At 59.1% G+C, this 57,671-nt stretch carries 46 protein-coding genes (2 of these 46 only partly in view); 20 read left to right on the top strand and 26 right to left on the bottom strand.

The genetic code is table 11. The features are described 5' to 3' along the window. The 6 genes from G494_RS25175 to G494_RS0105580 form a co-directional block, all read left to right on the top strand. Positions 1–2,205, top strand: partial view of an EAL domain-containing protein gene (locus G494_RS25175; protein WP_051305425.1) — the 3' portion only. It extends 825 nt beyond the left edge of the window; the window shows 2,205 of its 3,030 coding nt (coding positions 826–3,030); the start codon falls outside the window, past its left edge; the stop codon is at positions 2,203–2,205. Positions 2,206–2,258: 53 nt separating this feature from the next. Further along, positions 2,259–3,101 (top strand): HDOD domain-containing protein, encoded by an 843-nt coding sequence (locus tag G494_RS22100; RefSeq protein ID WP_051305424.1) that lies wholly within the window; start codon positions 2,259–2,261, stop codon positions 3,099–3,101. 394 nt (positions 3,102–3,495) lie between these two features. Then, on the top strand, positions 3,496–4,800 hold the full coding sequence (locus G494_RS0105595) for a TolC family protein (RefSeq protein WP_028583739.1): 1,305 nt from the start codon (positions 3,496–3,498) through the stop codon (positions 4,798–4,800). A gap of 280 nt (positions 4,801–5,080) precedes the next feature. Next, entirely contained in the window at positions 5,081–6,844 is a 1,764-nt protein-coding gene (locus G494_RS22095; RefSeq protein ID WP_051305423.1) for an efflux RND transporter periplasmic adaptor subunit, read from the top strand. Positions 6,845–6,903: 59 nt separating this feature from the next. Next, complete coding sequence (locus G494_RS0105585; protein WP_051305422.1) at positions 6,904–9,042, top strand: efflux RND transporter periplasmic adaptor subunit; 2,139 nt, start codon at positions 6,904–6,906, stop codon at positions 9,040–9,042. Continuing rightward, positions 9,035–11,038: a preprotein translocase subunit SecA gene (locus G494_RS0105580; protein WP_028583737.1), complete on the top strand. Its 2,004-nt coding sequence runs from the start codon at positions 9,035–9,037 to the stop codon at positions 11,036–11,038. Before G494_RS0105585 ends, G494_RS0105580 begins: the two co-directional genes overlap by 8 nt. Positions 11,039–11,295: 257 nt before the next feature. Here G494_RS0105580 and G494_RS0105575 read toward each other — a convergent pair whose 3' ends face one another. The 4 genes from G494_RS0105575 to G494_RS22090 form a co-directional block, all read right to left on the bottom strand. After that, positions 11,296–11,742, bottom strand: a complete 447-nt coding sequence (locus G494_RS0105575) for a flavodoxin (protein WP_028583736.1) — start codon at positions 11,740–11,742, stop codon at positions 11,296–11,298. Between the two features lie 38 nt (positions 11,743–11,780). Then, positions 11,781–12,125: a hypothetical protein gene (locus G494_RS0105570; RefSeq protein WP_028583735.1), complete on the bottom strand. Its 345-nt coding sequence runs from the start codon at positions 12,123–12,125 to the stop codon at positions 11,781–11,783. Between the two features lie 33 nt (positions 12,126–12,158). Next, entirely contained in the window at positions 12,159–13,445 is a 1,287-nt protein-coding gene (locus G494_RS0105565; RefSeq protein ID WP_028583734.1) for a DUF2325 domain-containing protein, read from the bottom strand. 97 nt (positions 13,446–13,542) lie between these two features. Continuing rightward, the gene (locus tag G494_RS22090) at positions 13,543–14,817 is read right to left on the bottom strand and encodes an LbtU family siderophore porin (protein ID WP_153305770.1); all 1,275 of its coding nucleotides are present in this window, start codon (positions 14,815–14,817) and stop codon (positions 13,543–13,545) included. A 530-nt stretch (positions 14,818–15,347) separates the two neighbouring features. Between G494_RS22090 and G494_RS0105555 the strand changes: the two genes are divergently transcribed. After that, entirely contained in the window at positions 15,348–15,722 is a 375-nt protein-coding gene (locus G494_RS0105555) for an ArsR/SmtB family transcription factor (protein WP_028583733.1), read from the top strand. A gap of 19 nt (positions 15,723–15,741) precedes the next feature. After that, positions 15,742–16,944: an SO_0444 family Cu/Zn efflux transporter gene (locus G494_RS22085; RefSeq protein ID WP_084456449.1), complete on the top strand. Its 1,203-nt coding sequence runs from the start codon at positions 15,742–15,744 to the stop codon at positions 16,942–16,944. A gap of 157 nt (positions 16,945–17,101) precedes the next feature. Here the strand turns inward: G494_RS22085 and G494_RS0105545 are convergent, their stop codons facing one another. Next, positions 17,102–20,743, bottom strand: coding sequence for a DUF3683 domain-containing protein (locus tag G494_RS0105545; protein ID WP_028583732.1), 3,642 nt, complete (start codon positions 20,741–20,743; stop codon positions 17,102–17,104). A 294-nt stretch (positions 20,744–21,037) separates the two neighbouring features. Here G494_RS0105545 and G494_RS0105540 point away from each other — a divergent pair, with 294 nt between their 5' ends. Beyond that, positions 21,038–21,544 (top strand): O-acetyl-ADP-ribose deacetylase, encoded by a 507-nt coding sequence (locus G494_RS0105540; RefSeq protein ID WP_028583731.1) that lies wholly within the window; start codon positions 21,038–21,040, stop codon positions 21,542–21,544. Between the two features lie 20 nt (positions 21,545–21,564). Here the strand turns inward: G494_RS0105540 and G494_RS0105535 are convergent, their stop codons facing one another. From G494_RS0105535 to G494_RS0105510, 6 genes are read right to left on the bottom strand one after another with little or no spacing between them, the layout of a single operon-like run. Then, entirely contained in the window at positions 21,565–23,307 is a 1,743-nt protein-coding gene (locus tag G494_RS0105535) for a BatD family protein (protein ID WP_028583730.1), read from the bottom strand. Further along, on the bottom strand, positions 23,304–25,121 hold the full coding sequence (locus G494_RS27350; RefSeq protein WP_028583729.1) for a VWA domain-containing protein: 1,818 nt from the start codon (positions 25,119–25,121) through the stop codon (positions 23,304–23,306). The genes G494_RS0105535 and G494_RS27350 overlap by 4 nt, the downstream gene beginning before the upstream one ends. After that, positions 25,118–26,104, bottom strand: coding sequence for a vWA domain-containing protein (locus G494_RS0105525; RefSeq protein ID WP_028583728.1), 987 nt, complete (start codon positions 26,102–26,104; stop codon positions 25,118–25,120). The genes G494_RS27350 and G494_RS0105525 overlap by 4 nt, the downstream gene beginning before the upstream one ends. After that, a complete protein-coding gene (locus tag G494_RS22080) occupies positions 26,101–26,631 on the bottom strand; it encodes a DUF4381 domain-containing protein (protein WP_051305420.1) in 531 nt (176 codons plus the stop codon). The genes G494_RS0105525 and G494_RS22080 overlap by 4 nt, the downstream gene beginning before the upstream one ends. After that, a complete protein-coding gene (locus G494_RS22075) occupies positions 26,632–27,588 on the bottom strand; it encodes a DUF58 domain-containing protein (protein ID WP_051305419.1) in 957 nt (318 codons plus the stop codon). A 43-nt stretch (positions 27,589–27,631) separates the two neighbouring features. Then, on the bottom strand, positions 27,632–28,603 hold the full coding sequence (locus tag G494_RS0105510; RefSeq protein WP_028583727.1) for an AAA family ATPase: 972 nt from the start codon (positions 28,601–28,603) through the stop codon (positions 27,632–27,634). A 234-nt stretch (positions 28,604–28,837) separates the two neighbouring features. Between G494_RS0105510 and G494_RS0105505 the strand changes: the two genes are divergently transcribed. Next, positions 28,838–29,191, top strand: coding sequence for a hemerythrin domain-containing protein (locus G494_RS0105505; protein ID WP_028583726.1), 354 nt, complete (start codon positions 28,838–28,840; stop codon positions 29,189–29,191). Positions 29,192–29,315: 124 nt separating this feature from the next. Next, entirely contained in the window at positions 29,316–30,197 is an 882-nt protein-coding gene (locus tag G494_RS0105500) for an MBL fold metallo-hydrolase (RefSeq protein ID WP_051305418.1), read from the top strand. A 32-nt stretch (positions 30,198–30,229) separates the two neighbouring features. Here the strand turns inward: G494_RS0105500 and G494_RS0105495 are convergent, their stop codons facing one another. The 4 genes from G494_RS0105495 to proV all read right to left on the bottom strand — a co-directional run bounded on the left by G494_RS0105495 (position 30,230) and on the right by proV (position 34,122). Beyond that, entirely contained in the window at positions 30,230–30,658 is a 429-nt protein-coding gene (locus tag G494_RS0105495; protein WP_232362491.1) for a MarR family winged helix-turn-helix transcriptional regulator, read from the bottom strand. Positions 30,659–30,864: 206 nt separating this feature from the next. Further along, the gene (gene proX, locus G494_RS0105490; protein ID WP_028583723.1) at positions 30,865–31,902 is read right to left on the bottom strand and encodes a glycine betaine/L-proline ABC transporter substrate-binding protein ProX; all 1,038 of its coding nucleotides are present in this window, start codon (positions 31,900–31,902) and stop codon (positions 30,865–30,867) included. Positions 31,903–31,904: 2 nt separating this feature from the next. Continuing rightward, a complete protein-coding gene (locus G494_RS0105485; RefSeq protein ID WP_028583722.1) occupies positions 31,905–32,759 on the bottom strand; it encodes an ABC transporter permease in 855 nt (284 codons plus the stop codon). 133 nt (positions 32,760–32,892) lie between these two features. Next, positions 32,893–34,122, bottom strand: coding sequence for a glycine betaine/L-proline ABC transporter ATP-binding protein ProV (gene proV / locus G494_RS0105480; protein ID WP_028583721.1), 1,230 nt, complete (start codon positions 34,120–34,122; stop codon positions 32,893–32,895). A gap of 411 nt (positions 34,123–34,533) precedes the next feature. Between proV and ltaE the strand changes: the two genes are divergently transcribed. After that, on the top strand, positions 34,534–35,565 hold the full coding sequence (gene ltaE, locus G494_RS0105475; RefSeq protein ID WP_028583720.1) for a low-specificity L-threonine aldolase: 1,032 nt from the start codon (positions 34,534–34,536) through the stop codon (positions 35,563–35,565). A 102-nt stretch (positions 35,566–35,667) separates the two neighbouring features. Here the strand turns inward: ltaE and G494_RS22070 are convergent, their stop codons facing one another. The 8 genes from G494_RS22070 to G494_RS0105435 all read right to left on the bottom strand — a co-directional run bounded on the left by G494_RS22070 (position 35,668) and on the right by G494_RS0105435 (position 45,039). Continuing rightward, a complete protein-coding gene (locus tag G494_RS22070) occupies positions 35,668–36,315 on the bottom strand; it encodes an HAD family hydrolase (protein ID WP_051305417.1) in 648 nt (215 codons plus the stop codon). A gap of 14 nt (positions 36,316–36,329) precedes the next feature. Beyond that, positions 36,330–36,725: a hypothetical protein gene (locus G494_RS0105465; protein WP_028583719.1), complete on the bottom strand. Its 396-nt coding sequence runs from the start codon at positions 36,723–36,725 to the stop codon at positions 36,330–36,332. Between the two features lie 16 nt (positions 36,726–36,741). Continuing rightward, entirely contained in the window at positions 36,742–37,671 is a 930-nt protein-coding gene (locus tag G494_RS22065) for a DMT family transporter (protein WP_051305416.1), read from the bottom strand. 18 nt (positions 37,672–37,689) lie between these two features. Continuing rightward, positions 37,690–39,798 carry a phosphate acetyltransferase gene (gene pta, locus G494_RS0105455; RefSeq protein ID WP_028583718.1) on the bottom strand — a complete coding sequence of 703 codons (2,109 nt, stop codon included), beginning with the start codon at positions 39,796–39,798 and terminating at the stop codon, positions 37,690–37,692. 159 nt (positions 39,799–39,957) lie between these two features. Next, positions 39,958–41,142: an iron-containing alcohol dehydrogenase gene (locus tag G494_RS0105450; RefSeq protein WP_028583717.1), complete on the bottom strand. Its 1,185-nt coding sequence runs from the start codon at positions 41,140–41,142 to the stop codon at positions 39,958–39,960. Continuing rightward, positions 41,139–43,127: a transglutaminase TgpA family protein gene (locus G494_RS22060; protein WP_051305415.1), complete on the bottom strand. Its 1,989-nt coding sequence runs from the start codon at positions 43,125–43,127 to the stop codon at positions 41,139–41,141. Before G494_RS22060 ends, G494_RS0105450 begins: the two co-directional genes overlap by 4 nt. Further along, positions 43,124–44,077: a DUF58 domain-containing protein gene (locus tag G494_RS0105440; protein ID WP_153305769.1), complete on the bottom strand. Its 954-nt coding sequence runs from the start codon at positions 44,075–44,077 to the stop codon at positions 43,124–43,126. Before G494_RS0105440 ends, G494_RS22060 begins: the two co-directional genes overlap by 4 nt. Then, on the bottom strand, positions 44,074–45,039 hold the full coding sequence (locus G494_RS0105435) for an AAA family ATPase (protein ID WP_051305414.1): 966 nt from the start codon (positions 45,037–45,039) through the stop codon (positions 44,074–44,076). The genes G494_RS0105440 and G494_RS0105435 overlap by 4 nt, the downstream gene beginning before the upstream one ends. 507 nt (positions 45,040–45,546) lie before the next feature. Here G494_RS0105435 and G494_RS0105430 point away from each other — a divergent pair. Then, positions 45,547–46,014: a superoxide dismutase, Ni gene (locus G494_RS0105430; RefSeq protein ID WP_232362490.1), complete on the top strand. Its 468-nt coding sequence runs from the start codon at positions 45,547–45,549 to the stop codon at positions 46,012–46,014. A gap of 341 nt (positions 46,015–46,355) precedes the next feature. Then, positions 46,356–46,517 carry a hypothetical protein gene (locus G494_RS26630; RefSeq protein ID WP_153305768.1) on the top strand — a complete coding sequence of 54 codons (162 nt, stop codon included), beginning with the start codon at positions 46,356–46,358 and terminating at the stop codon, positions 46,515–46,517. A 2-nt stretch (positions 46,518–46,519) separates the two neighbouring features. Here G494_RS26630 and G494_RS22055 read toward each other — a convergent pair whose 3' ends face one another. Further along, complete coding sequence (locus G494_RS22055; protein WP_084456446.1) at positions 46,520–47,449, bottom strand: ion transporter; 930 nt, start codon at positions 47,447–47,449, stop codon at positions 46,520–46,522. A gap of 228 nt (positions 47,450–47,677) precedes the next feature. On the opposite strand from G494_RS22055, the gene G494_RS25170 reads away from it, so the two are divergent. The 6 genes from G494_RS25170 (at position 47,678) to G494_RS22045 (ending at position 53,341) form a co-directional block, all read left to right on the top strand. Then, positions 47,678–48,175 carry an LEA type 2 family protein gene (locus G494_RS25170; protein WP_051305413.1) on the top strand — a complete coding sequence of 166 codons (498 nt, stop codon included), beginning with the start codon at positions 47,678–47,680 and terminating at the stop codon, positions 48,173–48,175. Between the two features lie 242 nt (positions 48,176–48,417). Beyond that, a complete protein-coding gene (amrA, locus tag G494_RS0105410; protein ID WP_028583713.1) occupies positions 48,418–48,990 on the top strand; it encodes an AmmeMemoRadiSam system protein A in 573 nt (190 codons plus the stop codon). Next, a complete protein-coding gene (locus G494_RS0105405; protein ID WP_232362489.1) occupies positions 48,990–49,631 on the top strand; it encodes a hypothetical protein in 642 nt (213 codons plus the stop codon). The genes amrA and G494_RS0105405 overlap by 1 nt, the downstream gene beginning before the upstream one ends. Positions 49,632–49,645: 14 nt before the next feature. After that, entirely contained in the window at positions 49,646–50,629 is a 984-nt protein-coding gene (gene bioB, locus G494_RS0105400; RefSeq protein ID WP_028583711.1) for a biotin synthase BioB, read from the top strand. Then, positions 50,622–51,911: an adenosylmethionine--8-amino-7-oxononanoate transaminase gene (gene bioA, locus G494_RS0105395; protein WP_028583710.1), complete on the top strand. Its 1,290-nt coding sequence runs from the start codon at positions 50,622–50,624 to the stop codon at positions 51,909–51,911. The genes bioB and bioA overlap by 8 nt, the downstream gene beginning before the upstream one ends. Before the next feature lie 245 nt (positions 51,912–52,156). After that, positions 52,157–53,341, top strand: a complete 1,185-nt coding sequence (locus G494_RS22045) for an AI-2E family transporter (protein WP_051305412.1) — start codon at positions 52,157–52,159, stop codon at positions 53,339–53,341. A gap of 4 nt (positions 53,342–53,345) precedes the next feature. Here G494_RS22045 and G494_RS0105385 read toward each other — a convergent pair whose 3' ends face one another. Next, positions 53,346–57,017, bottom strand: a complete 3,672-nt coding sequence (locus G494_RS0105385; protein ID WP_028583709.1) for an AAA family ATPase — start codon at positions 57,015–57,017, stop codon at positions 53,346–53,348. A gap of 6 nt (positions 57,018–57,023) precedes the next feature. Further along, positions 57,024–57,671, bottom strand: partial view of an exonuclease SbcCD subunit D C-terminal domain-containing protein gene (locus G494_RS0105380; RefSeq protein WP_028583708.1) — the 3' portion only. Its footprint extends 582 nt past the window's final position; the window shows 648 of its 1,230 coding nt (coding positions 583–1,230); its start codon lies beyond the right edge, outside the window; the stop codon is at positions 57,024–57,026.

Below are 57,671 nucleotides of genomic sequence, written 5' to 3'. Positions count from 1 at the left end.
AATGCTGCACCTGTTTTGGACGGTGAAGGAAGGCGTCGTGGAGTTCTTGTCACATTTGATGACATAACTGAGATCGAAGAAAGGAATCAGGAGCTTAGTCAGGCGGTCAATAAACTCCAGTTAACCACTGAAGAGGTCCAGATTAAAAACCGGGAACTGGAATTTCTCGCTAACCATGACCCCATGACGCTTCTCCTCAACAGAAGAGCATTTAATCGGGAGTTCAGTAAGCTCTTTAGCGAAGCGCAGCAGAATGGTTCGGATTTATCGTGCATCATGTGCGATATTGATCATTTTAAATCAGTAAATGACAGGTATGGTCATGCCTCTGGAGATAAAGTTATAAAGGCGGTTGCTGCTCAGTTGCAAAAGAATGCCCGGGAAGGCGACTTGATAGGGCGCTATGGTGGCGAAGAGTTTTGCCTTGTCCTTCCTGGTAGTGATCTTAAACAGGCTGCTTATGTTGGTAACCGGATACGGCAGGCTATTAAGGCAGATGTTTCAACCGGGATTCAGGTGACCATGAGTTTTGGTGCCTCTTCCTTGCAGTTTAAAACCAATGCTCCCGATGAACTGACTAATCAGGCTGACAAGGCCCTCTATATTGCTAAAGAAAGTGGCAGGAATCGTCTTGTCTGTTGGGGTGACGAAGAGCTCGCTGATTTTTCAGGCCAGGAAGGAGGGTGCCTTCCTCTGGCAGATAACAGGCAAGATGCTCAGCCAACACAAGAACACGCAACTCGAAATGTTGTCGAAGAGGAAGGTGGCGGTGATGATGAAGTGCAGCGGTTAACCTTTCGTCTCCAGCAGTTAGAGGAGTTGGCTGAAAAGCGTTCTCAGGAGCTGAAACATATTACAGCCTATGATGTGGTGACAGGCCTGCCAACCAGGACGCTCTTTTATGATCGGGTGTCGCAGGCATTGGTGCGTGGGCGACGTTATGATAATATAGTAGCGATATTGTCCATTTCCATTGACACTGTTCAGCGAATTAGCGAAACCTTGGGCTATAAATCCGGTGAGAATTTATTGCAACAAATAAGCAAGCGGCTGGCTGTAGCCTTGCGGGAAATGGATACCGTGGCCAAGTTACCAACGTCTTCTTTGGTGCCAACAATTTCTCGTCTTAGTAGCGAAGAGTTTGGCATACTGTTGACCGACATAGAGGAAACCGATGCTATCGTCTGGATAGTTAAGCGGATCCTGGTGGAGTTTGATAATGCATTTCATGTAGAAGGGAATAAATTCTACGCTAATGCAAGTGTTGGTATTTCTATTTATCCTTATGATGGCTCTTCCCCTGAAGAACTTGATAAAAATGCTGCGTCGGCCAGGAGGTATGCGAGAAATAAGCTGGATCATAATCAATATTGTTTTTATTCTGATACTATTCATTCTGTATCAACCAAGCACCTGCAGCTAGAAAGTAGACTTCATAGGGCAATAAGTAACGATGAGTTTGTTTTGTATTATCAGCCTAAAATCGATAGTAGGACTTGGTCTGTAGTTGGCATGGAAGCACTGCTCCGCTGGGATGATCCTGAGAATGGTCTGGTCCCACCTTACGAATTTATTTCGATTGCCGAGTATTCAGGTCTCATTGGCGTGATAGGTGAATGGGTGCTGGAGACAGCTTGTAGACAATTACGTGCATGGCTCGACATGGGTATTGAACATAACAGTGTAGCTGTAAATTTTTCAAATAGGCAGTTTCGTGAGCAAGGACTTGTTGCAAAAATTATAAAAATTTTGAATAAGAATAAGCTGAATCCGGAGCACCTTGTGGTAGAAGTTACTGAAACTGCCATGATGGAAAATGTTGCCTACTCTACAGATGTTCTGCGATCAATAGATAGTCATGGAATATGTATTGCTCTTGATGATTTCGGTACTGGATATTCTTCGCTTGGTTATCTGAAAAATTTTCCAGCAAGCTATGTCAAGATAGATCGTTCTTTTGTTGCTGATATTGAGACAAATGAGAAAGAGAAGAGTTTGGTGAATTCGATAATTAAAATGGCTCACGGGATGGGGATTAAGGTGACAGCAGAAGGAGTTGAAAATGAAGCACAGGTAGCACTGCTTCGTAATTTCGGTTGTGATGAGATGCAGGGTTATATCTTCAGTAAGCCAGTTGCTGCCAATGAGGCGACCAGGCTCCTTCAGGGCGGTATTGAGTCTATAGTGAGATCGTGGAGACAGTAGGTGGTGTTCCTGGTCCAGGGATATTTAAAAAGAGCATGTTTCTGGAGGTATAGATGGATGCACTGTTGAAGGACGTCATGAAGACGGCAAATCTTTTTACTCTGCCTGACGTCTATCTTCGCTTGAAAAGCATCCTGGACGATCCTGATTATGCCATGGCTGAGGTCTCGGTGGTGATCAGCCATGATCCGGCGATGACTTTTCGTTTGTTGCGCATAGTAAACAGCTCCCTCTATGGCTTCGCCCAAAAGGTGGAAACCGTTAGCCGTGCAATCACCTTGCTTGGTTCGCATCAGGTGCATGATATCGTGCTGGCGGCCTCCGTCGCCGAGGCATTCAAAGGGATCGCCGCCGACGTGATGGATGTGAGGAAATTTTGGCGATGTAGTGTTCAGTGCGCAGTTACCTGTAGCCATTTGGCCCTGCTGTGCGGAGCTTGCGATAAGGAAAAATTATTTGTTGCCGGCCTGCTGCACGACATCGGTCACCTCGTCATGTATCAAGCTGTTCCAAGTCTCTCGCAACAGGCACTCTTTTATGTAAAAAATACGGGTAAGTCGATAGTCGAAGCTGAGCAAAAAATGCTCGGCTTTGATTATACTCAGATTGGCGCCTACCTCATGGAACAATGGGAACTTTCGGGCACGTTGAAGGAGACAACAGCTCACCATGTCCTGCCTGAAAAAGCCGAACACCATCCATTGGAGACCGTTCTGGTGCATATCGGTTCGCTGTTGACAAGGGCCAATGATGGGGAAGGGGTATTTAATGAGGGTGTGTTGGCTGTGCACCCATATGCATGGGAAATTTCAAGGCTGAGTCCGGAAGACTGCACCTCCATTCAGGAGGAGGTCAAGAAAGATGTTCGAGTGGCAATGGAGCTGATTTTTCTGTAGATGGATGGTGTACTTGTTGAGCGACTTTCTCGCCACCGGGGTTCAATCTGAGCCCTGGTCGTAGGGTAGCGTAGTTACAACCTCTACGACTGCTTGCTTTTGCTTCTCTCTGTAGGGGAAGCAAGCTGCTGGCTATGATTTTTCTTGTCAGGGTGATTAGGGAGCAGTATTGAAAAGATAGTATATGTCATATCTAACCATAAGGTTATTGTCTGGAAGGTCACTTACGTCAACCGTGGTACAGCTCAACATGCGCAAATGTCATTATCGATTCTCTGTTTATTGGGCAATGCTGTTTTTTGCTCTGCTATGTCCAGCTATCGCAAGTACAGGGGGCGGTGAGCCAACTGCCGGTAATAGGACGGCTTCCCCTGCTGTAGACCGGGGGGGGCTAATGTTTCTCAGTCTGGATGACCTCATTGTCATTGCACTTGACCATAACCAGATGATCGAGGTGGTGAGGCAGCAACTGGCACAGAGTGAAGGGCAGCTCACCATGGTCCGATCTGGGTATTTACCGCAACTGGCAGTTGAAGGCCGTTATTTTTATACTGAGAGGCAGGATTCAGCTTCTTCTGCTGCGGAAAATAACAGTGAAGGACAATCTCTACTGGTTAACGATGAAGCTGAAGAGGACGATATCGTCCACGGGGCATTTAATATCTCTCAGCTGATCTATGATTTTGGCAAGACCACAGGTGCCATCGATGCCGGAAAGATGAACCTGAAAGCTGTGGACTCTCAGTTGCAGAGACAGCTCCAGGATATTCTCTTTCAGGTAAAGATGGCATATTATAACGTATTGGAAAAGAAACGATTAGTCGATGTTGCCATGGAGTCTGTGGAAAGTTTCCAGCAGCACCTTGATCGCGCAGATATTTACTATAAAACCGGCGTACGGACCAAGATTGATGTGATCAATGCTGAGGTAGAGCTTTCAAATGCTAGAATGAATCTTGTGCGCTCAAGATATAATCTTAAAACAGCCAGAGTTTCTCTTGAACAAATTTTGGGTACCAAGCCTAACCAGGGACGATATACCCTCTACGATGACGGAGTAAATCTAGATAACGTCATCGAGTCCATGCCTCCAGTGCTTAAGAGCCTTGAAGAATTGATACAGGTTGCCTTGGAGCAGCGACCTGACTTGCTCCAGTTTAAACAGTTGACTGAGGCAGCCAAGGCACAGCTGAGAAGTGTTAAGGGGGATTACTGGCCCTCCATCACGGCAGAGGTCAGGTACAATGACTACGACACGAATCTTTCCCTGTACAAAGATAGTTGGGAGGCAGGGGTTGCCTGTACCTGGAAATTATTTTCAGGATTCCATACACAAGGCGCCGTGGCTGAAGCCAGAGGTGGCGTACTTGAAAATAAAGCAAGGTTTCGGGATATGCAGTTGACTATCACCAGTGAAGTTACAGACAGTTACCTGAAGGCGGATGAGAGTAGGCAGAGCGTACAGATAGCACTGCAAACACTTGGGCTTGCCAGGGAAAATCTTACCTTGGCGCAAAAAAGGTATGAATCCGGATCCTATGATGTGATTGAATTTAACGATGCCCAACTGAGCCTGACGAGAACACTCAGTGAACTGGTTGTAACATATTATAACTATCTTACCGCCTTTGCAGGTATCGAGAATGCAATAGGTGCACAGCTCGGGGGGATGAGGAAGAGGAGCAGCCAGCTTGAATGATATTTTCTAAAACGACTGCTGATGATCTGACCAACTCTGTGCGCAGAGTATCTGCCGTTCAACCACAGGCGGTCTGCTTTTCTGTCTTGTGCTACCTCAAAACCATAGATCCAAAACAGCTGTTGAACCAGAAGAGCTAAAGTCACGACTTCGGCTCTCCACTGTTCCGGCCAAAAAGAGTTTTTTTTCATGCTGACGAGCTGTTCCTGACATCTAAGAAGTCGCTACTTCTTGGGTGTAATGCCTTTAACAGAGATGTTGTTCATATGATTGGTCGCTCATGAATCATTATACACGCAACTGGCTCAATGCACTCTGCAGACAAATAAATGGCATAAGCCGTGCGGTCGTATTTCTGGAGACATCAGAGAACGGCAAGTACACCCCCTCTGCACTTTTTCCGGAAGGACTTACTGATTATCAAGAATTGGTAGATGTGGCAAAAACGGCCTTGTCGGAGGGGAAGGACATCGTCTTGCCGAAAAAAGATGCAGGCGTCAATACCGGTGAACCACAAGATCTCATTGCCTGCCCACTTTTCTTGAAAAAAAAGCTGTATGGTGTTGTTGTACTCCAGGTTACCCGTCGTATCCCCGTAAAACATCAGGCGATCATCCTCTTTATTCAAGATTCGACAGTCTGGCTTGAGGCCTTTCTTAAGGAACAGGGATCGGGTGATAATCAGCAACTGGTTACCTTGCTGGAACTTGTCGCCTCCTGCCTGGAACACGAACACGTTCAAGAGGCAGCCACCGATGTGGTCTCCGAGCTGAGTGATCGTCTTTCCTGTGAACGGGCCAGTATCGGCTTCCTCCGTGGGCGTTCAGTCAAAGTCGTAGCAGTGTCGCATAGCGCTGGATTCGATCAAAAATCCAACCTGATCCGTGATATCGGCGAAGCAATGCACGAGGCCATGGACCAGGGATGTGCCATTAGCTATCCCCAAAGCGATGATGCGGTTCTCGTTACCCGCTGTCATGCGACCCTGCTTGATCTCTATGGCATTGGAGCGTCTCTAACGGTTCCCTTCGTCAGCCATGGGAAGGTTTCAGGGGCAGTGTTGATCGAAAGGGGGACAGATGATCTTTTTGATCAGGCAACAAGAGAACATCTTGAACATATTGTATCCATCGTCGGCCCTGTACTTGAAGTAAGGCTGCGTGATGAACAGTGGCTGCCCATACGTATAGCCCATGCCTGCAAGCATCTTATGGCGCGTATTTTGGGGCCCGGGCACCTGGCCCTTAAATTTTCCCTCCTCTCCCTCTGTCTTGTTGCCGCGACTCTCTTCTTTGTCTTCGGCGAATTTCGGGTTGCAACGAATGCGCGATTGGAAGCCCTGATACAGCGGGTAGTTGTTGCTCCCCAGGATGGCTATATTGCGCAGACGACTGTCCGGGCCGGCGATATTATCCACAGCGGTGATGTCCTTGCCACCCTTGACGACAAGGATCTCAACCTTGAGAATCGGAGATGGTCAAGTCAGTTAGAGCAACTCCAAACCGAGTATCGCGATGCCCTTGCCAAACATGATCGTTCTCGGGTCAGTATAGTCAGTGCCAGGATAAGGCAGGCAGAGGCTCAGCTGAACCTTGTGAATGAGAAACGTGCTCGGACAAGGCTGACAGCACCTTTTGATGGTCTCGTTGTCAGTGGTGACCTCAGTCAATCCCTTGGTTCACCGGTCCAGCGAGGTCAGGTGTTGTTTACGGTTGCTCCCTTAGATGCCTACAGGGTCATGCTTAAGGTCGATGAACGTGATGTTGGCAAGGTCCTCAAGGGACAACATGGCAACCTGGTCCTTTCCGGCATGCCAAGACAAGCGTTTCGTTTCACTGTAGACAAGATCACTCCTGTATCAATCGCTGAAGAGGGGCGTAATTTCTTTCAGGTGGAAGCGAAAATAGAGGAATCTTCTGATTTGCTGCGTCCCGGTATGGAGGGGGTCGCTAAGATTGATATTGATCAGCGGCGGTTGATTTGGATAGTGAGCCATCGATTCGTTAATTGGTTGCGAATGAGGTTTTGGGCTTTTTGGCCCTAGTGGGCTGTTAAACCAGGGCCAATTTCTCTTGCTGTTTTAATTGTTGAGCGGTGATAGCTATGTCCCTTTACAGTACATATTGGTACCGGGTGGCGGACATCAAGCCGAGTTTGCGTAGGCATGTGGTTCTCCATCGACATGTCTACCGTAACGAGAACTGGTATGTCCTCCAGGATCCCTCATCAGGGCGGCAGCATCGATTTAATACAAATGCCTATCTTGTCATCTCCTTGATGGATGGGCAAAGAACCGTGGCTGCCATTTGGGATGCTGCCTCTGCCCTGCTCGGTGATCAGGTGCCATCCCAGGATGAAATTATCCGTCTGCTCAGTCAGCTCCATTCCATCGATGTGCTGCAAAGTAGTGTTCCCCCGGATACCCAGGAGTTGTTTCAGCGTCAGAGCATGCAGCGGGGTAAATGGAAACAGCGGTTTAAAAATCCATTTGCCCTGCGATTTCCTCTCCTTGATCCCGATCGCTTTCTCGTCAAATGGATGCCGCTGGTCAGGCCGCTTTTTAGCTGGTCAGGATTGCTGATATGGTTTCTCTTTGTCGGCACAGCTGTGGTGCTTGCTGCTCTTCATTGGCCGGAATTGAGCCAAAATATGGCTGATCGAGTTTTCACTCCTGAGAATCTTCTTCTTCTTTGGTGTGTTTATCCTGCGGTCAAGCTCCTGCACGAACTTGGTCACGCCTTTGCCACCCGTATATGGGGTGGTGAGGTCCATGAGATGGGCCTTATGTTGCTCGCCTTCACGCCGATCCCTTACGTCGAGGCTTCGTCATCAGCTGCCTTTCCTGATAAGCGCAGGCGGATGGCTGTCGCTGCTGCCGGAATGGCGGTTGAGTTATTTGTTGCTGCAGCGGCTCTTTTTATCTGGCTCAATGTTGAGTCAGGGCAGGTGAGTACTATTGCCTATAACATCATGCTGGTGGGTGGCATCTCGACGCTGCTGTTCAATGGTAATCCATTGCTTCGCTATGATGGCTATTATATCCTGGCAGATTGGATTGAGATTCCAAATCTCGGTCAACGATCAACTCGTTACCTCGGTTACCTCCTGCAGCGTTACCTGTTCGGCGTTACAGATGCTGCTTCACCGGTTACCTCGAAGGGAGAACCTCTCTGGTTCGTTGCTTACGGAATTATCTCTTTTTGTTACCGTTTGTTGGTATTGGCACTTCTGGCGCTCTTTATCAGCAGCAAGTTCTTTTTTGTCGGCGTTCTGATTGCCCTGTGGGCGATCTGCACCCAGATTATTGTTCCTGCGATTCGTAACAGCTACTCCTTCTTTCAGAGCGTTGCCGGCCGTAGAAAGCGAACACGTTTCGTCACCGCTTCTCTGCTGTCCGCCGTCCTGACCTTGATTATGCTCTTTGTTGTTCCTGCCCCACTGAGAACCCGTGCTGAAGGGGTCGTATCTTTACCGGAACATTCCCGGGTCCGCGCAGGCACAGACTGCTTTATCGCTGACCTGCTGGCAGAGGATGGTCAAGCAGTGGCTGTCGGGGACCCTCTCATCCGTTGTGTAGACCCGTACATAGAAGCTGAGGCACGTGTGCTTAAGGCGAATGTTGAGGAAGTAAGGGCTCAATATAATGCCGAGCCCCTGCAATCACGGGTTCAGCGAGAGATCCTCAAAGATAAAAAAAACGCGGCTCAAGCCGACCTGACCCGTACCCTGGAAAGGATGAACGAGCTGACTATTCGTAGTCCCGGTCAGGGGCTTCTGGTGTTGCCCGATGCCAAAAATCTAGCGGGTCGCTTTGTCAAACAGGGAGATCTTCTTGGATATATCGTAGGGGCAGGCAGGTCGTCTGTGCTTGTGGTGGTCCGGCAGGATGATATTGCCCTGGTCAGAGAACGGACAAGAGGGGTTGAGCTCAGGCTGGCCGGTAGCCTCGACACCCTTTTGACCACTACCGTTAACAGAGAAATTCCAGCAGCAAGCGAGTACCTCCCCAGTCCTGTGCTCGGTACCGGCGGAGGTGGTAAGATAGCAGTGGCACCAGGAGATCCCCAGGGGACACAGACGTTAAGGAAAACATTTCAGCTTGAGTTTAATTATCCCTTCAAGATGGGACAGGTGCGGATAGGGGAACGGGTGTATGCCCTGTTTGATCACGGCTACGAACCACTGGGCCTGCAATGGTACCGCTGTCTTCGCCAGCTTTTTCTGCGACAATTCCATGTTTAACCACCGCCTGTCGGCAATACCGCAACCAGGCATTGTCAACGGTTTCTACCCGGAACGTTCGCCCCAAAAAAGAGAATTTCTCCATGGTGCCGTCAGCTCTTGTACAGGTCTTGTACGTTCCCTAACCGTATATCGCAGCGGGGCGTTGCGTCGTACACTTGCTGCGATTCATCATCATTGCCGGCAAATTGAAAAACTTGATGACACAGCATTGGCAGAATATGCAAAAAAACTTCGACTACAGCTTCATCAGCATGGCCTGACAACCGATCTTACCAGAAAGGCCTTTGCCTTGATCCGGGAAACAGCTGGCCGAACCATCAATATGCGTCATTTCGACACGCAACTGATTGGTGGCTGGATCATGGTGCATGGCAGGCTTGCGGAGATGGAAACCGGAGAAGGAAAAACATTCACCGCCACCCTTGCTGCCGCCGCCGCAGCCCTTGCCGGTATCCCGGTCCATATCGTTACGGTCAACGACTATCTTGTGACCCGTGATGCCGAATCAATGGGGCCAATTTACCAGGCACTGGGACTACGGGTTGGCGCTGTTACCGAGAAAATGGATCCCGGCCAACGGCGTTCCGCCTATGCCGGAGATATTACCTATTGCACCAATAAACAACTCGCCTTTGATTACCTTCGGGATCGTCTCGTTCTTGGTGATGATCACGGTCGTTTGCGCCTCCAACTCGAACGGTTGCATAATAAAAAATCGCGTAAAGAACGTCTGTTTCTGCAGGGGCTCTGCTTTGCGATTGTGGATGAAGCTGACAGTGTACTTATTGACGAGGCACGTACGCCCCTTATCATCTCGCGAAACACCGAAAACCCAGAGGAAGAACAGGCCTATTTTCGGGCAATGGCATTGGCCGAATCATTGCGCAACGATATTGATTTCACCCTGGACCATCAGGGACGTCGAGTTCATTTAAGTGATGAGGGCAGCAGGCGCATTGCTGCATTGAGCAAGGCAATAGGAGGAATCTGGAATGGTACCAGGCAAAGGGAAGAACTTGTCTGTCAGGCCCTTGCAGCCCAAAATTTGTATCAGTTGGACCGTCACTACCTTGTGCAGGATGGGAAGGTACTGATCATTGATGAGAATACAGGGCGGGTCATGGCAGATCGATCCTGGGAGCGGGGGCTGCACCAGTTGGTTGAAATCAAAGAAAACTGCGAGCTTAGCGGTCAGCGGGAACACCTGGCCCGTTTGACCTATCAGAGGTTTTTCAGGCGGTATATCTGCCTTGCAGGCATGACAGGTACTGCCCGGGAAGTGCAGCGGGAATTATGGTCGGTTTACGGTTTAGTTGTCGTCAAGGTGCCAACGAATAAGCCGCCTCGACGCAGGGAGTTGGCTCGGCGTATTTTTCCTGATCAAGCAACAAAATGGAATGGTGTCATCACGCAGATCAGAACAATGCACAAGCAGGGACGACCAATACTGGTGGGGACCCGCTCTGTTGCTGCATCTGAACACCTGAGCAGCATGCTCAGGGGCGCGGGCCTAAGGCATCAGGTCCTGAATGCGCGCCAGGATGCTCAAGAAGCAGAGATTGTCGCCCAGGCTGGAGGTAAAGGCGCCATTACCATTGCAACCAATATGGCAGGCCGTGGCACCGATATTCCTCTGGAGGAAGGTGTTGCCGAAATAGGTGGGCTGCACATAATCGCCACTGAAGGTAACGAAGCACGACGGATTGACCGTCAACTGTATGGCCGTTGCGGCAGGCAGGGAGATCCGGGCAGTTATGAAACAATCCTCTCTGTTGATGATGAACTCCTCCAGCACTACCTTGGTCCTATGCTCTTGAGCTTTCTTGGTGGTCTGGTGCAGCAAGAGAAACCATTATCGCAGCATATTGGCCTGATCAGCATGGCCCTTGCCCAGTCTGCAAGAGAGCGCTACCACCTTCAGATACGACGCGATCTTATGGAGATGGATGAGCGTGTCACTAGCTTACTCGGCTTTAGCGGACGATTAGAGTAAGAAAAAAGCAGAGAGCTCAGCAGGGCAGAGATCGTTCGCTCAGCTCGGCCTGTTAAGAGGAGTATAGCGCCCCCTTGTCAAGACCATATGTGCCTTTGTTTAAGGTGTAGCAAGTTGAGAGGTGGCGGTGCGTCAAAAATTCGGACAAGCCCTTAAGTGAGTGTCCACTTTTTCTAAACCACCTCGCTGTTCCAGCGACACAGGAACACGGCCAGGCCGGCAGGGAAGGAAGAGGCCGCTCCTGCCGGCCGGCAGGCTTAGATGGTCGTGCTGAGTTCGGCGGCCCACTGCCGGATATCGGCAGCCGACGCATCCGGTTCCCCATCGATACGCAGGGGCTCGTTGAGCAGCTCTGCTCCCAGCTCGGTCATCTTTTGGTCAAGCAGGTCAACAGCACCGCAATAGTGGGGGAAGCTTGAGTCGCCGCAGCCGAATACGCCGACTCGGAGTCCCTTGAGCTCGGCCTGGTCAAGGTTATGGTAAAAGGGTTCAAAGTCTTCCTGGAACTCTATCTCCTCATCACCCCAGGTCGAGGCGCCGAGCAGAACACAATCCCACCCCGCTGTCAGCTCCTCCACCCTGGCGTTGCTGACGTCTCTGAGCGTCACCTCTGCTCCCTTTTCCTGAAGATAGTCGCCTATCTGTTCCGCTACCATCTCTGTGTTGCCTGTGGTTGAACCGTAGATAATCAGGGTCTTTGCCATGGTGTACTCCTCTGAGAGTTGTTGTATTGGTCGAATGGTCAGGCTGCCTTCTTGGCGCAGCCGCATCTGCCGCAGCCGCCCTCTCCGCAGGCCTGCTTGGGGCGGATGATCACCTTGCCTGCATCGTGGCAGAGTGCCAGTCCCTTCTCACCCATGAGGTAGATCTTCTTTTCCGGCAGCTTGGACCTGGAGACGAGGTCGTTAAAGGCGAACTGTGCGGCAGGGGTGATGGTGGAAATACCCTCGGTATGAATGAAGACATTGCCCGTTCCCAGGTAGGTGCGAGCCATGATAACGGTTACCCTCAAAGCCGTCTCTTCGTTAAAGGACCCCTTAAGGTTGATGTGTAGGTTGCCGTTACGTTGGTTGGCGTTAATTTTCATGGATCTCTCCTCGGATGAGCTGTGGTTTGGTGCCTATTGAATAATCTTGGTGAGCCCTTTTGCCAGTGATGAGAGCCCGGAACTTCGCATCATCACATAGGGTTTCTGGTTGCGTTTGCAGATACGCTTCACACAGTTGGTGGCATCATGGCTTACGCAGTCTATGGGGCAGAGCACGGCATCGGCGGTGTGGAGCATTTTCGGCAGCTGGTTGCGCGATGCCTCCTTGCCGCCGTCATGGTGGATGAAGCGCCCGTTCATCTTTTCCACCATCTCCCGGTAGCGGGGGACCATCTTGCTCAGGCCGCCGACATAGAGGACGGTCTTGCCGCAGAGATCAGGCCCCGGACACCTTTCCGTATGCTGATCGCTGCAATGTTCGCAGTCTGGGGTGGCCGTGGTTGCGTTTAGGATCATGGCCGTTTCCATGGAGAGGATTTCCAGAGCCAACTCCTCCTTTTCCCGCTGAAGGGCCTTGCACCTGGACTCAAGGTCGTCCACATTATCCCAGGCCACCTCAAGCAGTTCTCTGCTCTGCTCAAGTTGAGCGGCAAGGAGGTCGCCTGTTCCCTGCAAGCCGGCATTTTTCTGGCGGACAGCAAGCAGATCCTCCTGGAGCGTCTCTATCCTCTTTTCAAGCTCTGCCCGATCTGCGCCTGATTCCAAGGTGGTAATCCTTGTCAGCAGCTCTCGCTGCTCCGCCAGCAAGCACTCCTGGGTGGCCTGCATTTTGGCCAGCTCGTCCTGGTCTGCCAGGTGCTGTTTTTTTTCCTTTCGAGCCAGTTGCCGCTCTGAGAGCAGCACCTTCTCCAGGAGGGCCAGCTTGGAGCGCAGTTCATTGGCGCTCTGGCGCTCCTTTTGGGAGGATGCAAAGACATCGTGGGAAAGCATATGGACCTGGCCGTATATTTGTGAGCGGAGCTCACTGCTTATGGTCGGGTGGGTCATGACCGCCCAATAGGCGCCGGCAACAGCACCCTTGTCCAGATCCCTTGTCCAGAGACCGTGTATGGCGTCGTCGTCCTCTGCCCTCTTGTAGCGGTTAATCGCCTTGCGGTGCTTCAGATCGAGCAGCTTGTGCAGGGCCCTGGACTGCGGGCAGCGTTGACTTGCCTGGTTGACCAGATTGGTGTGGATCTGGAAATCGTCCATGGTGCTGCTCAAACCATAGAGCCTCTTCCTGGCCAGTCTTCGGATGTCGGCTCGCCGCAGGCAGGTCCCGACGATTGAGCAGTGATACCCTTCCTTTCCTTCCCACAGCTTCCTCCGTCGAGGAGCAGGGCGGTTACCTCCGGCGGAGGCGTTGTGCCTGGTGTTCATTTCGCTCTCCATTGGTTAGCTTTGTTTAATAGTGTTAGTGGTGTCTAATTTGAGGCGTAAAATAATTCCCGGCGCACCAGGGTGAGCCGGGAAGGGCTTAGAATTCGTAGGCCAGTTGGGCGGTAAAGACATCGGCATCCTCACCGCTGCCCCCCTCGTCTTCATCGTAATCGCTGTCATGGAAATATTCGAGGGTAAGGCTGGTTCCCTCAAACAGGACCATGCTGACCGCTCCCATATAGCGGGCGTAGGGCAGTTCCAAGGCCAGTGCCTCGGCTGTGCCCTGATAGCCCACTGCAAATATCGTTTCTTTTCCCAAGAGAGCTGTGGCGTAGGCAAGTTCGGCGTTCCAGGCCTTGGGTTGTGCGCCTTCACCCTTAAAGTCCAGTTCCGAAGGGGCAAAGGGATCGATCGCCTGGATATATTCACTGATCAGCGAAAATGGTCCGTAACCTGCGGTGAGGTAGACCCCGAACCCGGGGACCTGGTCGATGATCGAGTCCAGGCCGGCACCATCAAAGGCGTCGGATATTCCTCCTGAATCTGCAAGGTTACTCACCCAGCTTGCCCCGGCATCCACCCGGGTCTCGTCGATTTCATGATGGTAGGACAGCATCGCGCCAAAGCCTTTGATGGTGTCGTTGCCGTCGGTCTCGTTCATCCCCTTGTAGCTGTAGAGTGCCCCCGTAAAACCATGCTGCTCCACGCCGATTGCCAGGCCCGGGGCGTTTATTTCACCAACTTCAAGGGTGAGTGGGTCCTGCACCATGTTGGTGTCAAATTGGCCAAATGGCAGGTAAAATTTACCGGCAGTGAGCAGAACGGGAAATTTTTGATAGTTGCCCAACCAGATATTGGCTTCATCGATAAAGAGGTGCTGGTCTTCCTCTCCGCCTTCATACTTGGCAAGGATATGGCCGACAACCCAGTCCGAAAGTTGGGCGTCAAAACCCAGCTCAACGGTGGCCACATTGAACTCGCTTGCAGCATCGCCCGCGAAATCGTCGCCCACAACCGCTTCAGCCTCGATGAGTCCAAACAGGGTGACGTAGTCATTTATCTGTTGTGATTTTCCCTCGGCCTCCTGCTGCCTGCGGATCTCCTTGAGCACCTGCTGCTGGACCTTGGTCCGGAGGAGCTCCTCGGGGACCGGAGAAGAGGAGATGCCCCCTGCCCTGATTGGCTCGGGCTGGGCTGGTCTCTCTTGTTCCATTGCTGCGACCCGTTTGCTGAGCTGCTGGTTTTGAGCGATTAACTGTCGAACCTGTTCCTGCAGCTGCTCCAGATCCGAGTCAACAGCAAAGGCGCTGCTCCCTGTCAGGGCCATCCCGAGTCCCAGGGTTGCGCTTAGTGTTTTGTGGAATTTTTTCACTCTTTCCCTCAAAGTGGTGTTGATAACAGTATGGGCCAAGTCCGCCTCGGTCCTCAGATTGGAAGCCCTCTTTGTTCTGTCGGCCCTATGACGGCCAGGCCAACTATACAATCCGAGCTGAACGAGATCAGCCGAACCATGGGCTACCTTGAAATTGATTTTTCTTCCAACCTTGGCCGTGCGGTCAAGATTTTATCTTCAGTATATCAAATACATGCCTGCAGGACTATTTGTCGCACGCCTTGACCTTGATCGAAAAATCTGATTTTTCAAGGGCCCCTCTATTTTAGGGCAGGGTGTTTTTTAGGCGCGACTAATGATTATACCTGGAGATGAGGTTTGTCAATAAAATTTAGGCAAGGCGAAACATGTGGTCTGCAGAGCTGGAAGAAAAGGGCGGGTGAGTTGGGTGCAGGGAGGGCTGCCGTTCTCTTTCCCACAGTCGGTTTGCTGCGGAGCCATTGCCCTTGACATCCCGGCTCGCTGCTGTAGTATCTGAACATATATTCACATAGGAAAAAGGAGAAGGAATGGCAGATGCGATGGAGGATCGCTGTGCGGTCAGGATGATCCATGGTGAGCGGGTGGAGCGGGCCCGGCAAACGGTGATCAGTCAGGAGCGGGCTGCCAGGCTGGCGCAGCTCTTCAAGGCCCTGGGGGATCCCAATCGGCTGCGTTTGTTGCTGGCCCTTGCCGAGCAGGAGATGTGTGTCTGTGACCTGGCCGCCTTTCTGGAGGTCTCTGAGTCGGCGGTCAGTCACCAACTCCGGCTGCTGCGCACCATCGACCTGGTCAGGAACCGCCGCAGCGGCACGGTACTCTACTACCGGCTGGCCGATGATCATGTCCGTGAACTGATCGCCACCGGCCTGGAACATATCGATGAGCCCCGGCAAGGAAGCTGAGCCTTAAGGAAGAAAAGCAATGAAAGCAAGTATTATTGGTATATTAGCTGAATCCTGGCAGATCTTGCTGGATTCATCGTTTTTCATGTTGGCCGGGCTCTTGATTGCCGGTCTGTTGAAGGTCTTCTTGAGCACCGCCTTTATCGCCCGTCACCTGGGCAGGGGTCGCTACTGGTCGGTGCTTAAGGCCGCCCTCTTGGGGGTGCCGCTGCCCATCTGCTCCTGCGGGGTATTGCCGGCTGCGGTTTCATTGAAAAAGCAGGGTGCCAACAAGGGGGCAGTCACCGCCTTTCTGATCTCCACCCCGGAATCAGGGGTGGATTCCATGGCCGTGACCTATGCCCTCCTGGATCCGTTGATGACTGTGGTGCGGCCGGTGGCCGCCTTTGTCACGGCCCTGACCGGCGGTTTTTTGGAAAACAGCATCTCCTATGATCCGGCCAGGGCAGGAGCGCTCCCGGGCGAGAATAACGGAAAAAAGGCTGACTCAGGGGCCCATACCTTCGCAGCGGTGTTCGATACCATGGGCAATGGTGACGGCGATGGCTGGAGCGATCAGTGCTGCCCCAGTCATGGTCCCCCGCAGGAGCAGTCCGGTGCGCGGCCGGCTGGGCTCATGGTGGGGTTTGCCCGTAAGCTCTGGGCAGGGCTCTGTTTTGCCCTCACCGAGGTCTGGGGCGATATCGCGGTCTGGTTTTTTGCAGGGGTGCTCCTGGCCGGTGGGATCACCTATCTGATCCCGGACGAGTTTATGGCGAGTTGGCTGGGGGGCGGCCTGGGTTCCATGCTGGTGATGCTGCTCTTCGGCATCCCCCTCTATATCTGTGCCTCGGCCTCTACCCCTGTTGCCGCGGCCCTGATCCTCAAGGGCGTCAGTCCCGGGGTGGCCCTGGTCTTCCTCTTGGTGGGGCCGGCAACCAATGTCACCTCCCTGTCGGTGCTGTTCAGCGTCCTGGGCAGGAAGAGCACCCTGCGCTATCTACTGGTGGTGGCGCTGACGGCCATGGCCTTTGGCCTGGGGGTGGACTGGCTCTACCAACTGCTGGAGATCTCTCCCCAGGCAGTGATCGGGGCCTCCACCGAGGCCGTGCCCCATGGGCTGCAGCTGGCAGCGGCCGGGTTGCTGCTCCTCTTTTCGATCAAACCTATTCTGGCTTTTGTGAAGATCCGGCTGAGCCGCAAGAAGGGGCATGTCTACTATCAGCGGAATTTTCCCCGCTGAGAAGTTCGCCGTTAAGACGTTTACCATTCAGGCCGGGCTAAGCGGGAGCCCGGGGCTGTGGCCCAGGTGGGGGGGAGGGTGAAGGAGGGTGAAGAGAGGGGCCGCGGCTCTCTCCTCAGAGGGAGAGCCGCGGCCCGGCTGCGAAAGATGAGCCGGCCTAGAAGGTGACCACCTCGATTTTGTTGAGCAGGGTTTTCAGTTCCTCCTGCCAGTTGGTGCCGCCCATGGTCAGGGCCAGTTTTTCCGCCAGGTGGACCGGCCGTGCCCCCTTGGCCTGGTTACGGCTGAGGCCGGAGATACAGGAGGGGCAGTTGGTCAGGATCTCGGTGGCCGTGTTCATGGCCAGGGCCTGTTCCATGGCCTCGCCCTTGCGTTGGAGCATGGCGCCGGAGATGTCCGGCCGGGAGAGGGCCATGGTGCCGGCCTCGGAACAGCAGTTGGGCACCGGGGTGACCCGAGCGGAGAGGGCAGCCTGAATCATCGCGGCCCCGCCTCCCTCCAGGGAGTCGTGGCAGGGGGCATGGTAGAGGCAGTGGGGCTGATCCTGGAGATCCAGAGGCTGGATCTGGTTGTCCAGGGTGAATCGGGAGACATCGCTGATCCTGCAGCCAAAGATCTCTTCCACCCCCATCTCTGCCAGGGCCTCCTTGCAGGTCCCGCAGCTGATCACAAAGGCATCAAAGTTAATATAACCCAGCATGTCCCTGATCTGACTGAGGATGATGGTGTTCCGCAGGCTCAGTTCGGCGTGCATCTTCTTCTTGGCATTGACCCTGGCCGGGAAGCCGCAGCAGAGGAAGGAGGGCGGCAGCACGATCCGTACCCGGTTCTTTAAGAGGATGTAGATCGAGGCCATGGAGATCTCGGCATAGAGCCGTTCCGAACCACAGCCGGGGAAGTAAAAGATCGTTTTCTCAGACTCTTCCGGAGGATGGATCAGCAGGGTCTCGCTGCTGGCCGTTGGTGGCAGGATATCCCGCAGGGTGGTCTTGGAGGCCGGTGCCATCTCCGAGCGGAGCAGCTCCAGGGGTGGCCAGCGTTTCTCGGCCAGGGCCGGGAGCCGGTGGAGGAGCTGGCTGGCCTGGCGCTGGAGGCCAGCACCCCACTCAACCACGGTCTTGCGAAAAAAGGCGTTGAAGTATTTGTTGCGATTCTTCAGGTAGAAGAGCGACATCCTGGTCTGGGGAGGTGAATGCTTGTAGCCGAAGTCCCGGAGGATCTCCCGCTCCAGGATGGAGACCTCGGCCGTGTCGATATCCACCGGACAGGGGGAGAGGCACTTGTGGCACATGGTGCAGTGGTCTGCCACCTCTTCCAGGTACTTCAGCTGGTTGAAGCGGGGGAAGCGGGAGCGCTGGATGTCGTAGAGCAGGGCCTCGATCAGGGCGCCGATCACCAGGTTCTTGTTGCGGGGATGAAAGAAGAGGTTGGTTCCGGGGAAGAATACGCAGCAGTCGGCCTTGCACTTGCCGCAGCGGATGCAGCGGGAGATCTTGGCCGAGAGCGCCTCCAGGGAGCCGTACTGGAGAATCCGGGCCTCCAGCTCCAGCAGGTTGAAGGAGGGGGTAAAGACCTTGTCGATGATCTGGGGATCATCCAGCTTGCCGGGATTCATCAGTCCCTTGGGGTCCACCTCCCGGCGGTAACGGTTCAGCTCCTCCACCCGTTCAGCATCCAGGAACTTCATCTTGGTGATACCGATTCCGTGTTCCCCACTGACCACCCCGTCCAGTTCCACGGCCTTGGCCATGATATCTTCAGCGGTCTTTTCCGCCCGTTTCATCATGGCCCGGTCATTGGAAAAAACCGGGATGTTGACATGGACGTTGCCGTCGCCGGCATGCATGTGGGTGGCAATGACGATCCGCTTGGTCCGGACCTGCTCGTAGGTCCGTTCGATATTGGCGCTTACCCGGCTGTAGCCCCGGAACAGTTCCAACAGGTCGGCCAGCAGCTGGTTGATGTAGGCGTGGTGGCGGACCGACTCGGTGGTCCGCAGCTCCAGCCTGGCCAGGGTCTCACGGCAGAGCTCTTCGGCCTTGGGTTTCTTGGCCTCCAGCCAGTCCGGATCTTCGATGGGTTCTGCGGTCTTGAGGTACTCCAGGGTGGAGCGGACAAAGCACTGTTTGTTGTAGATATCCTCTTCGATGTTGTAGGCGTCCACAAAACGGGCAAATTCGGCCAGGGCCGGCAGGGGCAGGACGATATCCTCGTTGAGCTTAAAGGCGTTGGTGCGGGCGGCAATGGCCCCCAGCCGCTTGCGGTCCCGCCAGAAACGGACCGCCTCCTCGTTATCCCGGGCAATGAAGGTCTCGGTGTTGACGTAGGGATCCAGCAACTTCACCAGCCGCTCCCGACCGCGGTTGATCTGCTCCTGGTCGTGGCCCACCATGTCGATCAAGAGCACCGCCTTGGGACTCTCGCTGCGGGCGGCCTTGAACTTGTAGTTGATGGCCCGGATATACTCCTCGTCAAAGTGCTCCAGGGCCATCAGGGCCTCCTGACCCTGGTGGTTGGTGAACTCCTCGGAGATCTCGACGATGACCCGGCTGGCCTCGTCCATGTCCTGGCCAAAGAACTCCAGACAGAAGGTCTGTTTTTCCTCATAGGCCTGGTAGAGGACGAACTCGGCCGAGGTGATCACCCCGTCGGTGCCCTCCTTCTGGACCCCGGGAAGCCCCTTGAGGGCCTTGTTGGTGATATCCTTCCACAACCCCTTCTTGCGGATCTCGTCGCCTCTAAGTTCGATCTGCCGGACCGGCTGCTGCCTGCTGTTGAGGACCTCATAGCAGACCAGGTCCTCGGGCAGGATCTTGCGCAGGGGATGGTTGACCCGGCGCACGGTGAACAGCTCGGCCCCGGGCATGGCAATCTTGTAGGAGAGGATGTTGTCGATGGCGGTTCCCCAGAGGACCGCGGTCTTGCCCCCGGCGTTCTCTGCGATGTTGCCGCCGATGGTGGAGGCCCAGGCGCTGGTGGGATCGGTGGCAAAGACCAGCCCCTGCTCTTCTGCTGCGGCCATGGCATCCTGGGTGATCACCCCGGCTTCCAGCTTGAGCACCGGTACCTTTTCCGCTGCATCATCGCTCAGCTGCTGGTAGCTCACCGGAAAGATGCGGTTGAGTTTCTCGGTGTTGATGATCACGCAGTTGCCCTTGACCGGGACGCTGCCGCCGGTCAGGCCGGTGCCCCCGCCCCTGGGGATGATGTGGAGGCCGAGCTCTTCCACGGCCCGCATCAGCGGCGCGACCTGGCTCTCCTGATCGGGCCTGAGAATGGCCAGGGGCAGATAGAGCCGCCAGTCCGTGGCATCGGTGGCATGGCTGATCAGGGAAAAGGGATCAAAGCAGACATTGTCCCGGCCGATGATACTGCCCAGCTGTTTTTTGATTTGCTCTCGTCGGGCCTTGGCACCGCTGATCTCGCGGCGTAGCGCCTTGAGGCGGTCGGTGCAGAGGTGGACCAGGTTGAGCACCTTTTGGTTGCGGCTGGATTCCAGGGCAGTGGCGTGTTTGGCGGTGTTCTCGATGATGGAGAGATCTTTTTCCGCGGTATCAAAGAAGTTATGGCGCCGTTTCTTGGAGTCGATCAGCTCCTGGCGGAGAAAGGGGTTGCGATGGAGGATGAACAGGTCCCCCATGAAACGCATCACCAGCCGGGCGGATCGGCCGGTGATCCGTTGACTCCTGAGCTCCTCCAGGTCGGACCAGACCTCGGCGCCGAAGAGGTGATTGATGATCAGCCGGTCATCTGCTGAGGTGAAATTGTAAGGAATTTCCCGGTAGTTATTTATATTCATGGTTCTGCGTTAATCGAGTTTGAAAAAGAGGTCACTGCCTGTAACAGGGGAACTTATGGTATATCATCAAAAGATACCAGGGGAACTGCCGCTTGGATTACAACATGGAGAGGTCTTACTGGGCAAGGGGTCAGATATGAGGATAGTCTTTTCGATGAGCAGGTCTGCGGAGGAGACATTCCTTGCCACTCTACCTACAATGGTGCTAAGTGTACGCTTGGCGCCGCAAAAATGCTATTATAATTTTTGAAAAAACAGCGGAAAAAGTAATCAGCAGCTGCAGAGGAGGATGCCATGGGAAGCATAGAGATCATTGATGGCGATATCACCACCTTGGAGGTCGATGCCATTGTCAATGCCGCCAACAACGGCCTGCGGGGCGGGGGGGGGGTGGATGGGGCCATCCACCGGGCTGCCGGGCCTGAATTGCTGGCAGCCTGCGTGCCCCTGGGCGGCTGTGCCACCGGGGCCGCCAAGATCACTCCGGGCTTCAAGCTCCCGGCCCGCTATGTGATCCATACCGTGGGGCCTATCTGGCGGGGCGGCAGCGCAGGTGAGACCAGCCTGCTGGCCTCCTGCTACCGGGAATCCCTCAGGCTGGCCGAAGAGTACGAGTTGAGATCCATCGCCTTTCCTGCGGTCAGTTGCGGGGTCTATGGCTTTCCCCTTGACCAGGCCTGCGGGATCGCCTACCAGACCATCAGCCAGCACCTGGAGGCAGGAAGCAGGATCGAGCTGGTCTATCTGGTCTGTTTCAACCAGCAGATCCGCAGCGCCTATGAGCGGGTTGCAGCCGCCTGATAAGGCCGGCGCCGGGGGCTTCAGCCCGCCGGCTCGTGATCACCATAGAGCGGTACCAGGCCATCTCCCCTTCGGGCCGAGCCGCGCTGCTTCGCCCCCTTGCGGGTCTGCTCCCAGGTCTGCCATGCTTGCCATAGGGCGCTGCCATCCCAGGCTTCGGCAGCATCCTCCTGGGCGTAGAGATAACGGTTGAGCCGGTCGAGCTCCTCCTCCAGCGGCTGCAGTGACTCCAGGGGAGCGAGCTGCGCCAGCCGGCTGAGGAGTTGCCTGGCCTGGCGGGGCTGATGCCGCCGACAGGCCTGCCGCAGTTGGCCTGCCAACTCCCGCAGCTCAGTTGCAGCCTTGGCCGCTGGCCGCCCTTTTTCGTCTGCCTCGCCGGCCTTGTTTGTCTTTTGGCTGCGCCTGCTTTGCCGCCAGGCAAGGAGGGTGAGCAGCCAGGCGCCGGCCAGCAGGCCGCTGAGCCAGAACCAGGGGTTGCTCTTCAGGCCCGGATGGGTGGGCTCTGTCGGGACCGTTGGGGCTGCCTGGGCTGCCGAAGGGGGAACCGTCTCTTGCGCCTGTCCGGATCCCGTCCCCGGGTGGGACAGACCGGGTTCCACCTCCAGGAGCATGGCCGGAATCCTGGCCAGCTCCGGACGCTGCCGGCTGGTGTTCCACCAGGGAATCTCGATGGCCTCCAGGCGGAAGCTGCCCGCCCTGGCAGGGATGACGGCGATCTTCTTGCGGAGGATACCCACCATCCCCTCCTGCTCCTGGAGTTGTTCAAAATCGGCCTGATCAGGGTAGAGTCGCAGGGCCTCATCTCCTCTGATCCTGGGCTCAGGAAGAGTGCTGCCGGCCAGGCCATGGGCCTCCAGGGTCAGGGTCAGGGTCAGGGGCTCTCCGGCCCGGATGGGTGCATCCGGATCCGAGCGTTCCAGGCTGGCCCTGAACTCGCTGGCCGGCAGCCAGGGGAGTTCTGCCTGGACAGGAGGGGGCTTGACCTCCAACTCCACGGCCTGGGAGCGGACCCTGCGGCTGGGGCCGACCCGGCCAAAGGGGTCGAAGAGTGAGGCAGAGCTTCTCCCACTTTGCCCCTGGAAGACCAGGGGCGGGATGATCAGGGGCCCGCTCTGCCGGGCAAAGAGGGCGTAACGCCGTTCGATCACCCGATAGCCCCTGCCGTCGCGGCTGGTGCTGAATTCGCGATCCTGGCCCAGCTTGTGGACCGTGAGTTGTTCTGCTGCCGGTTCCGAGAGGCTGCCGTTGGCCAGGGACAGGCCGATGTAGAGACGGACCGTGTAGAGGATCTGGGCCTGGAGATAGGGGTTGCTGGGGCTGGCCTCTACCTCCAGAAAGAGATCCCGTTCTTCCCGCCCCCCTGAGGGGGCCGCAGGGTCGGTCACCACCAGCTCCAGCGGATTACTCTGCGCAGAGCCCACCCTGATGGCAGGAATGGTCAGGGTCCCTGCCCGCCTGGGCATGAGGGTGAGCTGATAGCTGCGGGAGCGGCTCTGGCGACCGTTGATGATCTGGATATTGGAGCTGCTGCTCTGGCCCAGGATCTCAAACGCCGACTCCAGGGGAGTGAAATCCGGCTCCCCGGCAGAGGGATCGTCGATGGTCAGTTCCAAACGGACCGATTCGTCCAGGGCCACCGGGTTGCGGTCCACCCGGGCGCTGAGGGTGGCTCCAGAGGCGGGGCTCCGGCCGAACAGCCCCAGGAGGAGCAGGCAGATCAGCAGGAGCGGGAGAAGCGCAGGCCGGCACCTGTTCGGGTTCACCACGGCTGGCGGCTCTCCCCATCTCGTCGGGGCTGCTGTTGGTACTGGTACTGAAATTTCCGTCGCCATAGTCCTCCCGGATCGTCGGGGATCGTCCGTAACCATTGTTCCTGTTCACGCTGCTCTTGGTTCTGCTCCGCCTGGTGCGCCTTCAGGCCGCTGCCGTCCCGGGGCTCTTCAGCCGGCTGTTTCTCCGGCCCTGCATTCTGTTCTGAGCCAGGGGCCTGTTCCCTGTCGGTCGCTGCCGGCTGTTGCATTTGCTCTCGCCGTTGCTGCTCCTGCTGCTCCTCAGCTGCGTCCGCACTCCCCTGCCTGCTCTCCTGGGGATCCGTCTGTTCGGGCTGCCCCTGTCCCTGGCTGTTGTTTTCCCCCTTGTCCTGCTCTCCCTGTTGTGCTCCGCTTTGCTGTTGCTGTTGCTGTTGCTGTTGCTGTTGCTGTTGCTGTTGCTGTTGCTGTTGCTGTTCCAGGAGTTTTTCGATCAGCTCCAGGTTGTGGCGGGCGTCTTCCATCTTCGGATCGCGTTTCAGGGCCTGCCGATAGGCCTCCAGGGCCTCCTGATAGCGGCCCAGCCTGGCCAGGGTGTTGCCCCGGTTGTAGTGGCCTTGGGCGTCCTCTGGCTGGCCTTGGTGTTCCAGGGCCTGTTGGTAATCACCGGCCTGGTAGAGGGCTGCGGCCTGCCAGTTGGGGTCCTGGAAGCGGCGGGCCGCCTCCGCGGCCCGTCCCTCCTCGAGGATGGCAGCCCCCTGTTGATCCCGGTTGCGCCACAGATCTTGCCATTCCATGGCCGAGGCGCCCCTGGGGAGAGCGGTGCAGGTCAGGATCAGGGTCAGGCAGAGCAGACCCCGGCGAAAGAGGAGCAGGGCCAGGGCCAGCAGCAGGGGCAGCAGCCAAAAACCCTCGTCCTGATAGAGGGCTGTCTGCTGCTGCCCCTGCTGTTCAGCCTCGGTCGGAGCTGCTGCTTCGTCGGGCTGGACCAGTTCGCGGAGGTCGCTGTCATCGCTGCTCAGTCGGTGGTAGCGGCCTTGGCCCAGCCGGGCTGCCTCCCTGAGGGGGGCCTCTTCCAGGCGGCTGAGGACCATTTGGCCCTGATCGTAGATAAAACCTTGGTCGGCCAGGGGGATGGGGGCTCCCTCACTGGTACCCACCCCCAGGATCGAGAGCTGGTTGCCTCCGGCGGCCTTGGCGAGCTGGGCGGGATCTTGTCCATCCAGGCCGTCGCTGACCAGGAGAATGGCTCCCCGGCGGCTGCCGCTGCCCCTGATCAGCTCAGCCGCCGCAGCCACGGCCAGTTCAGGGCGGGAGCCCTGGGCAGGCATCAGCTCCGTGTCCATGGCCTTGAGCTGCATGGCAACGGTTGCCGTATCAGGGGTCAGGGGGGCGACCACAAAGGGCTGGGCTGCATAGACCACCAGTGCGGTCTGGCCATCCTGTTGCCCCTTGAGGATATCCAGAAGCTTGAATTTGGCCCGCTTCAGTCGGCTGGGCTGCAGGTCCTGGGCATCCATGGAGCGGGAGAGGTCCAGGACCAGCACCAGGGAGGCCATGTTCCTGAAGAGCGGTTGTTCCACCCTGCGCCAGGCCGGTCCGGCCAGGGCGATCACTCCGATCAGGAAGAAGAGGCTGGTCGCCAGGAGGCGAGAGCGGCTGCTCCGGCCACCGGGATGGCCTCTCAGCACATGGGGGAGCAGGGCCGGCTCGATGAACTGCTGCCACTGGCGGCTCTGCCCCTCTGCTCTCCGCAGCCGCAGCAACAGGGGCGGCAGCAGCAGGAGCAGCAGCAGGGCCCAGGGCCTGAGGAGGTGCAGTTCGTTCATGGTCGCCCTCGCAGGAAAAGCAGGCCCAGGGCCAGGACCAGGGCTGCCCCCAGGGGCCAGCAGTAGAGCGGACTCTTGGGGCGAAAGAACTGCTGGTCAACCAGGACCGGCTCCAGTTGGTCGATCAGCTCATAGATCTCTGCCAGCTCCCTGCTGTCCCTGGCCCGAAAGTAGCGGCCTCCGGTGAGCTGGGCAATCTGCCGCAGGGCAGGTTCATCCAGGTCTGCCGAGGGGTTGACCCGGCGGGTACCGAAAAAGGAGGAGACCAGCATGGAGTCGGCACCAATACCCACGGTATAGATGGTAACCCCGGCCTGATGGGCGAAGCGGGCCGCCTTTTCCGGGGCAATGGCCCCGGCGGTGTTGGCCCCGTCGGTGAGCAGGATCAGGACCCGGTTTTCCGCAGGCCGTTGTTTGAGTCGTTTTACCCCCAGGCCGATGGCCTCGCCGATGGCCGTTTTATCACCGGCCAGGCCGATGGCTGCCTCGTCAAGGAGGCGCCTGACCGTGGTCCGGTCGAAGGTCAGGGGGGTCTGCATGTAGGGTTGGCTGCCAAAGAGGAGCAGGCCGATCCGGTCGCCGCTGCGGCGGAGGATAAAGTCACCGGCCACCTGCTTGGTGGCCTCCAGGCGGGAGACCTGTTCCTGTTCGACCAGAAAATCTTCGGTCTGCATGGAGCCCGAGAGATCGACGGCCAGGAGCAGATCCCGACCCGAGATCTGGAGTTCGATGGGCTCCCCCAGCCAGACCGGGCGGCTGGCAGCGGCCACCAGCAGGATCCAGAGCAAGGCTGCCAGCCAGCGGGCAAACCGGGGGTTGGCTGGTTGCTGACCGCTTGCGGCAGGGCCCTGATCGCTGAACAGCTCCTCAAAGGGTATCTGGAGTGCTGCCCCCTGCTCGGGTGGCTGGGGTGGCAGGAGCAGCCTGAGCAGCAGCGGCAGGGGCAGGGTCAGGAGCAGCCAGGGCCATTGGAGTTCCATCATGGCTTCCTCCATGGTCGTGGAGGCAGGGCTGCCAGCCATTGGCGGCAGGCGCTCAGCAGCAGTTCGCCCTCCAGCTCTGCCCTGGGGTTGTAGGCCGCTGCCAGCAGCTGGCGGCCCAGGGGCGTCCCCCACAGGGCTGTCCGCTGTCGCCTCGGCCTCCTCATCTTGTCCAGCAAACACAGCCACTCTTCACCGCCGAGCTCTGCCCCAGCCTGGTCGGCAAAGCGGCTCAGGCAGACCCGGCGGAGGAAAATCGAGACCCCCCGGGCCAGGCCATGGGCATCCTGCTCCTGCTCATAGCTGTGGGCCAGGGCGGCCAGGAGCTCCCGAGCATCCCGGCGCCACTGCTGTCGTCGGTACCGGCGGACCACCAGGGCGGCGATGGTGACCAGGAGCAGGCTCAGGCCCAGCAGGCCCCACCAGCCCGGGGCCGGGGGCCACCAGCCCACCTCTTTGGGCAGCAGGTAGTCGCGCAGGGGGATGGCGGCCGGGTCAGCCATGGCTGGGATCTGCTTGAGCGCTTCCATCTAGGCTCCTCCCAGGCTGCGTCGCAGGGTGCCGGTCAGTTCGGCATGGGTGGCTAAGGAGATCAGGTGGAGCCCCTGGCGCAGACAGAGGTTGTGGAGATACTCCTGGCGCAGGGTAAAGGCCTGTGCATAGCGCCGGCGATAGCTGGGGTTGGCGGTGAACAGGGTCTTGTCCTGCCGGCCGTTGGTGATCCGGTAGCTCCCGGCAGGGGGCAGCTGCCGCTCCAGGCGGTCATGGAGGTGGCAGATGACCAGGTCGCTGTGGCGGGCCATCCGGCTGAGCTGGAGCTCGTCCTCGCTGCTGAGGCCGCGCAGGTCGCTGAGCAGAAAGAGGAGGCTGCCGGGTTTGACCACCCGGCGCAGACGGCGGAACCGTTCCCCGGGCTCGGGCTCGGGCTCCGGCGGAGCGGCCGCCTGCTGCCAGGCCGGATGGCGAACCAGCTGGCGGATCAGCTGGAGCACTCCGCGTTTGCCCTGCTGGGGGCGGATCTCCAGGTGGTGGCCGGGCGAGGTCAGGATGCCGCCTACCCGGTCACCCAGGCGAGCGGCGTTCCAACCTATCAGGGCCGCGGCATGGGCCGCCACCACCGCCTTGAAGGCACCCCTGGTGGCAAAGAACATCGAGGGGCTCAGGTCCACCCAGAAGAGAACGGTACGTTCACGTTCCTCCTGAAAGACTTTGGAGTGGGCTTTGCCCAGGCGGGCGGTGAGCCGCCAGTCCAGGTGACGGATATCATCCCCTGGCTGATAGGGGCGGGCTTCCACAAATTCCATGCCCCTGCCCCGGAAGGGGGAGAGCAGGCGGCCGGCCTGGAGGCTGCGGACCTGGCGCACGCCCAGGGGCAGGGTCCGCTCATATCTGCGGTAGGCGATCAGCTCCGCCATCTCCACCGAGGCGGGGTGGGGGTAGTGCGGACCGTCCTGGCTGGCTGGGGTGTGGCGTCGGGCTCGAAACATGGTCAATGTTCAGCTGCGGTGAGGGGTGCTTTCACTGTCCTTTTCAGGGGATGGGGGTCTGCTGGAGGAGGCGGTCGATGACCAGGTCCGGGGTGATGCCTTCGGCCTCGGCCTCAAAGCTGAGCAGCAGGCGGTGACGGAGGATATCAGGGGCCATTTCCCGGATGTCTTCGGGGATGACAAAGTCACGGCCATTGAGCCAGGCCAGGGCACGGCTGCATCGATCCAGGCCGATGGCCCCCCTGGGACTGGCCCCGTACTGGATCCAGCGACTGGTTTCCCGGTCATTCCCTCTGTTGGGATGGGTGGCCTGGATCAGGCAGAGGATATACTCCTCCAGTTCCTCGGTCATGTGGGTATCCAGAATCTGATCGCGGGCCGTAAAGATGGTCTCCTGGCTGAGGGGGGGATATTCCAAGGCAGGGGCTGTGGCGGAGGTCGATCTGGCCTCCTCGCGGGCCAGGCGGAGAATGGCCTTGCCCGAGGGCAGGTCCGGATAGTCCACCTTGATGTGGAGCAGGAAACGGTCCAGCTGGGCCTCGGGCAGGGGGTAGGTGCCCTCCTGTTCGATGGGATTCTGGGTGGCCATGACCAGAAAGAGCGGCGCCAGCGGATAGGTGGTGGTGCCCACGGTGATCTGTCGTTCGGCCATGGCCTCCAGCAGGGCTGACTGGACCTTGGCCGGGGCCCGGTTGATCTCGTCGGCCAGCATCAGGTTGTGAAAGAGCGGACCTTTCTGAAAGGTGAAGGAGCCGTCCTGGGGGCGGAAGATATCGGTGCCGGTCAGGTCGGCGGGGAGCAGATCCGGGGTGAACTGAATTCGGTGAAAGTCTCCCTCGATGGAGTGACTGAGGATGCGGACCGCCCTGGTCTTGGCCAGGCCGGGGGCGCCCTCCACCAGGAGGTGGCCGTCGGCCAGCAGGGCGATGAGCAGTCGCTGGATCAGCTGATCCTGGCCGATGATGCGTTGTTGAATGGACTGGACGAGCTGGTGGATCTCTTCGAGCGGCGTCATGGTCTGCTCTTTGTATTGTTCAATGGTATGGGGTGGTTAGTTGCTTGTGATTGAATAAGTATCATCCTGGCGGCTGTCAATGGGGCAGCGGCACGATTACCGCTAATTATCACGGTCCCGGGCCAGGTAAATCCTGGTACGGCCAATGTCATATTGACCTCGATGGTTCATTTCCTTATAATTTTACTACAATGATGGTGTTCTCCCTGTCCGGTCAGATTCCGAGGTGCGCCTATGTGGTACTCGATCTATACTGTCGGTGACATTGATATTGACCAGGAACATGCCAATATCGATTTCATGCTCTCTGCCCTGCCCAAGGAGCGGAGCGCGTTACGCGATGCCCTCTATCCCCTGATTGATGTGATTATTCAACATTTCAGCCATGAAGAGGAGATTGCCGCGACCCAGGGCTACTCCATGAGCGGCTCGCATCGAGCCAGACACAGGGAACTGACCAGGCATTTGGAGGTGATCAAGGCCGGTTTGGGGAGGGCGGAGACCGATCTCCAGGAGATCCCCAGGGAACTGCAGAATATGTTGAAGCTGCATATCCTTGATTTTGATCGTTTTCTGCTCTCGTCGTGATCCTTCCCCCTGCCACTCTCCCCCTGAGCTCACCGGGCAGAGCCTCAGCTGGATCAACTCAGCTGGAACAAGCCTGGCCTGCCGCTCTTATTCACAAGACCATCCCCTGGAGGTACAGCGAACCATGACCCACCATGCAACATCCCCGCGTCCGGCCAGCGAGCCGGCGCCAACCCTGGAGTTGGGAGGCATCACCATTGACTGGTTACGTGGAGGGAATAACCAGTTGGACGGCGGCACCATGTTTGGAGCCGTGCCCAAGCTCCTCTGGAATAAGCGCTATCCCGCAGATTCGGACAACTATATCGAGTTGCTCAACCATCCCCTACTGATTCGGACCCCGGAGGCCAATCTGCTCATCGACACCGGCCTGGGCAACAAGCTCAGCAAGAAGCAGGAGAAGATCTTTCGAGTCACCCGGCCGTGGGAGGTGATCGAGGATCTGCATCGCTTTGGCCTGGGGCGGGAAGATATCGACTATGTGCTCTTTTCGCACGGTGATTTTGATCATGCCGGCGGGGTGGTGATGGTCAACCCGTCGGGAGACTTGGAGTTGACCTATCCCCGGGCACGGCACCTGATGCAGCGCAGGGAGTGGGAGGATATTTCAGCTCCCAACAGCCGGGCGGCGCACACCTATTTCCCGGTTAACTTTGAGGGGCTTGAAGCCTCTGGTCTGCTGGAGCTGGTGGATGGCGAGGCTGAGGTGGTTCCTGGGGTGACGCTGCGCCACAGCGGCGGTCACACCCGGGGGCATCAGGTGGTTATGATAGAGGGAGACCAGGCCAGTGCCCTGCACATGGGGGATCTCTTTCCCACCCATCATCATGCCAATCCGCTCTGGATCATGGCCTATGACAACTTTCCCCTGCGGGTGATCGAAGAGAAGGAGGCCCTCTTTGGAGAGTGCCTCCGGAAGAATTGCTGGCTCACCTTTTATCATGATTTTCAGATGCGGGCCTGTCGGCTGGGGGCAAATCAAGAGGTCGTGGAGACCTTTGGCTGAACTGGGCCTGAGGCGGGCAGGCCGGAGAGGAGCTACTCTCCGGCAATGGGGACCTGGGCCGCCGGGGTCTTCCCTTTGCCGGTGAGGGCCGGGACCAGCTTCTCAAGCCCCTCCTCCAGGGCCCTGAGTTCATCCTCAGGGAGTTGCTCCAGGGCATTGGAAAGGGTGCCCTGGGCAGGCTGGGGCGCGTTTTTAAGCAGGCGGATACCATCTTCGGTGAGGTAGAGGTGGACCGCCCGTTGATCCTGCTTGGAACGGTCCCGGTAGACCAGGCCGCGATCCTGGAGTTTGTCCAGCATGTTGCTGCAGGTCGAGGGATGGATGGTCAACAGCGAGGCCAGTTGGGAAACCTTGAGGCCCGGGTTGTTGTTGAGTTCGTAGAGCATCCATAGCTTGGCGCTGCTCAGCCCACACTCTTTCTCCACATATTTGGAATGGGCCTGGATGGCTCGAAAGACCATGCGGAGATTTTGTGTGATTATCTGTATCTGGGCTGCCCTTGTCTCCATCTTTCCTCCGGGAACAGGATCATTAAAGCTGCATATATACTCTGTTAGGTCCCTCTGTTCCAGCCAGAAGTAGCAACCTCTTTTTTTAATCTGCGACTTTTTTACCCCATCTCTCCCCCGGGAGCCTGGCTCCCGGGGGAGAAGATCACAGCCGCTCCTTATTGCTTGGCCGCCTTCCTGGCCTCTGCCAGCCAGGCCTGCCACTTGTCCTGATTCTTGGCAATCCATTGATCCACATGACGACTGATATCCTTGGGGCTCTTCTCGCCGTCGTTCATCCGGGTGTTCTGCTCGTTGATGTCTGCCAGGGGCAGGGCAAAGATCTCGAAGAATTTTTTGGCGGCCGGATTCTCGGCGATGAACTTCTTGTTGGCCGCGATCTGGACATCAGAGACCACAAAACCCAGTTTCACCGGATCAGAGACCGCACCCTCCACGCCGCTGACCGTCATCCGCTCCACGGCCTCGCTCTGGGATTTGTAGGGCATAATCTCCGGCACATTGATCCAGACCACATCTGTACCAGGCTTCATCTTGAAGATGGTCCAGTTGGGGGCCCAGGTGTAGAAAAAGACCGGCTCGCCGTTCTTGAAGGCTGCCAGCTCAGAGGCCATACCCGCCTCATAGGAAGGCTTGAGGATGTTGATGTGCTCGCCCAGGTCGTAGCTCTTCAGGTGGTGTTCGTTGGTCTGTTCACAGGCCCAGCCCGGAGGACAACCGAGGAGGTCTGCCTTGCCGTCGTTGTTCTTGTCAAAGGCCTTCTTGACCTCGGGTCGTTTAAAGTCGTCCAGGGACTGGATGTTGAACTCGTCGGCATGTTTTTTGGAGATCATGTAGCCCTGGAGTCCTCCTGCCTTGACCACATAGCCATAGAGTCCGGCTTTCTCGTAAAAATTTTTGGGCAGCTGGGCATTGTGCATGGGGAACCAGCCATTGGTCCAGTAGTCGAGATCGCCCAGGGTCAGGGATTTATAGAAGATGGTATTCTGGAGATCTTTGGGTTTCTTGACCTTGTAGCCCAGTTCTTCCAGACCCCGGCGGACCAGGGCCTCCTGGAAAAAACCGGTATTCCAGGTGGCCCGGGCCGGACGGAGGGTCACCCCCTTGCCGGGTTGGCTCTCCTCTGCCTGGACCGGCATGGTAGCGCCGAGGGTGAGGGCCGTCAGTGCGGTTCCGATCAGTAATCCTTTGAGCATGGTTAATCTCCTCCCTGTGTGTTGTTTTTATGACTCATAGACTGGGTAATCCGGTCTAGGATGATGGCCATGAGGACAATGGCCAGTCCGCCGATGGTGGCCTGGCCGATGTCCATGGTGTTGAGGCCCAGAATAACCGGAGACCCCAGGCCTCCGGCGCCGATGAGGGCGGCGATGACCACCATGGACAGGGCCATCATGATGGTCTGGTTGAGGCCGGCCATGATGGTGGGCAAAGCCAGGGGAATCTGCACCTTGCGCAGCACCTGCCAGTTGGTGGCACCCAGGGCAAAGCCTGCCTCCACCAGCTCAGGATGGACTTGGCGCAGGCCCAGGCTGGTCAGGCGGATGAGGGGGGGCAGGGCAAAGACGATGGTGGCCAGGACACCGGCCACGTTGCCGATGGAAAAGAGCATCACGATGGGCACCAGGTAGACAAAGGCCGGGGTGGTCTGCATGGCATCCAGGCAGGGGCGGATGATGGCCTCGAAGCGATCACTGCGACCGGCCCAGATCCCCAGGGGGATCCCGGCCAGGACACAGAAGAAGACCGAGGAAAAGACCATGGCCAGGGTGATCATGGTATCCTCCCAGAGGCCGAGGAGCCCGATCAGCACCAGGGTGATGGCGGTGAACAGGGCCAGCCTGAAGCCGGAGGACTTCCAGGCAATGGCAACAAAGACCAGGATGACCACCAGCGGGGGGACGGCCAGCAGGCCGGTCTCGAAACCGGTGAGGGTGAACTCAACGGGCCACTTGATGGCCTGGAAAAACCAGCGGTAGCCCTCGACCAGCCAGTCGATGAACTGGTTGATCCAACTGTCCAGGGGAATGATTTGATCTTCAAAACGCAACATCGCGACCCTCCTGCATAGGGTGTATTCTAAGATTATAGGGCATCACTCTTTAGCTCATCGGGCGTACAAGGAGAAAAGGTACAATCCGTCCCCTGCATCGTCTCTGGCTGAGTTTCAGTGGCCGTAGGAAAGATTATTGGTCGAGATCGTTACCGTTACCGTTATCGTTGCCCGCTCGATAGAGGGTGCGCAGAAAACGGTTCTTGGAGACCACTCCCTGGTAGAGGTTGTTCTCATCCACCACCGGGATGGGCCAGAGGTGGGAGGCGACCTGGGGAAGGATATCCTGGAGACACTCCCCCTCTTGGACCGGAGTGGCTGCCTCGAGAAAGGCCTGTTCAATGTTGCCTTTGCCGTTTTTGGCCTCCAGGAGATCGCGGAGGGAGTCGGTGGAGACCACCCCGTAAAACTTTCGGTCGGAACCGACTACGTAACCGAATTCACGGTCCTGATTGTTCAACAACTCCAGGGTCGCCCTGGGGCTGCCCTCCGGGGTGTGCCAGATCACCTTGGGCTGATTGTCGCGGACAATGTCGCCTGCGCTGATCACGCCGGTGGGATCGACCCCCCGGAAAAAGGCGCGCACATAGTCATCGGCCGGATTTTGGAGAATCTCCTCCGGGCTGCCCACCTGGACCACCCGGCCCCCCTCCATGATGGCGATCCGGTCGCCGATCCGCAGGGCCTCGTCCAGGTCGTGGGAGATGAAGACAATGGTACGCTCATGGCGGTCCTGGAGCTTGAGCAGCTCGTCCTGCATCTCGCTCCGGATCAGCGGGTCAAGGGCGGAGAAGGCCTCATCCATCAGGAGGATGTCCGGGTCCATGGCCAGGCCGCGGGCCAGGCCCACCCGTTGCTGCATCCCGCCGCTCAGTTCTCCGGGAGCAGCCTTTTCCCAGCCCTCCAACCCCACCTGTTTGAGGGCATCCATGCCCCGTTCTTCCCGCTGTGGTCGGGGCATGCCGTCCAGTTCCAGGCCAAAGCAGACGTTATCCAACACGTTCAGGTGGGGCATCAGGGCAAAGGATTGAAAGACCATGCTGGTCTTGCTCCGCCGGAACTTGACCAGTTGGTCCCTGTTCATGGTCAGCACATTATCGCCATCAACCCAGACCTCGCCGGCCGTGGGTTCAATCAGACGGTTGAGCATCCGCACCAGGGTGGATTTCCCGGAACCGGACAGACCCATGACCACGAAGATTTCTCCCTTGGCCACGGTGAAGCTGGCATCCTGGACCCCGACGGTGAGCCCGGTCTGTTCGTAGATTTCTTCCTTGCTGTTTCCTGCTTTAACCAAGGCCAGACCCTTGGCTGGATCTGCGCCGAAAACCTTGTAGAGATTTTTGACTGTGATGATGTCCATAGAAATCCTTCCTGGCAGGCAGCTGGAGCCTGTTTAAGCGGTTGAACACGGTCCCTGTCGGCGGCAAAGCGCCTGGCAGGTGGGTCCATGCAGGGGAAATATTTGGGCCATATTATTTTACAGAATATATTATGGTACAATATTATTTTTGATAAAACAATATGTGACAATATAATTTTGTACCTAAATGTTTTTCCTGGTTCGGCTAACATGGCGTTTTTGCGGAACTAGAGACTGCCTGCCTGGAAAGGTCTTGCTGGGAATAACATTTGCTATTAAAGGGAAGGCCACTGCAGTCCATGTCTGGCTGCAGATTTGCCCGGCCAACAGTGCCGTTGCCGGCCAGGGGGAAAGAGGGCGGGAGGTAGCCCTGGAGACGGAGATGAATTTTTTTAAGCAAAGGAGGCGAGCATGGCGGTCATTGATCTGCGCAGTGATACCGTAACCCGGCCCAGCCAGGGCATGCGTGCGGCCATGATGGCTGCACCGGTGGGTGATGACGTCTATGGCGAGGACCCCACGGTCAATCGTTTGGAACAGATGGCTGCAGCCTTGACCGGCACCGAGGCCGCCCTCTTTGCCGCCAGTGGGACCCAGAGTAACCTCCTGGGCCTGCTGGCCCAGTGTGGTCGGGGTGACGAGTATATCGTCGGCCAGCAGGCACATACCTACAGGTATGAGGGGGGAGGGGCTGCGGTGCTGGGTTCTATCCAGCCCCAGCCCCTGGAGCTGCACGCTGACGGCACCTTTGACCTGGAGCAGGTGCGGGCGGCGGTAAAGCCCGATGATGTCCATTTTGCCCGGAGCCGTCTGCTGGCCCTGGAGAATACCCATAACGGCCGGGCCCTGCCTCTGGAGTATCTGGGGCAGGCCCATGCCTGTGCCCGGGAGCACCAGCTCCGCTTTCACCTGGATGGAGCCCGGCTCTGTAATGCCGCCATCCATCATCAGCTGAGTGTGGGCCAACTCTGTCAGGGCTTTGATTCGGTCTCCCTCTGTCTTTCCAAGGGATTGGGGGCGCCGGTGGGTTCGCTGCTCTGTGCGGATCAGGAGGTGATTGCCGAGGCCAGGCGGTGGCGAAAGATGCTGGGCGGCGGGATGCGCCAGGCCGGGATCCTGGCGGCAGCCGGGATCCATGCCCTGGAACATCAGCTGGAGCGGTTGGCAGAGGACCATGCCCATGCCGCGGACCTGGCCCGGGGTCTGGTCGAGCTGGAGGAACTGGCGGTGGAGTATGCGGAGTCCCAGACCAATATGGTCTTTGTCACCCTGCCCCCGGAGGATGCGGAGTCCCTGCCCCGTTTTCTCGGGGAGCGCAATATTCGTATCCCCTCGGGAAAGCGGGTGCGCCTGGTGACCCATCTGGATATCGATGCCCCTGCCATCCAGGCGGTGATCGCCGGCTTTAAGGCCTATTACAGTCGGCAGAACCTCAGCAGATAGTCAGAGGAGAGCGGCTTCGGCCGCGGCCGCAAGAGGCAGCGGCTAACAGCAAGAGGCAGCGGGAAACAGGTGAGAGCCACAGGAACGCTACCTGCCAAGGCCTCAGGGGAGGCTGAGGCGGACCCGGGGAGAGCAGGGAGTGCCCGGGGGGAAGCTGACCCGGGCCCGACCGCCGGTGATGGCCAGGAAGCAGAGCCCTGTATTGGCGGCGGCCGTGTAATCGGCCAGGGCATCACCGATGAACAGACACTGCTCCGGCGCAAAGCCGCAGCGGCCCAGCACCTCGCTGACGATCTCGGTCTTGGCCCGTGGTGCGCCGTGGACCTCCTGAAAATAGTGAGCGATCTTTTTGCGCCGGACAATGGTCCGCATCTCCTCCTCCGGGGTACCGGAGACCACAAAGGCCGGCGTTTCGGCGGCCTGGAGCTGCTCCAGGCACTCCAGGGCTCCCGGGATGAACCTGGCTGCAACCACCCCGTCCAGCACCCGTGCGGAGAACTCCTGCCCCAGCTGTTGGAGTTGTTCCGGCTCCAGCTCCAGGCCCAGCAGCTCCCGGTAGAGGCGGCGCAGCTTCTCCTGCCGCGGCATTCCCCCGTGACTGAGGTGATAGGCAATGGCCTGGTCAACCACATTCTGGCCATGGGCCTGAAACATGGCGGCAAAGGCCCTGGTCTTGACCTGCACGGAATCGGCGATCACACCGTCAAAGTCAAAGAAGACCGCCTGCCACTCTGGGGGATGAGGGATCATGGTGCGCAGGCAGCCTAGTTTACAGGTCCGGCCGGTTCGTCCTCCTGACTCTCGGTCAGCAGGGCCTGGAGGCCGATGGCCTGGGCCACGGTCATCAGTTCATCGTGGTGAAAACAACCGGCCATCAGGGCGGCGAACTGACTGCCGAGGAAGAGCGTTTCGGTGTCGCTTTCCCGTTCCAGGACCTCACGGCACTGGGCGATATCGTTGCCTTCCACGGTCCTGAGGATATCGTTGAGCCACTCGAGCTGGCTTTCCAGGAAGTGAAATTCCGCCATGGCCTGGGCATACATGGAGATGATCGAGGCCCGGTGGTCGTAGATGGTGTCAAGGTCCTTTGCTTCTGCAGCCTTGAGCACGGCATTGATTTCTGTGAAAAGTTCTTCTATGTCAATTGCTTGTTCAGCCATTACGGTGTCCTGATTGTTAGGTTTGTTTAGGGTGCCCTTTGATCACTGTTGATGTACTCAATTTTTGCTTCCCTGTCATCCCCATATAGATGGCAGTGAGGGTCAGGCCTACTCCCAGCCAGTTTTCCAGGGTGGTGGGCCGGCCAAAGAGGAGGACATCCCAGACAAAGGAGAGGGCGGGCTGGAGGAGCAGGATCATCCCGGTCAGGGAGGTGCGCATCTTTGGCATGGCATGTGCGATCAGGGCCCAGCCGATGGTCTGGCTGAACAGGCCCAGACAGAGCAGGGAGGTGATCGCGGTGAGGCTGGGCAGCGCAAAGGAGGTGTTTGTGGCCACCATGAACAGGGCAAGAAAGAGTGCCGTTACCAGGGAGATCAGCAGCAGGTTATAGAAAAAGGAATGGTGCTGTTCGTCGCTCTGGATCTTCTTGAGGCTGAGCAGGAAACCGGAGTAGCAGAGGGCGGTCAACAGACCCAGGATCAGGCCGAGCAGCGATGCCGAGTGGAGGTTGAACCGGGGCGGCAGCTCGATGACCAGAAACAGGCCCGTGATGGCGATGGGGATAGCCAGAAGAAAGCGAAGGCGGAGCTGTTCCTTGGAGAAGAAAAAGCCGATGGCCGTCAGGATAAAGACCTGGAAGTTGCCGATGATGGTGGCCAGTCCAGGGCCGATATAGCGGATGCTGCCGTGCCAGCAGTAGAGATCCAGGGCAAAGATCAGGCCGCAGAGCAGGATCCAGGGGCATTGGCGGCGAGCGGGCAGCCTGAGGTCACCCCGCCAGACGGTGGCCAGGAGCAGAAAACAGGCGCCAAAGAAGACCCGGTAAAAGGAGGAGACCGCCGGTTCCACCTGGGCCAGCTTGACCCAGACTGCGGAAACCGAGATCAGGCAGGCCCCCAGGAGGGTAAGCAGCATCGGCAGCTGGCGGCCAGGGGGAGAGGACATGGGTGGGTCGTGAGTGTTTTAAGGCTGGAGGGCTTGGTTGGTGCTTGCCTGGGCCTGGATGGCGGTGATGGCCACGGTGTTGATGATGTCCGGTACCAGGCAGCCCCGGCTTAGGTCGTTCACCGGTTTGTTCAGCCCCTGGAGCACCGGGCCGATGGCCACGGCCCCTGAGGATCGCTGGACCGCCTTGTAGGTGTTGTTGCCGGTGTTCAGGTCCGGGAAGATCAGGACCGTGGCCCGGCCGGCGACCGCACTCTCGGGCATCTTTTTCCGGGCCACCGTGGCATCGATGGCCGCGTCATACTGGATGGGACCGTCGATCAACAGGTCCGGTCGCCGTTCTTGGGCCAGCCGGACGGCCTGGCGGACAAGGTCCACATCACTGCCCTGACCCGAGGAGCCGCTGGAATAGGAGAGCATGGCAATTACCGGCTCAAGGTTGAACATCGCAGCGGTGTCGGCGGAGCTGATGGCGATCTCGGCCAGCTCTTCGCTGTCGGGGTTGGGGTTGACCGCACAGTCGCCGTAGACCAGGACCTTGGTGTCCAGGCACATGAAGAAGACACTGGACACCATCAGGACATCGGGCGCGGTCCGGATGAGCTGGAAGGCCGGTTGGATGGTATGTTGGGTGGTGTGGGCGGCTCCGGAGACCATGCCGTCGGCCAGACCCTCGTGGACCATCATGGTCCCGAAGTAGCTGACATTGGTGATCCGGTCATGGGCATACTCCATGCTCATGCCCCGATGGCTGCGCATGGTGTAGAGTGTTGCGGCAAACTCTTCCCGCAGGGGTGAGTGATGGGGGTCGATAAAACGCACCCCAGGCAGCTTCAGGCCCAGCTGGGTGGCCCGGTTGCAGATCTCTGCCCTGTTGCCCAGGATGGTCAGCTCTGCCACATCACGCAGCCGCAGGATCTCGGCTGCCCGCAGGATCCGGTCATCGTCCCCTTCGGGCAGGACGATATGCTGTTTACTGGCCCTGGCCCGCTCGAACAGCGAGTACTCAAACATCAGCGGCGACATGGAGCTTGCCGGGCTACGGACGATCTTCTGCTCCAGGGCTTCGCTGTCCACCCGGGCCTCAAACATTCCCAGGGCCTTGGCGATCTTCTGCTCGTTGTTGGCACGGAGCACCCCCTTGACCTCGCCGGCCTGCATGGCGGCGGTGTAGGTGTCGCCGGCTACCAGATAGATGGGCAGGGCCAGGTTGTCGGTCCCCTGGAGCAGCTTCTGCATGGATGGCGCCGGCAGGAGGTTGCCCGAGAGGATCAGGCCGGCAGCAGAGGGCGTCGTCTTGGAGGCAATGGCCGCCAGGGTGGCCAGAATGATGTCGGGTCGGTCGCCAGGGGTGATGATCAGGTCATCTTTACTGATAAATTCCAAGAAGTTGTTGATGCTCATGGCCGCCACCTTGACCGCCGCCACATCTCGGAGCAGGTGGTCCTTGGGCCCGGCCACGTAGTCGGCCTTAAGCGAGGAGGTGATCTCCTCCATGGTGGGCCGGCAGAGGCTCTTTACCTCGGGCAGGGCCACCGTGGCGTAGCCGGGGGCGAAGCGCTCGCCAAGGTGGGCGCTCAGCTCTGTCAGCAGGGAGGGGGAGACCCGGTTGACGATGATGGCCACCAGGTCGCACTGGTGCTGGGCAAAGGTGTTCTCCGCCACCAGGATGTTCTGGATTATCTCCTCCTGTCGGTTCTCCTTACCGTTGGAGACGTAGAGGCAGGGGGTGCCCAGTTCCCGGGCGATCCGGACGCTGATATCGTAGTCAAAGGCCTCGGAGAGGCCGCTGATGTTGGGACCTTCGCAGAGCAGGAAGTCGCATCGCTCCAAGGCCTGGCGGTAGCGGCTGACAATGGTGCGGTAGATCCGCTGTTCCTCTCCCCCGGCCAGCAGCTCCCGGGCCTGGTCGGCGCTGATCCCGGTCATCTCTGCCGGCTCAAGCTGGATACCGTAGCGCTGGCGGATCAGGTCGATGTCGTTGTCCTGCTCACTCTCGCCATGGACCACCGGCCGGAAGAAGCCCAGTCGTTTGATCCGCCTGGAGAGCATCTCCATGATGCCCAGGGTGACCACCAGTTTCCCGCTGCCCTGCTCAAGACTTGCAATATAGAGGCTGTCTGCCATGGGATGCTCCCTTTGCTGTCGCCGCAATGAAGGTATGGTCGCTGCACAGCCGCTGCCTCGGCAGGAGTACAGCAGCCGGTTTCGCTGCCATGATAGCCTGCCCTGTCCAGGCAGGCAAGCCTTGAAAAAAAGAGGGTATTTGCCTGGGAGCGGAGAAGCCTAGAGTGCGAGTTGGAAGATCTGCTGGAGCTCTGCCCGCTTGAGTCTGATCGGGTTGCCCTGCATGCTGCTGGCCCGGGAGGCCTTCTCGGCCAGGGCATCGGCCTGCCCAAGGCGGAAGCCGTAGCCGCCCAGGCCAGGCAGCCCGTAGCGGCGGACCAGTTCCCTGAGCCAGGCAGTGCCGTCCAGGGCATCGGCCTGGGGATCAGAGCAGAGTATCCGGCTCACCTCGTGATAGCGGCCCAGGGCCGGATGGTGGGGGGCACGCCCTCGGAGGGCCTGGATGTTGACCTCCATCACCGGGGCGAGCAGGGCGGCGCAGACCCCGCCGTGGGGGGCCGGAAACATCCCGCCAAAGGGTCCGGCAATGCCGTGGACCGCCCCCAGCTTGGCGTTGGCCAGGGCCAGACCGCCGTAGAGGCTGACCAGGGCCATCTCCTCCCGGGCCTGGAGGTCGCTGGCCTGCTCACAGACCCGGGGCAGGGCCCGTGTCGCCCGGATCAGGCCATCACGGCAGAACAGGTCGGTGAGCGGGTTTGGCTGGGAGGAGACGTAGGGCTCCAGGACCTGGGTCAGGGCATCCAGACCGGTATAGGCCGTTGCCTGGGGCGGCAGGCTGAGGCTCAGCTCCGGGTCGATGATGGCTACCCTGGGCAGCATCATCGGGCTGCGCAGGCTGACCTTGACCCCGTGCTCCTGGGCCGTGAGCACGGCATTGGCCGTGACCTCGGCCCCGGTGCCGGCGGTGGTCGGGATGGCGATATAGGGCAGCGGTGGCTGGCTCAGGGGCTTGCCGCGGCCCACGATCTCCAAGTAGTCCAGGGGATCACCGGGGTTGGTCAGGAGCACGGCCATGGCCTTGGCCGCATCCACCACGCTGCCGCCGCCGATTCCCACCACCAGCTTACAGCCCTGGCTGCGGGCATGGTCCAACCCAGCCGCAACGGCGGCCACGCTGGGTTCTTCCCGGATCTGGAAGCATGTTGTCGCCAGCTCCTGCTGGTGGAGTAGCTCCAGGGCCGGCTGGATGCGCTCCGGACTGCTGCCGCAGACCAGCAGGACCGTGGAGCCCCTGGGGGTCAGGGAGGCCGCGGTTTGGCCCAGGGTGGCCAGGCTGCCGCAGCCAAAGACGATCCGGGTTGCCGTGGCAAAGGTGAATGGAGGAAGCGGAGGGTTATGGCTCATGGGGTCTCCCTGGTACGAGTGGAAAAGTCGGTGACAGCCCGGCGAAAGGCGGCCAGCTGAGTGGTATCACCTTCCCGGCTGAAGCGCAATCGGATATAGAGCGAAATCACCTCCCGGGCCGACGCTGCCAGGTCCGGGCGTTGCCGGGCGATCACCCGGGCAAAGGCCATGGGGCCCTGGTGGGCAGCGCGGTGGATGCCTGCCCGGGCCAGTTTGTCGCAGAAGCGCAGCCAGAGACGGCTGACGGGATCGCGGGCGCTCCGGGGCCGGCGGTTCAGGGCCAGGGTCAGGAACAGGGCAGCCGCCAGCAGCCCCAGAACGATTACCGCTGCCAGCAGCAGCTCCTGCTTGATCCGGAGGTCTATACCCATCCTGGAGAAGAGCCGGACCTGGCTGGGGCGGGAGTATTCCATCACCCCTTGGTTCCAGCGACTGTTGATAAAGTCCCAGAGATCCGTCAGGGGGCGGAGCCAGGGCGGTGGCCAGGATATTCCCAGGGAGGTGAGCAGCGCTTCCTGCTTGTCCGGGAAGAGGAGTTCCTGAAAGCGGCTGTTGAGTCGCTCGGGAGCCACCGTGGTGGTGGGGTCGAAGCGCTGCCAGCGTCCCTCTTGGTCGCGCACCTCGCACCAGACATGGGCATCGGCCTGGCGGATGAGCAGGTAGCTGCCGTAGGGGTTTTCCTGGCCGCCAAGGTAGCCGGCCACCAGCCGGACCGGGATCCCTGCCGCCCTGAGGAGAAAGGCCATGCCGGCGGCGTAGTGTTCGCAGAATCCTTCCCGGCTGGTGAAGAGAAAGTGATCGACGGCATCGTCCTTGCTTGGTGCGGCTTGCGGGTCCAGGGTGTAACGGAACCCCTGGAGCCGGAAGTAGCGGTAGAGCTGCTGGATGAATGCAGCCTGGGAGCGGTCCTGCTGCTGCCACTCTCTGGCCAGTTCCCTGGCACGGGGATTTCCCCGGGCAGGGAGCTGGAGGGCAGCCGCAAGGGGGGCACCGGGGGCGGTCAGGGGGCTCGCCAACCAGGAACTGACGCGATAGCTGGTCCGGCTGGTGAGCGGCCGTCCCAGGTACCAGCTGTAATCGCTGAGCTGCCTGGCCCTGGGGCTGTCGAGACGGGAAGGGGCATCCAGGGTGAAGAGCCAGGGTTGATTATGGGGTTCCAGGGTGATGGTGTAGTTGCTTGGCCTGTCCTTAAGAGCGGTCGCTGCAGCCGGGGCAAGGGTTCGTCTGCCGACGCCCCGCTGCCAGCGGCTACCGTCAAACTGCCAGAGCACGATCCCTCGCCAGTAGCGTTGTTCCTGGGGTGGCAGGGTTCCCTCAAAGGCCGCCCGGAAGGCGACCTTGCCGCTCCGGGCCAGCCGGGAGACGGAGCCGAAGGTGATGGTGTCGTTGAAGCCAGAACGGGCCGATACCAGGGGGGGACGCCCCCAGAGGCCGCCATGGAAGCGGGGGAAGAACAGGAAGAACACCAGCATCACGGGCAGGGCCTGGAGAGCCAGCAGGCCGGCAAGGCGCAGGGTCGCCCTGGCCCGGAGCGCGGGAAAGTGGAGCCGGATCAGGACAGCGGTGGTGACGATGATGGTAAAGAGGATGTAGAGGGTGGCCAGCACCGAGTCGTTGAAGAACATCCCGCTGATGATCAGGAAGTAACAGAGGATCACGGTGATCACCGCATCCCGCTGACTGCGGAACTCAAACATCTTCAGGCTGATCATCAGGGTGAGTAGGGCCACAAAGGCCTCCACGGTCAAGCCTTCGTGGCTGGCGACGGCCACCAGAAAGAGGCCGCTGCCGGCCAGGGTCTTGAGGATCAGTCCCGGCAGCGGCAGCGGGCGGAAGGCGGCTGCCAGCAGGTAGCTCCACATCAGACAGCAGAGCAGGATGGCCGGCAGCGAGATGTTGCTGAGGTGGGGCAGGGTGCAGATGACCACCGTGGCCAGCACCGGCAGGCTGGCGGCTATCTTCGGGCTTGAGGCCGGCGCGTTCATGGCTGCAGGGCCAGGGCCTTGAGGCAGCGATCCCGATGGGCCCTGCCTCTGGCCGGGGCAATCTCCTGATCCGGCAGGAGGATGCCGTAGCGCATCCCCCCTGCCGCTGCGGCCAGGACCAGGTGACAGAGCCTGGAGATCCGGGTCTCCCTGTCCATGCCCGGGAGTTGTTCCAGGGCAAAGACCAGGGTGGGGCTGTGCTGCTCTGCAAAGGTTCTGGTATGGAGACCCTGGCCTCGGGCCAGGGTCTTCCAGGCAACATGGCGCAGGTTGTCCCCCGGGGTATAGTTGCTCAGGCCAGAGACTTCGCTGCCGCTGCTGGTCTCTATCAGCTGACCGTCCCAGCCCGGGGCCCGGGTCGTGGCGTTGGTCACCAGGGGGGTGGCCAGGGGACGCGGATAGACCAGGCAGCTGAGTTGGAGCGGGACCCGGGTCCGGAGCTCCACCAGTCCCAGGGGATAGCTGCTGCTCAGCTGGAGGGAGTCCAGTTGGAGGAGCCCCCGTCTGCTCGTGGTGCAGGGCAGGCGGACGATGGTCGGGCTGTTGCCGCGGATATCGGTGCTGCTGTGATGGTGATGATCCAGGGTGGCGCTGAGGCCGATTCGCGCCGGTGGAGCGGCTCTCAGCCAGAGGGCACAGTCGAGTTGCTGACCGGCATGGACCGGTGGAGGAGCCTGGCCGCCGGCGCTGACGCCCCGCAGGTTGCGGAGGGTATGCTGGAGGGAGACCAGCATCATGCTGCCCAGGAGAAAGGTGAGCAGAAAGCCCAGGTTATTGTTGTGGTTGATGGAACCCACCAGCAGCGCTGCCAGCATCACCAGCAAGACCAGGCCGTAGCGGCTGGGGCGGCAGAAGAAGCTGCGCCGGTCCAGGGTGAAACCAAGCCAGCAGCGATCCAGGGCGGCCCCCCCGTGGCGGCGCAGGCTCATGACCCAGGTCGGCCTGCTCAAACGCTCACCGCCACGGCCTGGAAGAGCAGGCGCAGCTCCTGCTCGGGGATCTCCTCCAGGGTGTCGGCTGTGCGCAGCCGATGGCCCCCCACATGGGGCAGCAGCTCTTGGATATCCTCGGGCAGCACATAGTCACGGCTCTGGAGAAGAGCCCAGGCTCGGCCGGCCTGGACCAGGGAGAGTCCGGCCCGGGGTGACAGGCCCAGGGTAAAGGCCCCTGATTGGCGGCTGAAGTCGAGCAGGTCCTGGATGTAGTGGATCAGGGCTGGGGAGAGATGGACCCTGGCCACCTCCTGCTGCAGCTCCAGGATCTGTTCAGGTGAGAGCAGCCGTCGGGGAAGACGTCCGGATTGGAGCTGTCCCCCCCTGGTGAGCAGTTCTCTTTCCGACTCCCGGTCCGGGTAGCCGATGGCAATCCGGAAGAGAAAACGATCCAGCTGTGATTCCGGCAGGGGGTAGGTTCCGGCCTGTTCCAGGCCGTTTTGGGTGGCCACCACAAAGAAGGGGGCAGGCAACTTCCGGGTGGTGCCTTCCAGGGAAACCTGCTCCTCTTCCATGGCCTCCAGCAGGGCGCTCTGGGTCTTGGGGGGAGAACGGTTGATCTCGTCGGCCAGCAGGATCTGAGTGAAGATCGGGCCTGGATGGAAGCTGAAGGTGCCGCTCTGCTGTTCAAAGATCGATACCCCCAGGATATCTCCGGGGAGCATGTCGCTGGTACACTGGACGCGTCTGAACTCCAGGCCGAGAATCTGGGCCAGGACCTTGGCCAGGGTGGTCTTGCCGATCCCGGGGATGTCTTCGATCAGGAGGTGACCGCCTGCCAGGAGCGAGCAGAGGGCCAGACGGAACTGTTCTTCCTTGCCCAGGATAAAGTGGTCTGCCTCTGTCAGGATCTCTGCCCAGAGGCGGGAGAGCGCTGCGGGCCGGTCATCCGGGCTTGGCTTGTGTCTGGAGAACGTCATCTGGGTGATTGTCTCTTCGTGGTTGTCTCTTTGCTGGCGGTGGGAACTGCCGGGGACGATGATTCTTGGTCAGGGCTGTAGAAAAATGGTAACAATGGAACCCTTCTTTGGCAACAGCAGTCGCTTCCTCTCCGGGTAGCCCTGCGCCCGGCTCCGTTGTAGGGGGCCTGAACAGCGAGGCTGTGACGGCCTGGTCCACTGGGTTTCAAGGTGGCCCACTGTTGCAGCCCGGGTCTGCAGAGGCCTCGCTGTTCGGAAAAAGAAGCTCTTTTTCTCCCGGTCTGTTGCCCCGGCTTGCCTTCATCGTTACTGTTTGCTGCATCTGTTACTTTAGGCTAGCTTGAAAAATGAGATTTTCGATCAAGGTCAAGGCGCACGATAAATTTTACCCCGGCCATATGGTTGCTGTTTGCTGTTTAGGGGATAACGTTTTGCAGCCAAGGCCGAAGTTGGAAGGAAAAGCACTCTTTCAAGGTGGCCCTTGGCCCTTAACCAATGGAGGACGGTATGCAAGGCATGTTTGCAAAGGCTATTCTGGTGACGGTTCTGGTGGCGGTGGGTATCTGGGGAGCGGCATCACAGGCCGCAGCCCATTGCCAGGTTCCCTGCGGCATCTATGATGACCATGCCCGGGTGCAGGCCATGCTGGAGGACGGAGTCACCGTGGAGAAGTCGGCAAGATTGATCACCGAGCTGGCCGGCAAGGGGGATGCCCAGTCCCGGAATCAGCTGGTACGCTGGGTGATGAACAAGGAGCACCATGCCCAGAAGATCATCGCCACGATCAGTGATTACTTCCTGACCCAGCGGCTGAAACCGGGCCAGAAGGATTACGCCGAGCGGCTCCAACGGCATCATGCCGTGATCCTTGCGGCCATGAAGGCCAAGCAGCACGCGGAGGTGCAGTATGGTCAGGCCCTGCAAGAGAGTATCCAGGCCCTGGTGCCCTACTATCCTGCACCTGGCCATGACTGAAGGCCACCTTGGAAAAAGGCTTTTTCTTCCAATCTCGGCGTTGCGCTCAAAATTTTATCCTCGGAATATCAAATATATGCCTACGGTAAAATGTATCGCGCGCCTTGACCTTGATCGAAAATCTCATTTTTCAAGGTACCCTGAATGCTACCTTTAAAAGGTGCTTTTTCTCTTAGTCTCTGCGCTATGACGAAGGTGTTATCCCCGGAAGAGTAGCTCTATGTCTGAGCTGATGTGCCACGCACACCTTGATTGTGAACAAAATTTCAGATTATTCAAGGTTCCCTGACAAGAGCTAACACCTGCCCTGGCAGGGAGGGGCGACAACCGGGAGCAGCAGCGTGATCGATCCCTCGTCTCTTCTGATCGTGGTTGTTACCTTTACCCTGGCCGGAACGGTCACAGGGGGTATCGGCCTGGGTTTGCCCGCTGTCCTGGGGCGGAAGCTGCGCAGCCGGCTCTCGGAGCAGCGCTTTCGCCAGGTTTTTTTGCCTCCCTCTTGATCTTAGGAGTGTATATCATCCTCAGTGCCGCCGGTAGGGGCGGCTGAGGGGGAGGCGGTCTGCTCTCCCCGGGAACGCTTTCGGCTGGCGATTAAGGCCTTGAGTGAGGCCAGTTCTCCCTGCACCCGGTCAAGCTGGCTGTGGAGACTTTCAACCTCCAGGTGGGTGAACTGCTTGAGTTCTGATTTATCCGACTCCCGTGGTTCCTGTTGAGCGGTCTGCATGGCGTCCACAATGATCCCGATGAAGAGGTTGAGCACGGCAAAGCTGGTGACGATGATAAAGGGGAGGAAGTAGAGCCAGGAGAGGGGATATATTTCCATGGTCGGCCGGACGATCCCCATGGACCAGCTTTCCAGGGTCATGATCTGAAACAGGGTGTAGAGGGAGGCCGAGACCGAGCCAAACCACTGCTGCAGCTGTGGATCCTGGTGGCCGCCAAAGAGGGTTGTGGCGAGCACCGCACAGACATAGAAGATCAGGGTCAGGATGCCGACCACCGAGAGCATCCCGGGGATAGAGTGGAGCAGAGCCGTCAGGACCCTGCGCATCTGCGGCACGATGGAGAAGAGCCGGAAGACGCGTAAGATCCTCAGAGAGCGGAGGATGGAAAAGGCGCCGATGGCCGGAATCCAGGCAATGGTCACGATGAAAAAGTCGAAGTTGTTCCAACCTGATTTAAAAAAGTCAAGGCGATAGGCCGCAAACTTGAGCAGCAGCTCAAGGCTGAAGACCATCAGGATCGATTTGTCGATGGTCAAGAGCAGGGGACCGTAGGCTTGGCTGAGTTCAGGGTTGGTTTCAAGTCCCAGGGTCACGGAGTTGATGATGATCAGCAGGGTGATGAAACGGATAACAAAGCTGCTTTCCACGAAACGGTGGAGTCGACCTCGCAGACCGCTTGGCGGGATGGTGTTTTTCGGAAGAACCATGGGTGTTGAGCGCTAGAGCTGTATGGTCAGTTTCGGGTTGCCCTTAAGGGACCAGTAAAAGGATGCTGCCTCTGGTAACAAGCTTATTCGTAAATACAAAACAGCAGGTTATGCGTCAATGCTTTTCGCCTGAGCAGGAGGGGGGCTTGACGCCACAAGGTATGCGGGCCTGTAATCCTATGGTGATGGAGGAGAGGTATGGCGTTGGTGAGGAGGAGTTCGAAGGGAATGGGAAGGGGCGTCGTCCTTGGCGGTCTGCTGCTCTTGGTCCTGCTGTTCGGCGGTTGTGCCGGTCTGGGCCGGTTGGCGGAACAACCCAGGATAACCATCGCCGATATCCAGGTGGAGGAGGTCCGGGGCATGGAAACCTCCTTCCTGGTCCAGCTGAGGGTGATGAATCCCAACAAGATCGGGCTGGATGTGGAGAGCGTCGACTGTGAGCTCCACATCGATGGCCGTAAGTTTGCCAGCGGTATCAGCGGCTCCCGTCAGGAAATCCCCGCCTATGGGACCGCCCTGGTGCCGGTGCGGGTCTATGCCTCCATGTTTGAGATGATCTCTTCGGTGGTCGGCCTGATCCAGGCCAACTCCTCCACCACCACACTCCAGCCCCTCAGCTATCTGCTCACCGGCAATGTCCGGCTGGGCAACAGCGGCTTCAGCAAGAAGATCCCCTTTGAAAGTTCCGGCGAACTCTCCCTCCAGGGGATGGAGCAAAGCCAATAATGGCGCTGTCGCTTTCCCGGGTCCGGTCGGGGAGGCGTTCTGGGTAAAGTACAGTAAGATTAACTGTTTGGCTGGTTGTTGCTGATCCGTATTCCCTGTGGTCTCACAGGGGGCGGTTGTGCATTTGCCAGGGAGGTAAATGTTTGAAATGAATCGGTTTACCTATATTTATGTTGACAGCATCCACAACTGAAATAGAGTACGGGGCCTGTAGATCTTGAGGAACACGATATGGAGAGGATATGCTGAGTCCAGAGCAGGGACAGGTTCTTGTCCGGCTGGCCCGGCAGACCATAGAGGAACACCTGGAGCTAGCGGCCAGTGATCCGCTGACAGCGCGTGAACTGGACGATCCCGCCCTCCAGGAGCGGCGGGGAGTCTTTGTCACCCTCCACCAGCGGGAGGCGTTGCGCGGTTGTATCGGTTCGCTCCAGGCCATGGAGTCGCTCCTGGACGGGGTCAGGCGACACGCCCTCAATGCGGCCTTCCACGATCATCGCTTTACCCCTGTGTCCGCCCCGGAGGTGGCCGCCCTGCAGCTCTCTGTCTCTGTCCTCAGCAAGCCCCTACCACTTACCTACTCGGGACCGGAAGAGTTACTCCGGAAACTCAGGCCAGAGATTGACGGCGTTATCCTGAAGGCGCCGTCAGGGGCCGGTGCCACCTTTTTACCCCAGGTCTGGAAGCAGCTTCCGGATCCAGCCGCCTTTTTAGGCCATCTCTGTTGTAAGGCCGGTCTTGGCGAGCACTATTGGCGAACCAGTCCCTTGGAAATAGAGACCTACCACGTACATTACTTTGAGGAAGCCCGCTGATGGGTACTGAGCGTATGAGTGAGTTGTTTTTACCACCAGAACTATCCTGTGAAATCGCGGAAATTTATGAGACCATGGCCACCAGTTACGATGAGGTTGCCAGCCAGATAGCCCTCAGCTGTGAAGGCTGTCCGGATAACTGCTGTGACTCCTACTTCCAGCACTATACCTACAGTGAGTGGGCCTATCTCTGGGAAGGGATTCGGGCCCTGGAGGATGAGCAGCTGGATCGAATCATGGAGCGGGCCCGGAGCTATGTGGAGGAGTCCGGCCGTATCCTGGCCCAGGGGGAACGGCCCCAACTCAAGTGTCCTCTGGTGGAGGATGGCCTCTGCGGCCTCTACAAACATCGTCTGATGATCTGCAGGACCCATGGGGTGCCGGCGACCCTTACCCGGCCCGATGGGCAGCATCTGCGATTTCCCGGTTGCTTCCGCTGCCAGGAGATCGTTGAGGACAGGTATGCGGTGGAGACCGATGCCCCGGCCATGGAGCGTACCATCCTCTATCGTCGTCTGGCCCAGCTGGAATCGAGATTCCTGGGCAGCGTCCGCCACCTCTATCCCAAGCTCAAGCTGACCATTGCCGAGATGATTGTCAACGGTCCACCCAAAGATATTAAAACCTGCCTCAAGAAGTAGGAGAATCCCAGCTCATGCCTAAGACACTACAACAGCTCAAAGAAGAGATCCTCAAGGGCGGGCGGCCCGATCGAGCCACGGCCCTGGAACTGGCCGCCGGCCCAGATAAGGAGGCGCTGTTCCAGGCGGCCGATGAGATCCGCCGGGAAAAGATGGGCAATCGCTTCCACCTCTGCTCCATCATCAATGCCAAGAGCGGCAACTGCACCGAGAATTGCCGCTTCTGTGCCCAGTCGGCCCGCCATCATACCGGTATCGATACCTATACCCTGATTGAACCGGAAGAGGCCATGACCATTGCCAGGGACAACGATGAGCATCAGGTCCATCGGCTCTCCCTGGTCACCAGTGGTCGCAACCTCAGCCAGGAAACCGTCAATCAACTGGCCAGCCTCTACCAGGATATCGCCGCCGCCACCTCCATGCTGTTCTGCGCCTCGGCCGGACTGCTGGATGAGGAGGTCGCCGCCTCCCTGGTCAAGACCGGGGTCAGCCGCTATCATTGCAACCTGGAGGCCAACAGGGACTTTTTCCCCCAGGTCTGCACCACCCATACCTGGGAAGAGAAGGTCGCCACCCTCAAGATCGCCCGGGAGGCAGGGATGTCGCTCTGCTCCGGCGGGATCATCGGCATGGGTGAGTCCATGGAGGATCGGATCGCCCTGGCCCTGGAGCTAAGGGAGCTGGGCATCACCTCCATCCCCATGAACCTGTTGACCCCGATTCCGGGAACGCCCCTGGCCGAGCTGGAACCCCTGAGCTCTGAAGAGGTGCTCACCGTGATCGCCCTCTTTCGTCTGATCAATCCCACGGCAGTGATTCGGATGGCCGGGGGACGGCAGCAGTTGGGGGCGGATCAGTATCGCTGTTTTGCCGCCGGTGCCAACGGCGCCATTGTCGGCAACTACCTCACCACCACCGGTTCCAGTCTCGGCGAAGACCTGGAGCAGCTCGCTGCCATGGGCTTCACCTTTGAGCGGGATGCAGGGGATGAGTGATCAGTCCCTGCTCGACTTTGACCGGGAGCATCTCTGGCATCCCTACACCTCCATGACCCAGCCCCTGCCGGTCTTTCCGGTGGCCTCGGCTGCCGGGGTGCGGCTCACCCTGGAAGACGGGCAGACCCTGATCGACGGCATGTCCTCCTGGTGGTCGGTGATCCACGGCTACTGCCACCCGGTGTTGGACAGGGCTGCCCATGAGCAACTGGACAGGATGTCCCACGTGATGTTCGGCGGCCTGACCCATGGACCGGCGGTGGAGCTGGGCCGGCGGCTGGTGGCCATCAGTCCCGAACCCTTGGATAAGGTCTTTCTCTGTGATTCCGGTTCGGTGAGTGTGGAAGTCGCCCTGAAGATGGCGCTCCAGTACTGGCATAGCCTGGGCAAGCCCCGGAAGCATCGCCTCCTGACCATCCGCGGCGGCTACCATGGGGACACCTTCCATGCCATGTCCGTCTGTGACCCGGTGAACGGGATGCACTCCCTGTTTGAGGGCGCCCTGCCCAAGCAACTCTTTGCCCCGCGCCCGAGCTGTCGCTATGACCAGCAGTGGCAGGCCGAGGACCTGGAGGAGATGGAGCGGCTGCTCGAAGAGCACCACCAGGAGCTGGCGGCGGTGATCGTTGAGCCCCTGGTCCAGGGTGCCGGCGGCATGTGGATCTACCATCCCGACTACCTCAAGGGGCTGCGCAGCCTCTGCGACAGCTACGGGGTGCTGTTGATCTGTGACGAGATCGCCACCGGCTTTGGCCGGACCGGCCGGATGTTTGCCGTGGACCATGCCGGGATCGCCCCGGACATCATGTGTGTGGGCAAGGCCATCACCGGCGGCTATATGACCCTGGCCGCCACCCTGGCCACCACCGAGATCGCGGTGACCATCTCCAAGGGTGCCTCCGGGGTCTTCATGCACGGCCCCACCTTCATGGGCAATCCCCTGGCCTGTGCCGTGGCCTCCGCCTCCCTGGGCCTGCTCCAGGACGAGCCTTGGCAGGAACGGGTCGGCGCCATCGAGGCCCAGCTCACCGCCGAGCTGGCCCCGGCCAGGGCCTTGTCGACGGTCAGCGATGTCCGGGTCCTGGGTGGGATCGGCGTGGTCGAGCTGAAAGAGCCGGTGGATATGGCCCGGCTGCAGCGCTTCTTTGTGGAGCAGGGGGTCTGGATCCGTCCCTTTGGTCGCCTGCTCTATATCATGCCGCCCTACATCATCAGCCCCGAAGACCTCTCGACTCTGACCCGGGTCCTGGTCGAGGCTGCCGCTGGCAGCGGTACCAGCTAGGCGAACCCGGCAGCGGCCAGGCCGCTCTCCGGAGTCTGGGTGCAGCGGAACCTCCCGAGAGCTGCCCTGCCTGTAATCTTTTCTGAACAGAGCCTGTCTGCAGGCTCTGTTGCGTCAAGGCCTCCCTGGCAGGCGAGAAAGGGGAGCGCAGGTGATCCAGGAAAAATTTGGGGATAAGGTCGAGGTCGGCTATACTTTCCCTATCCAAGGTCCCCATTTTCTTTGCCGATACAAGGTGCACCCCCATGAGAAGAGAACTGGTCAACAAGAGTGTCCTTCTGGTTTTGGTCCTCTCCATCTCCCTGCTCTTTCTGAGCATGATCCGGCAGTTTCTGATGCCCATGTTCATGGCCGGACTCTTTTCCGCCATGCTCAGCCCCATGCACCGCTGGCTCAGCTCCAGGCTGGGGGAGCGTCAGAACCTGGCCTCGGTGCTGGTGATCCTGGGAATCGTCCTCCTGGTGCTGATTCCCTTCAGTATCCTGGTGGGCATCGTGGTGGCCCAGGCCGTCAGTGTGAGCGAGTCGGTGACCCCCTGGGTGCAGAGTTTTGTCAGTGAGCCCGGCAAGCTGGCTGTCTACCTGGAACGGATTCCCTACTATCAGCAGCTCCTGGCCTACCAGGGGGTGATCCTGGAAAAGGGCGGGGTGGTGGTGGGCAACATCTCCTCCTTCCTGATCGATTCCCTCTCTTCGGTGACCAAGCTGACCGTGAGCGCCATCTTCAGCAGCGTGATCATGCTCTATGTGATGTTCTACTTCCTCACCTCAGGCAAGGTGCTGCTGGAGAAGATCCTCTATGTGCTTCCGCTCCATGATCGGGATGAGCAGCTGCTGCTCCATCGCTTTACCTCGGTGGCCGGGGCCACCATGAAGGGGACCCTGATCATCGGCATCATGCAGGGCAGCATCTGCGGTATTGCCTTTGCCCTGGCCGGAATCCAGGGCCCGGTCTTCTGGGGTACGGTCATGGCCATCATGTCCATCATCCCGGCCTTTGGTACGGCCATCGTCTGGCTGCCTGCCACGATCATCCTGGCCCTGTCCGGCCACTTCAGCGGGGTGTTGATCCTCCTGGGGCTCTGCGGCGGCCTGGCCGGCAACCTGGACAACGTGGTCCGTCCCCGTCTGGTCGGTAAGGACACGGAGATGCACGACCTCTTTGTCCTCTTCGGTACCCTGGGCGGGATTAGTATGTTCGGTATCCTGGGGATCATCATCGGGCCCATCATCGCGGCCCTGTTCATTACCCTCTGGGAGATCTACGGCAACGTCTTTCACGCCTACCTGCCCGAGGTGGGGGTCTCCATGCGGGCCAGGGCAGAGAAGGAGAAGAAGAGCCGGAAAAAGAAGGATGCCCGGGCCAAGGCCCAGGGCAAACCACTCCTCCCGGAAGAGGGCGCAGAGCAGGGAGAAGTAGAGCAGGCCTGAAGCGTCAGTCGATCCGGCTGCAGCCCGGCCCCTGGAGCAGGCTGGTGCCGCCCGCCTGGGGTGCGACCCGGATCTGGAGACCGATCCGTTCCCGGAGCATGGGCACGTGGGAGATGATGCCGATCAGCTTGCCCTCGTGCCGGAGGGCCGCCAGGGTCTGGAGTGCGGTGTCCAGTGCCTCCTCGTCCAGGGTGCCGAAGCCTTCGTCCAGAAAGAGGGAGTCGATCTGGACCTTGCGGCTGGCCATGGAAGAGAGGCCCAGGGAGAGGGCCAGGCTGACGATGAAGCTCTCCCCGCCGGAGAGATTTCTGGTGGAGCGGATCTCGCCGGCCTGATAGTTGTCCATCACCTGGAGCTCCAGGGGCTGGGCCGGATCACGGAGCAGGGTGTAGCGGTCGTTCATGGCGGCCAGGTGGTGATTGGCGTGACGGATCATCAGCTCAAAGGTGATCCCCTGGGCAAAGATCCGAAATTTTTTACCGTCTGCCGAGCCGATCAGTTGGTGGAGTGCCTGCCAGCGCTCTTCCTCCTGCTGCTGCCTGAGCAGGGCCTGGTACTGCTGAGCCAGTCTGGTCTTGGCACGGTGGTGGTTTTCCAGTCGTTCCCGGTCTGCGCCGATCTGCTGTTGGAGTTGCTGCTGGCGCTCGCTCAGCTCCTGCAGTGCCTCCTCCAGCTGGGGTTGGGGTTGTTCCTGCTCCAGTTCCTGCTGCAGCTGCCCCTGGCGCAGCTGGTGCTCGCTGATCCTGGAGTGGAGTTCGATCTGTTCTTTGTCCAGCCCCTCTTTCAGCTCAGCCAGTTGCCGGAGCTCCTCGGCAGCCAGTTTGGCCCGGTCATAGGCACCAAGGTCGCTGAATCCCTGTTGGCTGAGCAGGGTCTCCAGCCCTTGTTCCTGCTCCTGGGCAGCGCTCTCCAGCCTGGTCAGGGTCGCCGTCATGGTCTCTGCCTGTTCTCCGAGGCCATGGATGGTTTTCTCCAGCTCGATTCGCTGGTTCAGGGTCCGGTTATGGGCCTGCTCCGCCTGCTCCAGGGCCCGGCGGTGGCGCTGTTCCTCCTGATCAGGTGACCTGTCCCCATAGCGTTCTCGCCGTTCTCCGCTCAGTTGCGCCAATTTTTCCCGTACTCTTGCCAATCCCTGTCGTTTCTTGGTGCACTCCTCTTGCTGCACCCCCAGACCGGCCTTGAGCCGCTCCAGCTCACCCTGGACCCGGTTGAGTTTGGCCTGGAGTTGCTGTTCCCTGGCCAGGGCCTGCTTCCACTGCAGGGTTCGTTGGGAAAGCTCGGCAATGAGCTGCTCTGCCTGATCAGCGCCAGAGGGGGCAATCCCAAGGGAGACCAGCTGCCGGCGGAGCCGGTCCAGCTTTTCACCATACTGTTTGCCAAGCTGGGCCAGGGCCTTGTGGTGTTGCTCCTGCTCCTGGCTCATGCTCTGGAAGCGGTGCCGGGCCTCCTGCCGGGCCTGCTGGGCTTTGCTCTGTTGAGAGCCGGCCTCCTCCAGGGAGCGGTTCAGGCTGCGGAGTTGCTCTTCCTGCTCTGCCAGCTTTCTGAGGATGGCGCGGCTCTGTTCCAGTCCTTCTTCGGCCCTGGCCTGGAGGCTGTTGATTCGTTCCAGGGAATCGGCTGTTCCCGGACTGATGGCAAGCTGCCGGTAGCTCTGGCTCAGCTGGCCGGCGATTTCGCTCTGCTCCTGATCCGTCTGTTTGAGGAGCTGCTCTTTATACTCGATATCCTTACCCGTGGAGGCCAGCTGTTCCCGCAGGCCGGTGAGCCGTTGGCGGAGTTGTTCCTGTTCCCTGTGGGCCTGCTCTAATCTCTGCTCTGCATCGTCCACCACAGGCAGCTCAGAGGCCCAGGGGTGGTCTGTGGCGCCGCAGAGGGGACAGGGCTGGTCTGCCTGCAGCCGCTGCCGCTCGGCAGAGAGGTTGATGATCCGCTCTCTGAGCCGTTGGTTTTCGCTGAGCTGGGTGATGAGTTGCTGCTGGGTGGATTCCCGGGCGCTGAGTTCTGTGAACTGTTGGCGGTACTGCTCCAGCCGACTGGTAAAGGCGGCAAGCTCCCGGGCACGTTCTCCCTGGAGTCGGCGCAGCTGCTCCTGCCTGCTGAACAGGGTGCACAGCTGCTCCAGCCGGGTGACAGTGGCGGCCTGGCTTTCAGCCTGCTCATGGAGCCGGCCGCTTTCCCGGCCGGCCAGGAGCTGGCTGCGTTCCAGGCCGAGCTGCTCCCGGGCGGTGAAGAGGCGGAGCCGGGCCTCCTCTGTCCGCTGCACCTGTTCTTCGGTGTGCTGTAGGGTGGTTTTCGCCTGTTGCAGGCTAAGGTCCAGCTGGGCTGCCTTCTGTTTTTCACAGAGTTGTTGTTGCTGCAGCTGGGTGAGCTCGTCGAGCTGCCCCTTGATGTGTGCAAAGTGCTCCACCAGGATGGCGTCAGCCTGGTGCTCTTTGAGGTAGCGGCTGGTTTCCTCCAGCTCCCTGCCTTGCCGGCTCACTGTCTGCTGGAGCCTGGGCAGCTGTTCCTGTCCCTCCTTCAGGCTGGCTTCCAGGGGCTTGAGCGCGCCCTGGCCATCCTGGATCTGGAGTCGATGCTCTTTGATTCTGGTGTCCAGGGCGCGGATCTCTTTGCTGAGGACAGCGTCCTCTTCCAGGGCCTGGCGCGTCTTTTCCAGGCTGTTTTTCTTCTCCTCCAGCAGAGTGGTAAGGGCTGTCAGGGCCTGGCCTTGTTGTTGGTGTTGTTTTTGGCCCTCAAGGAGTTGGTTGCGGACCTGGCCGAGCTGTTCCTGTAGCTGCTGGAGGCGTTTGACCTCCGGGCTGAGTTCCCGGGCCTTGCAAGCCCACTGGTAGCGTTCCAGTTTGTCCTGCGCCTGCCTGCAGCGCTCCTGCCAGGCAGCCAGCTCTGTGCGGGCAGTCTGCAGTTGGGCCTCAACCGCCTGAAGGGAACGATAGCGCTGAAGCGCACTGTTGACGGTATCAAGCCTCTGGCGCTGCCCTGCAGCGCGTTTCAGGCTCTGCTCCAAACCCTGCTGGAGGGTGGTGGCTTCCTCCTCGTCGAGCAGGGTAATGGCCCCGATTTCGGCCTGCATCAGCTCGGTCTTCCGCCGCTCTGCAGCGGTTCGTTCATGGACCTGGATGGAGATCCGGCTGTAGATCTCGGTGCCGGTGAGCTGTTCCAGGATCGGGGCTCGCTGGCCGGCATCGGCATTGAGAAAGGCGGCAAAGTCGCCCTGGGCAAGCAGCATGGAACGACGGAACTGTTCAAAGTCCAGGCCGGTGATCCGTTCCACCAGCAGGCCCACCTCCCTGATCTTGGTCTCCAGCACCGCCCCGTTGCGGGCGTCGGTGATCTCCTGTCTATGCTGCTGAAGTTCGCCGTTGGGGCTGCGTCTGGCCCGGTGTTGACTCCAGTGGCAGCGATAGCGGCCTGCCGTGGTCTCAAACTCCACCTCTGCATAACACTCGCCCGTGGAGCGGGACATGATCTCGTTGTTGGCCCGGGTCACCCGGCCAAGCCTGGGGGTAGCACCGAACAGGGCCAGGCAGATACCGTCGAGCAGGGTGGTCTTGCCCGCCCCGGTGGGCCCGGTGATGGCAAAGATGTCGTTGGCCCCATACTCGGGAGCCGTAAAGTCGACGCACCAGGTCCCCTTCAGGGAGTTGAGGTTCTTGAGCTGGAGTTTGAGGATGCGCATAGGTTGTTACTCGGCGTTACGGTCTTCCTGATTCATGGAGGTCACGATCTCCTGGAAGGCCAGGCGCAGCTCCTCACACCGGTCTGCCGGAAAATCCGTGCCTCCCAGACAGCGCTCAAAGACCTCTTCCACGCTGAGTTCGTCCAGAGACTCGTCGCTCTGCTGCTGGCAGAGGCTGCCCAGGTTGGGGCTGGCGGTGCGGATGGCCAGGATCCGGAGCTCACTCCCCTCCACCGCCTCCAGGAGTTGTTCCCGGAGCAGGCCGGATTCGAGCTGCCCCTGGTGGCGCAGCTCGAGCCAGGCGCTGCTCTTTTCCAGGCGGAGCTGGGCGATACGGTCCAGCAGCTGGGACAGCTCGCCGTGCAGCACCCTAAGTTCCTGGAAGCAGGGGACCGCTACCGGGGTGATGGCGAGTTTGTCCGGGGTGCAGTCCACCTCCAGGATGACCTTCTCCTGACCGGCCTCGTTAAAGCCCATGGCCAGGGGCGCTCCGGAGTAGCGGAGATGTTCCTGGCCCCCCACCCGCTGACTGCTGTGGAGGTGACCCAGGGCCAGGTAGTCGATGGCCGCCGGGAAGCTCCCGGCATCCAGTCGGCCCAGGCCGCCGATGTAGAGCTCGCGAACCCCGTCGCCCTCCACGGTGGTGCCTCCGCT

This window comes from Desulfogranum mediterraneum DSM 13871, from assembly GCF_000429965.1.
Taxonomy (GTDB): domain Bacteria; phylum Desulfobacterota; class Desulfobulbia; order Desulfobulbales; family Desulfobulbaceae; genus Desulfogranum; species Desulfogranum mediterraneum.
The sequence above is the reverse complement of the archived record's forward strand: the minus strand, read 5'-3'. Positions and strand labels throughout refer to the sequence as shown.

Coding starts and splice junctions, on each gene's coding strand:
- G494_RS22100 (WP_051305424.1), top strand. CDS start 2,259: ATGGATGCACTGTTGAAGGACGTCATGAAGACGGCAAATCTTTTTACT.
- G494_RS0105595 (WP_028583739.1), top strand. CDS start 3,496: ATGTTTCTCAGTCTGGATGACCTCATTGTCATTGCACTTGACCATAAC.
- G494_RS22095 (WP_051305423.1), top strand. CDS start 5,081: ATGAATCATTATACACGCAACTGGCTCAATGCACTCTGCAGACAAATA.
- G494_RS0105585 (WP_051305422.1), top strand. CDS start 6,904: ATGTCCCTTTACAGTACATATTGGTACCGGGTGGCGGACATCAAGCCG.
- G494_RS0105580 (WP_028583737.1), top strand. CDS start 9,035: ATGTTTAACCACCGCCTGTCGGCAATACCGCAACCAGGCATTGTCAAC.
- G494_RS0105575 (WP_028583736.1), bottom strand. CDS start 11,742: ATGGCAAAGACCCTGATTATCTACGGTTCAACCACAGGCAACACAGAG.
- G494_RS0105570 (WP_028583735.1), bottom strand. CDS start 12,125: ATGAAAATTAACGCCAACCAACGTAACGGCAACCTACACATCAACCTT.
- G494_RS0105565 (WP_028583734.1), bottom strand. CDS start 13,445: ATGAACACCAGGCACAACGCCTCCGCCGGAGGTAACCGCCCTGCTCCT.
- G494_RS0105555 (WP_028583733.1), top strand. CDS start 15,348: ATGGCAGATGCGATGGAGGATCGCTGTGCGGTCAGGATGATCCATGGT.
- G494_RS22085 (WP_084456449.1), top strand. CDS start 15,742: ATGAAAGCAAGTATTATTGGTATATTAGCTGAATCCTGGCAGATCTTG.
- G494_RS0105545 (WP_028583732.1), bottom strand. CDS start 20,743: ATGAATATAAATAACTACCGGGAAATTCCTTACAATTTCACCTCAGCA.
- G494_RS0105540 (WP_028583731.1), top strand. CDS start 21,038: ATGGGAAGCATAGAGATCATTGATGGCGATATCACCACCTTGGAGGTC.
- G494_RS27350 (WP_028583729.1), bottom strand. CDS start 25,121: ATGAACGAACTGCACCTCCTCAGGCCCTGGGCCCTGCTGCTGCTCCTG.
- G494_RS0105525 (WP_028583728.1), bottom strand. CDS start 26,104: ATGATGGAACTCCAATGGCCCTGGCTGCTCCTGACCCTGCCCCTGCCG.
- G494_RS22080 (WP_051305420.1), bottom strand. CDS start 26,631: ATGGAAGCGCTCAAGCAGATCCCAGCCATGGCTGACCCGGCCGCCATC.
- G494_RS22075 (WP_051305419.1), bottom strand. CDS start 27,588: ATGTTTCGAGCCCGACGCCACACCCCAGCCAGCCAGGACGGTCCGCAC.
- G494_RS0105510 (WP_028583727.1), bottom strand. CDS start 28,603: ATGACGCCGCTCGAAGAGATCCACCAGCTCGTCCAGTCCATTCAACAA.
- G494_RS0105505 (WP_028583726.1), top strand. CDS start 28,838: ATGTGGTACTCGATCTATACTGTCGGTGACATTGATATTGACCAGGAA.
- G494_RS0105500 (WP_051305418.1), top strand. CDS start 29,316: ATGACCCACCATGCAACATCCCCGCGTCCGGCCAGCGAGCCGGCGCCA.
- G494_RS0105495 (WP_232362491.1), bottom strand. CDS start 30,658: ATGGTCTTTCGAGCCATCCAGGCCCATTCCAAATATGTGGAGAAAGAG.
- proX (WP_028583723.1), bottom strand. CDS start 31,902: ATGCTCAAAGGATTACTGATCGGAACCGCACTGACGGCCCTCACCCTC.
- G494_RS0105485 (WP_028583722.1), bottom strand. CDS start 32,759: ATGTTGCGTTTTGAAGATCAAATCATTCCCCTGGACAGTTGGATCAAC.
- proV (WP_028583721.1), bottom strand. CDS start 34,122: ATGGACATCATCACAGTCAAAAATCTCTACAAGGTTTTCGGCGCAGAT.
- ltaE (WP_028583720.1), top strand. CDS start 34,534: ATGGCGGTCATTGATCTGCGCAGTGATACCGTAACCCGGCCCAGCCAG.
- G494_RS22070 (WP_051305417.1), bottom strand. CDS start 36,315: ATGATCCCTCATCCCCCAGAGTGGCAGGCGGTCTTCTTTGACTTTGAC.
- G494_RS0105465 (WP_028583719.1), bottom strand. CDS start 36,725: ATGGCTGAACAAGCAATTGACATAGAAGAACTTTTCACAGAAATCAAT.
- G494_RS22065 (WP_051305416.1), bottom strand. CDS start 37,671: ATGTCCTCTCCCCCTGGCCGCCAGCTGCCGATGCTGCTTACCCTCCTG.
- pta (WP_028583718.1), bottom strand. CDS start 39,798: ATGGCAGACAGCCTCTATATTGCAAGTCTTGAGCAGGGCAGCGGGAAA.
- G494_RS0105450 (WP_028583717.1), bottom strand. CDS start 41,142: ATGAGCCATAACCCTCCGCTTCCTCCATTCACCTTTGCCACGGCAACC.
- G494_RS22060 (WP_051305415.1), bottom strand. CDS start 43,127: ATGAACGCGCCGGCCTCAAGCCCGAAGATAGCCGCCAGCCTGCCGGTG.
- G494_RS0105435 (WP_051305414.1), bottom strand. CDS start 45,039: ATGACGTTCTCCAGACACAAGCCAAGCCCGGATGACCGGCCCGCAGCG.
- G494_RS0105430 (WP_232362490.1), top strand. CDS start 45,547: ATGCAAGGCATGTTTGCAAAGGCTATTCTGGTGACGGTTCTGGTGGCG.
- G494_RS22055 (WP_084456446.1), bottom strand. CDS start 47,449: ATGGTTCTTCCGAAAAACACCATCCCGCCAAGCGGTCTGCGAGGTCGA.
- G494_RS25170 (WP_051305413.1), top strand. CDS start 47,678: ATGGGAAGGGGCGTCGTCCTTGGCGGTCTGCTGCTCTTGGTCCTGCTG.
- amrA (WP_028583713.1), top strand. CDS start 48,418: ATGCTGAGTCCAGAGCAGGGACAGGTTCTTGTCCGGCTGGCCCGGCAG.
- G494_RS0105405 (WP_232362489.1), top strand. CDS start 48,990: ATGGGTACTGAGCGTATGAGTGAGTTGTTTTTACCACCAGAACTATCC.
- bioB (WP_028583711.1), top strand. CDS start 49,646: ATGCCTAAGACACTACAACAGCTCAAAGAAGAGATCCTCAAGGGCGGG.
- bioA (WP_028583710.1), top strand. CDS start 50,622: ATGAGTGATCAGTCCCTGCTCGACTTTGACCGGGAGCATCTCTGGCAT.
- G494_RS22045 (WP_051305412.1), top strand. CDS start 52,157: ATGAGAAGAGAACTGGTCAACAAGAGTGTCCTTCTGGTTTTGGTCCTC.
- G494_RS0105385 (WP_028583709.1), bottom strand. CDS start 57,017: ATGCGCATCCTCAAACTCCAGCTCAAGAACCTCAACTCCCTGAAGGGG.